Origin of the sequence: Nakamurella antarctica (assembly GCF_003860405.1) — a bacterium.
Classification (GTDB): Bacteria; Actinomycetota; Actinomycetes; order Mycobacteriales; family Nakamurellaceae; genus Nakamurella; species Nakamurella antarctica.
Window position 1 is genome coordinate 2934902 of sequence record NZ_CP034170.1, and the last position, 57671, is coordinate 2992572.

Genomic DNA, 57671 nt, shown 5'->3' on the forward strand with positions numbered 1-57671 from the left:
CACCGCAGCGGCCGCACCGCGCGCGCCGGCGCCGCAGGCACCGTCATCACCATCATGTTGCCGGAACAAAAGCGCGACGTCGCACTGCTGATGAAGCAGGCTGGCATCACCGCGACCAGCAACGTGGTCACACCAGGCTCGGAGATCATCCGCACCATCGCCCTGAACTAGACCGACACGAAGAATGGCCCGGTGGATTCCTTTCCGCCGGGCCATTTTTCGAATGCGAAAGCTTGAGTCAGCCAGCTATCTCGATCGATGTGGCAGGTACGGCACGGGACCACAGGTAGCCTTGCCCAAAACTGCATCCCATCTCTGCAGCGCGTTGAGCTTGAGCTGCGGTCTGGACGCCTTCAACGGTGGTTGCTAGTCCAAGTTCGGCAGCAAGCGTCATCAGGGACCGCAACACCGCCCTGCCCTCCGGTAAACCCAGGGCAGCGGTGACGTCGCGGTCAACTTTGATGCCGTCGATCTGGAACAGCAGTAGCGATTCCAACGACGACCATCCCGTACCAAAATCGTCAAGCCACACCTTAAATCCGCTGGCGCGCAAACGATCCACCAAGCTGCTCGCCTGTGTTGCGCGGGTCAGCCTCGTGGTTTCTGTCAGCTCAATGTTGATCAATCGGGTATCGATGCCTGCCGCCGCGAACAGCGCAATGAGCACGTCGATGTCCGCACTATTTTCAAAATGCCGAGCGGACACATTCACATTCATTGTGAGCTTGGGGTCGGTCCGATGCCACCTTCGCAGGTCGATCACAACCTGCCGAATAACGCTTCGGTCAAGCTGGACGGCCAGGTCGTGCCTCTCCGCCTGGGCCACAAAATCGACCGGATCACCATTGTGCGGCCAGCGGGCGAGGGCTTCGTAACCAATGGTGGCGCCGGATTCGAGATCCACAATCGCTTGGTACCACGGGACTATTTCACCGTCGGCAATGGCGTTCGCAAGGTGGGCGATCTCTCCGGAAGGCGGCACCGAACCCTCATCCACCCGCCGAACCAATTCGAGCTGGTCCTGGACAATGGCGGCAAAATTTCGCAACACCTCAAGCTCTGGGCCTGTTACCTCTCGAGCCTGCGGGCTCACCACACAGAGGGTGCCGATGATGAGCAACTCTCGTCCCAGGATCGGCACGCCAGCATAACCGCCGGCGGCGCTGTCCCGCTGAACCGGGAGGCCGCACAACCGTGGATCATCTTTGATAGAAGTCACCGTCACTGCCGCATTTGCTTTGATGACGAGGTTGCAGATGGCATGTTCTTGGGCCTTGCGCATCACCGGGAAGTTACTGGAGGCAATGGTGTGCTGCATCGCGCCGTCGAGAATATTCACCATGACGGTGCCAAATCCCAGAGCGGCCGCCGCCAGGGACACGGTGTTGGCAAGTTTTGACGCTACGTGAGCACTGGAAAAATGGCCACTGGAAACCTGGCCGCTGGAGACGTAGTGCCGCGCAGACTCGGCCCGCGCAAACTCACGCGCATCATCAGGTAGTACCGGTGTCACAACTGCCATCACTGTCCCAACCGGTCTGCGCCTATGGCGCTGCACTCGGAAAAAGTTACCCCTGAGCATATTGCTCATCTGCCCAAAGGGGGCAGACTGCACTCCGAACGATTTCGAAATTGGCCCTCCGTGCACACCCTGACAGCGACTGATTTCAGCGCCGATCAGCCGCCTGGCGCAGGCGGTGTCGGCGGTGTCGGCGCCTCCGGAACGGGCGGGGCAACCACCGGAGCGGGCTCACAGGACACTGCGACTTGGCCGTTGTACTTCGTCGTGGAAGTGACGCTGGAGAGTTCATTGCCGGCGAGGTCCGTGATGGTCCGAGTGTTGTCTACCGAGAAACCGGTTGAGCCGCTCGTCGGGCTACATGTTTGCCCGTAGGGAATTCGCTTTTTAGGAGCGCTGGTGAAGTCGTAGCGATCCCCCGTCTTCGACGTGACTTCAACGGTTTTCGTGCCCCAAATTTTGACCGTGATGTCGTCTTCGGTCCAGACGGTTTGGATGATGATTGCTGTGGGATAGGTGTTTTTGAAGGCGACATCAATCACGCTGGTCCCGTCTTCGGCCTCGAAAACCGTGGCTTCCCGCCCTTCCGGGTAACGCGAGATGTAATACGAATGCGCCTTGTGCTCGACGTCTTGCATACCGGCGAAATAGGACGCGTTGTAGAGCGTTGTCGCGAACTGGGAGATACCGCCGCCGACGGCTTTCGAAGCGACCCCGTCAAGAATGATGCCGGAGTCGATGTAGCCCTGGGCGTAACCGCGAGGCCCGGTAAACCCGTTGAGAGAGAAAGTTTCTCCCGCTTTTACCAACGCCCCGTTGACGGTTTCAGCGGTGCGTTTCACATTCTGACCAGACGCATATGCAAAGCCTCCGGTGGTGAACTCGCCGATTACTTCCTTAATTCCCAGCGCTTCAATTGAAGCGGTGGTGACGGTTGGCGGCGTTACTGTGTACACCACGGTGAGGACATGTTCGGGTGAGCGCAGGGCGGCATTCACCGCCGCGTCAGTCGCTGGCCAGTCCACCACCCGGCCGTCGACGCCCGGGGTCAGCAGCGGCGCGTCATTCACGATCGCGATGGACGCATCCGCGGGGCTGGTCTCGGTAGCCGCTACGGCAGCTTCGTAGTTCGCTTTGATGGCCGCGGTATCTGCCGTCACGGCAAAGCCAGCTGCAGAGTCAGGTGCGACACTCAACGCTGCTGCGAGGACGTCTACGCCAACCGTGAGCGGTGTACCTGCGGCATCCACCGTCAGTGGCGCTGCCAGGATGGACTTTATTTCGTCCGCAGCTGTCTTGACGCCAGCGGGCGAGGATCTGACGGGCGATTGCGTGGCGGGCAATTCCGCGCCCGCAAGCGCTGTCGGGTCCCCGGTGGCCCACGCATCTTGAATCAACTTCACAGATGCAGCAATGTCCAGTTGCTCACCAATGACGGGCTCTACCACCACCACCTCGGTTCCGGTCAGAGTCACCGAACCCTCAACGGCGGGCACGTCGGTAGTAGCGGCGGCTTGCTGCACCCAGGCGCTCAATCGAGCTGAATCGGACGCCACCACCAGGGGGTGCTCAGATTTATTGCCAAGCAGGGCTTTCAGCCGATCCACCGGGTTTGCAGTGCGAGTGCCAACTGCCGCAACAGAGCTAGCCAGGTCCACACGGAGTCCGGCGTCAGCGGGATCCAAGCTGACCGGCCGGCCGTGAGCCTTGAGCGCCACCGCTGACTCGTAACGCGGACTGATTGCCTTCTCAAGCGCCTGCTCCGCTTCCGCAACCGTGAGGCCGCCGACGTCGACCCCACCGATTGAAGTGCCTTGCGAGACTTGATCTTTCGTGACGATCCAGTCGACGAGGTAGGCGCCGCACACTAAGAGGATCAGAGATGCCGCGATGATGAGCGGGATGATCCAGCCCCGCCGCTTTGATGCGGCGGTGTGGTCTTCACCGAATTCGTCTGGCTCGTACCCCATCCCCTCTTCGCTGCCGAAAGCTCCGATCGGCGGCGCGTGCGCGACATACTCCTCGCCCGGTTCACCGAGCGATGTGGCAGTAAACTTTGCAGTGTCCGCGTCGCGGGGGTGCGACGCCGGGTGCGTAGTCGTGGTGGCCGCTAAGGCCGCCGAAAGCTCAGCCGCACTAATGAAATCGGTCGGCGATTCGTCCGCTGGGCTCAGGGCGATCTGCGCCGTGATCTCGGCAGCGTTCAGTTCCTCAGCTCCGGGTTCGGGCGCATCTGATGCGGCGGCCGAAAAAACAGCGGCTGGTTCATCATTCGCAAGCCACGGGCCTGCTTCGGACACCGCCGCGGCCGAGCTGTCCCGGGCATCTTGAGTAACCAGAGCATCTTGAGTAACCGGGGCATCTTGAGTAACCGGGGCATCTTGAGTACCTGAAGTGGTCTGGGACGGCGACGACTCCACCGCTGCGGCTGCAGAGTGTGCGGGCACGCCCCCGGAGGCATCTCCCTGGGGCGCACTACGCTCCCACGGCGCCTGGCGCTGTTCTCCGGAGAGCCTGGAGTTGATGTCTGCGCCAGCGGCGCCGCTGGTCTGGCCGACGGTTTCGTCCGGTCGGTCCGATTCGTTGTGCTGCAAAACCCATCCTTGCTTTTTAGTGAAGTCCGCTGCGAGTGAGAGGCGCGGTTTCACCCATCCTCCCTGATAGCAGGCATAGATGTGGCGCGATTCCCACCATCGGAGCTAATTCGATATCTCAACACCCGACGTATTTCGCGGGAAATTTAACATTCTACGTACATCGCCGACGCTGACCTGCATTAACTCTGCCAGCGCGGTCTGGGCGTCGAAGTCAAGAGTAACTATTTCAGTGCAGGTGTTATCGAATGCTGTGGGCCGGGATAAACCGATCCATCGACGCACCGGCTCGAGCCGGACATCAGCACTGTCCATCAGCGGCCGAACGGCAACGTGGATCGAGTCTTCGTGGCCGGTTCCAGCGGCACCTGCGACTTGCTGTTCGACGTCGGCCACGATCCTGGACAGGTCTTCGCCGAGCGCCCTGGCGATAACCCATAAAACATCGATGCGGAGCGAGCGGTGGCCGGTTTCGTAGTTTGCCAACGCCGCTTTCGAGACCAAGCCGTCGGTACGACGGGCGACGTCGGCTTGGGTAAGCCGCTGTCGGCGACGCGACTCGCGCAGCTTCTCTGTCACAACACTGGAGAATCTGAGCTGATCGTCGCCCGTCAACCGCGCGAGTCCCGTTTCCGATTGAATCACTGAATTACTCCGCCACTGTCTGTATACATTCTCGATGTCTTTCCGATGAATGTCACTCTAACGGCCTATTGATAGAGCGGCAGCCCACTAAAGAGTGAAACTTTTTGACTGGATGTGATCACAGCGGGTGCAAGTGCTCTGCTTGCTTACCTTGGATGAGGCGGCCAACTGACGACGCCCGGGTATCCCACAGGCGAGCCATCGCATCGACGTTGTTGGTCAACCCCCCTACTTATGTGCGGGCGCCTTCCTGCGTGAGACCGCTCTCGCCAAACCTTTAAGATTTGCCCATGAGCATCCGTCCCATCGTTATCTGTGGGGAACCGGTTTTACACCGGCCGACCACGCCTGTCACCGTCTTCGACGCCGAACTCCAGCAGTTCGTGGAAGACCTCTTCGAAACCAACACCGCAGCCCATGGGGCAGGGCTTGCCGCCAACCAAGTTGGCGATAACAGGCGCGTCTTCATTTACGACTGCCCAGATGACGAAGGCGTGCGGCACCGCGGCTACGTGATCAATCCGGTCTTGGAGACCACCACCATTCCGGAAACCATGCCCGACCCCGATGACGACTGGGAGGGCTGCCTTTCAGTGCCGGGCGAGAATTTCCCCACCGGGCGCGCCAGTTGGGCGAAGGTGGTCGGCGTCGACTGGGACAACACACCCGTCGAGGTGGAGGGCACTGGATATTTCGCGCGCTGCCTCCAGCACGAGAGTGATCACCTAGACGGATACCTCTACATAGACCGACTCGTCGGCCGCCATGCCAGGGCCGCAAAAAAGATGGTGAAAAAGAACGGTTGGACCGAACCGGGGAGCTCCTGGATGCCCGGAGTGGACGAAGACCCGTTCGGCCACTGAAAATCCCGCGTCCGTAGGGTGATGGAAGTGATGAGCCCAGAAGTAAACGATCAGGCAGCCATGGTGGTGGTGGCCAACAGGTTGCCTTTCGATTTTGAAATGCATGCCGACGGGACTACAACCGCCAAGCAATCCCCCGGCGGTCTCGTCACCGCTCTCGAACCTATCCTGAGTCGCCGCGAAGGGGCATGGATCGGTTGGACCGGAGCGGCCGACCTCGAACTAGAACCTCAGAAGGCCGACAACCTCAGTCTGTATCCGATCATGCTCACTGCAGCGGAGGTGAAGGACTACTACGAGGGGTTCTCCAACGCAACACTGTGGCCGCTGTATCACGACGCCGTAGCCGAATCCCACTACGACAGGGCCTGGTGGCACACGTATGTCGCTGTCAATCAGCGCTTCGCCGAATCCGCGGCACAGGTTGCGGCGCCGGGCGCCACCGTCTGGGTGCACGACTACCAACTGCAGCTGGTGCCCGCGATGCTGCGCGAGCTGCGCCCCGATGTGCAGATCGGCTTCTTCCTCCATATTCCGTTTCCGCCTGGCGAGCTGTTCAACCGATTGCCATGGCGCAGGCAAATCGTTGCGGGGCTGATGGGCGCAGACCTCATCGGTTTCCAGCTTCCGGGGGGCGCGAAGAACTTTGTGCGGCTAGCTCGCACCCTGCTGGACGCGGATGGCAAAGGTCACCACCTGCGGTATGAGGGCCGCACCGTCAAGGTGGACTCCTTTCCCATTTCCATTGACTCCGCTGGGCTTTCGAGGCTCGCGGCAAGTCCCGTGGTGGTGGCGCAGGCCCAGAAGCTGCGCGCGGAGCTCGGCAATCCTCGCAAAATCATCCTCGGCGTCGACCGCTTGGATTACACCAAAGGCATCAACGTTCGGCTGGCCGCGTTCGCAGAGCTGCTGGAAACGCGCGACCCCAGCGTCGACGGCGCGGTGATGGTGCAGATCGCCACCCCCAGCAGGGAACGACTCGATTCCTATATCCGGATGCGCGAAGAGATCGAGCGTCAAGTCGGGGCCATCAACGGCAACTACGGCCGCATCGGCTCCCCTGTGGTGCACTACCTGCACCAGTCCCTGCCGCGGGATGAGCTATCCGCTTTCTACGTCATCGCCGACGTCATGACGGTGACGCCGCTGCGTGACGGAATGAACCTGGTCGCCAAGGAATACGTGGCGTCGAGGGTGGACGGCGGTGGCGTGCTGCTCCTCAGCGAGTTCACTGGCGCAGCCCACGAACTCAAATCAGCGCTCATGGTCAACCCGTACGACACCGACGGCGTCAAAGATTCCTTACGAGAAGCGTTGACAATGAGCGATTCTGAGGCGGGCCGTCGAATGCGGCTGATGCGCCGCCAGGTCCTGGCCCATGATGTCGACAGGTGGGCTGAGCGCTACCTTTCCGCGCTGGAGGGCAGCCGAAATGTGTTGGCGAAGAACGCGGCGCACCTGCCTGCCGACGTTCTCCTGTCGGTAGAGGCCATTGCAGACACTCCACGGCTGCTGGTCGCCGTGGATTTCGACGGCACCTTGGCGCCGATCGTTGACGACCCCGCAATGGCCGCGCCGAATCCCGATTCCATGGTTGCTCTGCACTCGCTCGCAGCCATCGCCGGAACCGAAGTTGCCATCATCTCCGGACGTGCGATGGCGGTGCTTCCCGAGTTGCTCGGCGGCGATCTGAGCGCCTTCCACCTCGTGGGAAGCCATGGCGCAGAAGGGGTTGCTGCCGCTGGTAGCACTCGCGGAAGCGAGATCCTGACGCCTGCCGCATCTCAACGGCTGGTCCAGCTGCGCCGGGAGCTACAGGAGCTGACGGCTGAGTTTGCCGACATCAGGTTGGAGATGAAACCGGCCGGCGTCGCCGTGCACCTGCGCGGCTCCGACGATCGCCACGCGGAAGCGGTCACTGCCAACATCGAACTCGGCCCCGCCACGTGGCCTGGCGTTCACGTGCTCCGAGGCAAGAAAGTGATTGAGCTGACGGTAATCGGGGCCGATAAGGGTCAAGCGCTAGATGCGTTGCGTCGCCGGTTCCGGGCGACTGCGGTGATCTTTATTGGCGATGACATCACTGACGAACACGCCTTCGCCACGTTGGGCGGATCCGACTTGGGGGTCAAGGTCGGCCCGGGCACCACGACCGCCCGCACCCGGATCGACTCCCCGGAGACGGTGGCTCATCTGCTGACGGTGCTGCACATCGTCCGCGAGCAGGCCAGCCACCGCCTCGCGGCGGGCTTCGCGACAGGTTCGGCGGGCTAGGTCGGTTGCGCTGCCCTTGCCGGGCGTGCCCGCGTGCCGGGTCCGCGTGCCGGGTCCGCTTGCCGGGTCCGCGTGCCGGGTCCGCGTGCCGGGTCCGCGTGCCGGGTCCGCGTGCCGGGTCCGCTTGCCGGGTCCGCGTGCCGGGTCCGCTTGCCGGGTCCGCGTGCCGGGTTACCCCGCCGAGTGGTCGCTGAGCCCCGGAAATCCGGCCGCGGACGGGGCTGAGCGACCACTCGGCCGGAAATGTCGGAGAAGAGGCCCCCAACCCACAGCCACTCGGCTGGCAGCGGAACAACCCCATCAGCCAGTAGCTACCGGCATATTCTTCGTATTCGGCTCTCCCAAGCAGCCGGGCACGCAATTCCGACGGCCTCCGCAGATACTTCCAGCCCCACATTGCTCGGCCGCGGACGCTGGATTCGTCATCGAACCGCAGTCTGGCCAACAGTGGCAGGACAGTCTCGCCGCCTAGAAATGCCAAAGTTTAAGCGGCTGTGTTGCGAACTGCGGGATCGTCATCGGATTCAAGGATCCCCACGAGCGCGGTATAAGCGGCCCGCCTTACCGACCGGGTTGGAGCCCTCCCGTGTCCAAACGTTTTACCAAGTGCCTCCGCAGTCGACCCACGAACGCCCAGAACCGGATCCTTCAAGGCCTCGATCAGTGGGTTCACCGTCGCCCAGCCCCCACCCGGAATAGCCAATCATGTCGCAAATCAGCTCACTGACAGGGGATTCAACGCTGACGACGGCGCCAGGATTTTCGCCTCCACGCTGGAGCCGGTCTCCAGCCGCGCCCGAGTGCTGCGGCCCGCAGCCGGGTCCGGCAACAGCTCTTGAGGCCGCTCAAGAAAATCTACTATTTCCTCAGATGAGGACTACAGGTGTCCCACCTGCTTCCCCCAGGAATCGTCCATTAACCCCGCCGAGTGGTCGCTCAGCCCCGGAAAACCGACCGAAGACGGGGCTCAGCGACCACTCGGCCGAAAATCCGCCGGGCCACAGAAGCGGCTTAAAGCTTGTCGCCTCTCGCAAGGATCTGAGCTACGACCGCATCGATGCCTAGCCGGTCGATCACACCCAATCCTTTGGCGCTGACCTGCAGACGCACCACCCGGCCCAAACTGGGGACATAAAAGCGCCTCCGTTGGATATTGGGGTTCCAGCGTCGGGAGGCGCGAACGTGGCTGTGCGACACGTTTTTGCCGAAACTTGGCGATCGTCCAGTTACCTGGCAGTGAGCAGACATTGTTGTCCTTCGTCGTAATTGTTTCTATGTCGGGTCAGGCTTCAGCCCTGCCGGGCTTTCCATTTCGGATTCTTCTTATTGATGACGAACGTCTTGCCGTGCCTGCGCACAACGATCGATCCCTCTTTGAGTTTCAGCGCCCGCAGCGATGCTCGTACTTTCATTAGTTTTGCTCCTTCGGTGATGAGTGGGTGTTAAGCAACTGATTCGGCCTCGCCCAGCCAGTCGTCCAATTCGTCTCCCTGTTGAATCCAGTGCTGGCGTCCTTTGGCGAGTTCCGCCTCGGTCATCACGATTCGATCGAAAGTAGACCGGATCCGCATCCGGTCATCATCGATGCCGGTGAAGATCAGTTGGGTTGATGGACGAGTGCCCTCCCATGAGCCAGCGTCGCCGACACTCACCTGGCCGCCCGCGCCATCCCACATTCCTACAGTGACCGGACGACTGGCCAGATAAAAACGGCCACGGCTGCGGATACGCCCAGCACCCAATTTCTCGATCATCTCGAAGAACCTGCCCGGGTGGAAAGGTTTGCTGGACTTCAAATTTAGGGACCAGACGCCATGGGCATCGCCCGCCGTGGGCGGCTGCACGCAACGGGGGTCCAGCCTTGCCTCGGCGTTAGTTCGGCGGTGGCGGTTGGCAAATAGCGCGTGGGCATCGATCTCGAAAAGGTCTTGCTGCCCGCTCTTGTGTCCGCGGAGGTGCTGAACCATGGTGAGACCTGCTGCGTCGTCGCCAACGGTGAGCGTGAGGTCGGCTTGTCCGATCTGTGCGGCCAGCGCTTCTCCGACACTGCGATTGTCATCGCGGCCAATCGATAAGGCGCGCTCGATCAACAGGTCATCACCCATCAGGTCGGGGATCAGCTGCGCCGAATCAACCACCGTGATCGCCGCTCTCAGCGAGATGCCCAGCTCCCGCGCAGTTCGCACGTCCGCTAGCGGCCGGGTCACCGGCGTAGATTCCGCGGTCAGCGGGGAGAGCAGAATAATTCGTTTCCATCTGTTCTGCTCAACGAGGTCGGCAATTGCTGGCAACATGTCCTCGCGAACGGCACACCCCATGCACGTGTGATCCAACATCTGGCTTGACCGCTGGACAACACCCGTCTCATCGCTAACCACCCGGTGCAGTTCACCCGAATCGGGATCAAGATCCTGCCGGAGCACCACAGTGCCTGACGACCCGCTCATGGCGGCGAAAACTGCGGAGTCGCGCAACACCTGATCGATGGTTGAGACAACGATCAGCGGCATTAAGCCGGCATCTGCCATGTCAGCGCTCCTCTTTGAACTCGACGTGGCGCCGGATCTTCGGGTCGAACTTTCGCAGAACCAGGCGGTCCGGATCGTTGCGACGATTCTTGCGGGTCACGTAGGTGTAGCCCGTTCCGGCTGTGGACTTTAATTTCACGATTGGCCGAATCTCGTTCCTTGCCAACACATTTCCCTTCTGATGGGTTCGTTCGATCCGAACCGTCTATTGTTAACGATACTCGTTCTCGTTACTGTTACAGTAGCACTCGACTATCCCAACCTCACCACTCTCAGGAGCAGCACTCATGAAACCCGGCATCCACCCCGCGTACAGACCTGTGGTCTTCCGCGACGCCACGACCGGCGAACAATTCCTCACCAAATCCACGGCTGACAGCGATAAGCAGGTCGTGTGGACAAACGGCAACACCTACCCACTCATCACTGTGGATGTCACCAGTGCCTCCCACCCGTTCTGGACAGGAACGGCCAGAATCGTCGATACAGCGGGCCAGGTGGAGAAGTTCAATCGCCGGTACGGCCAACGAAAGCGAGCCATCTAATGGCCGTCCCGAAGCGGCGGAAGTCCCGCTCTCGCACCCACTCTCGCCGATCCCAGTGGAAGACGACGGCTGCGGACTTGGTGCCGGTCACCATTTCTGGAAAGCAAGTTTTGATTCCGCGAAGGCTGATTACTTTCTTCCATCGGCACCCAGAAGAACTCTGAGGTCGAGCCCTCCACGAGTCCGCGAGCGGGTCTGATCACCATCCGGTTTCGCAACAAACCCCCTACTAGCTTGGAGAACATCATGATTTCCCCGCACTTCTACGCCGCTACCTCAGGGCGCCGGTCATCAAGCCGGTCACGACACAAGGCGCCGAAGGTCCTGTGGGCCTCGATGGCCATCATCGGACTCGCTGTGGCTGGCTGCGGGACCGCAACGGAAACACCCACCGCCGCATCCAGCAGTTCAGTTGCTGTTACCTCAGAAACGAGTAGTGCTCCGGCGTCCACCTCATCTTCAGCAGCCGCCGAAAGCATGAGTTCAAGCGCCGCCGAAACCTCGGCTGCCATGAGTTCGGAAGAGGTTTCCGCTAGCGCTCCTGGCATGGAAGGTGGCAGCGCCACCCCCGTCACCCCGGTGCTTTCAATCACCAACGCCGACGGCACAGAAATCACCTTCGACAAGATCCCCGAGCGAATCGTCTGCCTCACCGGGCTCTGTGACGACGTGCTGTTTGAACTAGGCTTGGTTCCGGTGGGAACCAGTACTCCAGGACTTCTGGCATTGCCGGAATACCTTGGTGCTGAGAGCGCTTCGATCACTTCCATTACCGGAAGCTTCGGCGGCGAGGATGTCGAGTCCATCGCTGCTTTGACGCCAGATCTCGTGGTGGGCTTGGCCGGGGCGCACGACCAAATGAGCCCGTCGGTGGTGCAATTCGCTCCGCTGCTTTTATTGGACGTCACCAGCTACGAGGACTCGATTTCCTACCTTCGCTCGTTTGGCGCACTTTTGGATAAAGCAGACGAACAAGTGATCGCCGAAAACTCCTTCAACGCTAGCCTTGCGAAAGCGCGAGAGGCTAGCAGCGCTGGCGGCCTGAAGAAAATGAAAGCGTTGACGATGTACGCAAGCGGCGGCGGCACCGGCGTTAATACCTCTGACGACCTGCTCGGCGGACTGATGTCAGAGATCTTCGAATACCCATGGCCTAATAAGGGTGGCGGCTGGGACACTGCACAGGCATACAGCACTGAAGAAATCCTTGCGGTGAACCCAGACATTATCTTCATCCAGTCGTTCACCGCTGATGCAGCAGCTCCCAAATATTCGCAAGAGCTGGCTGATAACCCGGTCTGGTCCCGAATTGCTGCTGTGCAGTCGGGCAAGGTGATCGAGGTCGACACCGCACTGTGGACCGCGGGTCGCGGACCACGAGCGTTGAGCCTCGTCCTCGACGAGGCAGTGGCTGCAGCCTCCTAACGGTCGATCGGCGAACTGCACTCGAAATAAGTACACATGACTTATCGCCGTTGGGCGGTGATCGGCATGGCCATCGCGTTAATGGCCGTGTCGGTTGCCGCCCTCTGCATCGGTAATCCAATGCTCGCCCCTACCAGCCTATTTTCCGTTCTGGGCCAACCCGATTCCTTGGAATACGTGGTTCTTTTCGAGCTCCGCCTGCCTCGCCTCTTACTCGGCGCCGCGGCTGGCGCCGCCTTCGCAGTTGCAGGTTTACTGCTCCAGGAATCGTTGCGTAACCCGCTGGCCGTGCCAGAACTACTCGGTGTGGCCCCGGGTGCGGCTCTGGTGGTCGCGACCATCGTCGTGCTGGGAATCCCGGTACCCACAGCGTGGTTGCCAGTACTGAGCCTCATCGGCGCGCTGAGCGGAGGCATACTCACGCTGAGCATTGCTCGCCGAATGACCACCCCGACCGCCGTATTGCTGGGTGGTTCTGCGGTCTCGGCCGCACTCGGCGCTTTGGTGGTGGCGGTCGTAGCGATGGGCGAACAGCTGCAGATCCAAACCTTGTTGCGCTATCTCAGCGGCAGCCTCGCCGGATTGACCTGGCCGCAGGTCAGCCCGAGCCTGATCTGGCTGCTCTGCTTGATCCCCCTCACCGTTTTGGCGGTCCCTGCTCTGGGCGTGCTCCGGCTCGGCGAGGAGGTGGCGGCCAGCCTAGGGATCAAGGTGTCTAGAACGAGACTGTTAATTCTGTTTCTGGCAGCGTTGCTGGTAGCCATTCCAGTATCGGTCTGCGGTCCCATTGCTTGGGTCGGCTTTCTGGCGCCACATCTGGCCCGTCGGTTGTTCCCGCTCGCCAGCGCGAAGGTCTGGATTCCGATGAGCGCGCTTGCTGGCGCTGTCTTCACCACCACCGCAGATCTCGCTGCGCGCACTGTCTTTACTCCACTGGAAACCCCCGTGGGCGGTTGGACAGCAATCATTGGAGTGAGCGTGGGCGCAGTCCTGCTGGGCCGCCGACGCCGCAATGCACGTCACAGCAGTGCAGGTCGCACCAGCGCAGACAAGCAACAAGCTGTTACTCCTGCGATCGACGGCCCCGGAAGATGAAACTCGCCAAGAAGTCTTTACTCGGCTCGGGGGAGACCCGCCATGGGCGCACCGTGGCGGTGCTGGTCCTGCTGGCGTTCTTGGCCGCGATGGCCGACCTCATGTTGGGCCGCGGCTTTTCTGTTCCTCGATTTATTCCTGCTCTGTCCGATTCCAGCTCGGTGGAAGGTCAGATCCTGCGCCTGGTGCGCCTTCCACGAGTGGCGACCGCGGCCTTGAGCGGCGCCGGGCTTGGTGTTGCGGGGTTGATCCTGCAGGCTGTGCTGCGTAATCCACTGGCCTCCCCCGAACTCACCGGCGTCAACCCAGCAGCAGTTCTCGGAGTGATAGTCGCTATTAGCTTTTCCCTGGTCAGGCTGGATTCGGCGATGGGCCTGCTTTCAGCAGCTCTGATCGGCGGCCTGCTGGGGGGGGCTATCAGCTATCTCTTGACCAATCGGCTCGGCTCGCACCAGTTGATCCTGGTGGGCGTGCTTACAGCCGCCGTAACCGGCGGGGTGACGGTGTTGTTCCTGTCGTTGAACTCTTCCCAGTTCGGCAATGTGCTCCGGTGGCTCGTCGGGTCGGTGGACGGCCGAACCTGGGAGAACCTCCGGTACGCCGCGCCCTGGATACTGGCATGGATACTGGTAGTTGCGCTCTTCAGCGGTGTCCTACCTATCATCGCAGGTGGCGACTCCCATGCTGCCGGCCTCGGCGTTGCCCTGCTGGCCGCCCGCGGACTGCTGCTTTTTGCCGCGGTGGCGTTAATCGCCGGTTCCGCGGCCTTGGCAGGCGCCATTAGCTTTATCGGTCTGGGCGTGCCACATATCGTCCGAGCACTCGTCGGCGGCCAATCGCGGTGGGCGGTGCCCGCTGCGGCGCTGGTCGGGTCGATCTTGCTGTGCGCCTGCGATGCGCTCGCCCAATTCGGTACCGGCATTATCGCCGCCTCCGACATATCCCAACGGGCCGGACTTCCTGCCGGGGCGGTAGCCGCGCTGATCGGCGCGGGCGCCCTGGTGTGGGCGGCCAGAAAGCTTGATAAGCAATGACGGCGACAACGCGACCACACCACACCGGGCGCTGCGTGCTCTCGGCGCAGGGCCTCTGGCTCAATTACTTGCCGGCTAAGTACGCACTGCCGGATGACGATGTCCGCTGGGTGCTCAAGAATGTGAGCGTGCAGGTACGCGAGGGTGAGTTTCTTGCCTTGGTCGGCATTAATGGATGTGGAAAAAGTAGCCTCCTGCAGGCGCTCTCCGGTTTGATGAAGGCACATCGCGGCGAGGTGACGTTGGATCTGCCTGACGAACAACCAGCGCGGTTGGCCGACATGTCCAGGCGCTCCATCGCCCGAAGGATCGCTACCATGCATCAGGTGCTGCCGCCGATGCCCGGGGTCACTGTCACGCAACTAGTGGATCAAGGGCAATACCCGCATCGGGGTGCCTTGGCCATGCTTGGCCGGCCCAGTGGGGGCGCTACGGCGCAAGCAATTGCGGCGGTCGGCATGACTGCCTTCGCCCATCGCGCGCTGGATTCCTTATCCGGCGGTGAACGGCAACGGGCCAGGCTGGCGCTAGCGCTGGCACAAAAAGGCCGGGTCCTTCTCCTAGACGAGCCCACGGCCCACCTAGATATCCGGCATCAACTCGAGATGCTCTCATTGATCAGGGATCTGCAGCGCAGTCATGGACTCACCGTGGTGATGGTGATTCACGATCTTGATCAGGCTGCCCGATTTGCGGATCGGATCGTAGCGCTGACCGAAGGGCAAGTCTCCGCCGACGGGCGGCCGGAGGACGTCCTGACCTCACAACTGCTGGCCGAGGTCTTCGGGGTTCGGGGGCGAGTCGAACGGGACAAGGCCACCGATCGGCTGCATTGCTTTCTCGATGAGCCGGTTTCCCCTGGCGTCGAACGCGATTAGCTCGGACTCACCTCATCAGCATTGAGGAGCGAACGCAGTGCCGATTCGCCGTGCATTAACTCATCAAAGCTGCCCTGCTCCAGAACCTTCCCACCGCCAAGGACGATAACCCTGTCTGCCCTGGCTATGGTGGATCTGCGGTGGGCGATGATCAGGGTGGCTCGGCCACTTTTGCCCACCTGCATGGCCTGGGCTAACTCCAGCTCACTTGTGGTGTCCAAGTTGGCCACCGCTTCGTCCAGGATGAGCACCGAGGGCTCCACCAATAAGGCGCGGGCAATGGCAACTCTGGCGCGCTGCCCCCCGGACAGAGTGACGCCACGCTCCCCGACCATCATTTCTAGGCTGTGGTCTCTGGCTGTTACGAAGCCGCCCAACTGGGCGGTCTGGACCACCGCAAGGACTTGGGCATCCGTTGCCTCAGGTCTCCCAAGACGAACATTGCCCGCGAGCGAGTCGGCGAATAGATCGACATCCTGAGGCACAGCGCTCACCGCGGCGCGCAGATCGTTGTCGGCAAGGTACCGAATATCGGTTCCGTTGAGGAGGATCTGCCCATTGTCCGGGTCCCAGAACCGCTGCAATAAACTCATTGCGGTGCTTTTCCCTGCGCCAGAATGGCCAACCAGTGCCACCACCTCACCTTGGTGCACGCTGAAGCTCACTCCGGTCAACACCGGGTCTGCCTGCCGATAGCCAAACTCGACACCGACAAACTCCACCATTGGCACCGCGCCCGCAAACTTGCCCAATGGCTGCGGCTTGGGGTCTTGCGGCGCCGAGTCCGGGGCGTCCATCAGCGCAAAAATTCGGGTCGCCGACGCGCGCAGCACTCCCATATCCCGCAGTGTCACCGCCACCCCAGCGGCCGGCGCCAGCACGGCGCCCACCAAGGCCAGTACGACAGGGGCTGCTGCGGCGTCCACCCGCCCGTCTCGTACTCCGAGCATCAAAACCAACAACGACAACACCGCAGCCCCAGAAACCAAGAGCTCGGTCAACGATCCTTCAGCAGCGCTCCGGCGAACTCCCGACATCCCTACCGCATTCAGATCGCGAGTCTGGGCGAATAGCGCCTTTCGGCGCCTCGGCAACGCTCCGGCCGCGGCTAATTCTGGTAATCCTTGGATCGTGTCGACGATTTCTGAGGTCAGTGCCGCGGAACCGGCCCGCAACGCATGACCCTGACGGTCTGCTATCCGGCGCAACCACCAAGGGACGCTCATCAGGGCCAAGGCAGCCGGAATTGCAACCCACAGCACTTCAGGGTCAATCAACGCTACCCCGGTGAGACCGCCGGTGACAATCACGCCCGCAACAAAGATCTGCGCAAAAACGTGGGCGTAAATCCACTCCAAACTTTCAATATCTTGGACGGCGGTGCTAGATAGGTCGCCGCTTCTCCGGCTGGCCGTCCGGCTGGGAAGGGTTTGGCGAAGCCGATCAAAGAGCCGCACTCGGAGCGAGGCCAGCACGACATAGGCCAAGTCGTGGGCGACATACATCTCCCAGTAGGTGCACCCGGCGACCACCAGCACGCAGAACCCGATCACCCACACCAGCAGCAACGCGTGCCCGGAGAAGACTTCGAAGTTCGGCACACTGACGGCCTGGCCGGCGAGCCAGGCACCGCTTACCGCTGCAACCACCGTGCCTACTTGGGCCAGCAGGTTGGCCACCAAAGCTCCGACGAACTTGCCTCGATACTCACTGACCGCTGGCCACAGCCGCCGCACCGCTTGCCAGTCCCCGGCCATCAGACCCGCACTTCCTGAGAGTTCAGCAAATCTACAAGAGGGCCAGGCCGTCCGCGGAGATCCACCGCAGCGCCCTGTTGCACGATGCAGCCATCGTCAAGCACCACGATGTCGTCGGCCTCTGCGATAGTGCTGAGTCGGTGCGCGATCATCAAGCAGGTTCGGCCTTCCCGAACACCTTTGAGCGCTTGGACGATTTCGAATTCGCCAGCGGTATCAACATGCGATGTCGCCTCGTCCAGAATCAGCACCGGTGCATTCCGAAGTATCGCCCGGGCTAGTGCCAAACGCTGGCGCTGCCCACCGGACAGCGACTTGCCACCCTCGTCCAAAACCGTTTCATACCCTTGTGGTAACTCACGAATAAACTCATCGGCTTGCGCCATCCGGCATGCATGTTCAACCTGCTGCTCGGAAGCATCCACCGCGCCGAGACGCAGATTCTCTCGGACAGAAATGTTGAATAGGTAAGTGTGTTGATTCACCACGGCCAGACTCGCCCGCAGTTCCTCGATTCGAAGTTCTCGGATGTCCATTCCGTCAAACAGGATTGAGCCGACGTCCGGGTCATGTGTGCGACCGAGCAACGACACGAGGGTCGATTTACCTGCGCCGGAGCGCCCGACGATCGCGGTGGTTCGCCCGGCTCTGATGGTGAGGTCCAGCCGCTGCAATGCTGGGGTTCGCGCTCCCGGATAGCTGAACTGGACGTCTTCAAAGGTGATGGTCGGCGGGGTTCCCGCCTTCCACGGAGCCAGACTGGTCCCAGAGTCAGCCACGGTCGGCTTCGCACTGAGTAACGCGGTAATCCCGTCTACCGCAGTGATTCCGAGATACCCTGCGTGCCACGCTTTCCCAAGATCTCGCACCGGCCTGAAGCACTCGAAAGCGATCAGCAGAACCAGGAACATCAATGACGCCCCACCTTCGCCCCTGCCTACCGCAACTGCGGCCAGCACTACGGCCGCCGAAGTGCCCGTCTGCACTAGCAGCGCCGTCATTCCGCTCTCTGTGAGCGAAAGTTTCAACTCTGCCATGGTGTCTTGGTACAGCGTGTGCGAGCGTTCTTCGAGTGTGTCCCTGCGTCTTTCGGCGGCACCGAACGACCTCAGTGTCGTAATCCCTTGCATTGCCTCCAGGTAGTCGGCTGAGAGATCGGTGTAGGCCTGCCAGCGTTGTTTGCCCGTGGCCATCAATTTCAGATCCTGCAATCTGGGCACCGTCAACACCAGGACAATGCAGATCAACAGCACCCAGGCGATAGTGGTGTTCAGGGTGAACATCCAGGCGACCAACGCGGTCGGGACCAGCACGGTGACAACAACCTGTGGCAGGTAGCGGCTGTAATAAGGATCAAGTCCGTCGACCCCGTCAGTCAATGTTGCCTGCGCAGCTCCGGCTCTGGCGTGGCTCAGGTAGGCCGGGCCAAGGTCGGCCAGGGCGGCCACGAGTCGATCCCGTAAGCGGGCCCGGATTAAACCGCCGGCCCACGTTGTCACGACCTCGCGGACCCAGATCACGCCGGTTCGAAGGACGATGAAAATCAGGGCGAACGACAGGTAGCGGATCGCGCCGTCTGCGCTGCCCTCGAAGAGCTCGGTGAGCGCTTGTGCGACCAAAAGCGCTTGAGCGATATAGGTGCCGGACACGATCAAACCCATCAAGACACAAACGGTCATCGGCCACCACACCCGCCCGGCTAGTTCGAGAAGGCGTCGGTGAATCATCATGGTGAGATCCTCAATTGTGCGGCGGTGGAGTCAATGTGACATTGGCCAGCTTGGGTCTAAATCCAGAGCGGCCGTGCGACAGCGCTATCTCCGTCAATCGTTGTGTTCCGAGGTACGGATAGGCAGCTGGCGCGTTGGGCAGGAGGCCGGGAACAATCACCCGCGCCACAGCTAGCGGGGTCTGAGCCACATCCGCCGTGGTGAGATCGATCGTCACCGGATGAAAGTTGTCGCGGTGGAGCGCTTCCTGAAATTCCTGGGTGTCGCCCGGGGGGAGGCTAGCGATATCGACCGGACGCCGACCGTCACCCCTGAACCTTTCCAACATCGGGTGTAACCGGTCATCTAGCCACAGCTGCGTTTGGGCCGCGAGATCTTTGATATTGCAGAAGTTCTCGCCGACATCGTCGAGATAGCGTCGGTCAGCCCGATAGGGCAAGTACGACTTCGGCGAGAATGCTCCAGCGGCGACGGCCTGGAAGCTGGCGCCATCGGCTGCTGTCAGCCCCGAGGTAGCGATCCACACCTGCAACGCCTCCTGGATAGCCTTCCGGCCTGCATGCTGCGGATCAGGGTGGCTGGAGAATCCGGCGGCCGGGATCTTGGCGTCGTTGTCAAAAATCAAAGCGCCCAGCACGGGCAGTCCGAACTCCGACGGGAGGCTCACCAGCGTTACCTGGAATGGACAGCCGGCCCAATCGTCGCGGAAACCTTCAATGCTGAACGGGTCCACCGATATTGCCGGTAACCCAAGCAGCCACCAGGCGACTACGGCGTCACGTTCGATGCATTCGGCGAGCGCCCGCTCCGCAGCATCTGCCAGTCCCGCGCCGGTGGCGATCCCCGCGTAATTCAAATGGTTGGTGCGCGGCTCATTTCGGCGAGAACCCTGGTGCCAGTTCAGGTACACCCACGAACCGGGGACCAGAACCGGCTCCCGCTCGGGGCTGAACCCGCGCGCCCAGAGCACCTCCATAGTGTCGGTGAATCGCTGGTAGGCAAACCCTGGCTGTTGATGTTGTTCCACCGAGAAGCTGGCTAGCTGTCCGGCACCCACCACGTGATGTCCAGCGGCCCGCAATGCGGCAGCGGTCCCCCGCTCCAGATCAAGCGGAATGTTGTTGCCGCAGTATCTTTCGACACCTTCACCCAACGCTGCCATCCATGCGGCGCGACGATCACCGAAGGAAGTCCCAGCAGAAATCCGGTCTGCTAACCAGACGGCAAACTGGCGGGTATCAGAAACAGATGCGACACAACTGACGAAGTTTCGGGGTAGCCCCGTCATCGCAGGGAAATCACTGATCCGTTTTACGACCCCGCAGATCGGATCGACCAAATCTTCCACTGGGCGCAACTTTTGGCTGGCCGGCCGATCGATGGCGCCGATACCTGCGTGCATAGTCATTTCAGTAGTTCGCCTATCAGCTCGTCAACGGTCAGGTCCGAGGCTGTGCCAGTAGCTATGCAGACACGAATGTGAGCCGGCGCTTCTACCGATCTGGTTAACGGGTGCAGTTCGCTGACGCGAAGCGCATCCTCGCCCCGCTGCCCGTCTCGCGGATACAGCGGAAATTGGTGCCCACTCACCTGGACGGCGAGGTGGCTACCGAATCTGACGCGTTGGCTCACCCTGGGAATCGATATCCGCAGATTCGTTCGGTCAGCGGTGCGGATGATGCCGTGCCCCAACTGCACCGATTTGCCGTTGCTGCGGCATTCGATGACTCGAATCGCCCAATCCAACTGGACGCCGTCGGGTAGTGCCGCGTGGACTTGTCCCAGTTCGACAGTGAGCGTTCCGATCAAGTCCAGATCCTCCAAAAATGGGTCTGTTGTCAGCAGCGCGCAATCCGAACGCGCCATGAGGTCGCCAACCTCAGCCGGTCCCATTGCGCTGGGATGGGGGTCGGAGGGATCGGCAACGAAATCCGAACGATGCACCGAAAGCTCCAGGTGGGTTTGCCCTTGCTCTGTCGGCGGAACAGAACGCCATTGTTGGCAGGATTCCACGGCCGATAACCCCACCCTGCCCGCAGGAGCTTCGCCATCGAGAACTCGCATCACCCATCCGAGAAGCGCTGCCACTGCGGGAATCTGATGCGCCCGCTGCCGAGGCCGGGCCCCATTGCGATCGCGGTGTTTCAGGCCGAGATCATGTTGCCAGGTGTTGATCAACAACCGCGCCGACTCATTCGGCCATTGCCGCCACAGTTCCACCGCATCATCGCAATAGACATCGTAAAGTCCCGCCAGCACGATCAACGGTGGCACTGAGACCCTGGTATTCACCCGGCCCGACGACGTCATTCCAGGTGCTGTCCACCCGTCGCGACTCGTCTCCCAAGCGTCCGCGAAGCCGGGTAGGTCTACGCCCAGGCTCTCAGGGAGCTCCGCTACCGGCAGATGACGCAGCACATCCGGTCGGTGGCGGAGCAAGGCATCTAGTATCGGGCCACGGGTGGTCGACTGATCCCCTTGACTGCTCCACCACCAAGCATGCGCGAAAAGCCTTGGCACGCCGGAAGGCTCGCGAATTGTGTGCGCTAGCGAAAGCGCCGGAACTGTCACCACGACACCCCATAGATGGTCGCCAGCCAACCGGGCCAGTTCCACAGCGCAATGGGCACCATAAGAGCTGCCGTAGGCAATGACGCGTCCATCACTCCAAGGCTGCTGCTTGATCCACGCCAAGGTATCGCAACCATCGAGCCCCTCGTTAACATAGGGCTGCCAACGCCCGCCGGACTCATATCGGCCGCGAACATCTTGAATCACCGACCCCACACCCTTCGCGGCCCAGGAAAACGCCTCGGCCATGTGCGAACTGGTGGAGTAAGGCGTCCGGACCAACAGCACCGGATGCGGTCCGGCGCCGGCCGGCAGCACCACCTGGGTGTGCAACTGCGTGGAAATTCGGAAATCGCCCATCAGGCGAATGGCAGCGGGGGCCGTCATTGTTAACGATCCCGACGTTGGGCGGGTGGGATCACCAGAATCGGGTGATCCTGGCTAATGAGTTCGCGCAGATCCACGACTCGCAACCGTTGCGACGCTTCCACTGTTTCTCCTGGTCTGGAAGTCGCCCAGTCCCGAAGGTCGTTGAACAGCAGATCGGCCACCAGGCCGCCCGCAGCGGCCGACATCAAGTAAGGCTCACTGATGCCGTCGCCGTGCCACAGGGATAGCTGCGCATCTGGGTGAGCCGAAGCCGCCAGCCTGCGCGATCGAACCGCCCGATGATCAACTGCGAGCGGACCAAAAGCCAGAGGTTCGAGATAGGCAAGCGCTCCCTCCACAGAGACCCGGAGCCACGCAATGCCAGCCCCGATCAGGAGATGCTCCTGGTCGAGCCAGAGCTGAGGAGCAACGTCGTCAGAGCACCAACACAGAGCGGACACATCGAGGGCTTGGGCTTCTTTTGGGTCTACCACCCGGACAAGTTCGCAGCCTGCACGTTTCAGCAGAGCAGCCAGGCCGTCGGCGATCTGACCCGATCCGCCCAGCCCAATCCGACGGCGTTGAGCAGACCAACTCGTACCGGATTTGTAACCGGCGAAACCGCGTTGCGCCATGGCTTGCCCGAAGGCAGGCATGCGCAATAACTTCTCAAGTACAACTGTGTCGCTGCCAGCCGCTGATGTCGAGTGATAGTCCTGGGTATTCAATCCCAGCGTGCCAAGATTCACTGCGATCAGCTCACCATGGGGCAATCGAATGGTCGGCTGTCCACCGGTCAGAAAGAGCGCGTGCCCGGGGGTCAGCAGCAGCTGCGGCTCACTCGACTCGTACTTCATGGCAACTTCCTGATTGCGTGCGTAAAGGGACAAATTTTCTCAATCTGGTTTAGGACTGCACCTGCGCGCCGATGACGGGCGATCCCGGAAGTGATCCGGCCGAGATCGCCCGTCATCCACTTTCGCCGCAGCAACCACCGCGGCCTACTCGCCCTCCTCGGCGAACAGATCTTCCACTAACGCATTTGAACAAGTCGGGTGCGCCGTGGAAGTCGCATTGAAGTCCATCGCGTCCATCGACTCGAAAACTCCTCTGATGTCAAGCTTCTCCATATCAATCACCTCCTTCCGCTCTTGGTTTAATGATAATGAGTATCATATAGAAGTGATGTGCGCGACTCCTGGGCCGAAATATTGACCGTCACTCTTGCCTGCTGCGCGCTCACATGACGCAATTCATCGAGGGTGCGGCAGGCGTCACCGTTGCGGCACGGTCGTTCGATGCGGACTTGTCGCAGCTCGGAAGGTCGTAGGGTGAATAGACAGGCAGATGGTTCGCCCACGACCGAAACAACGTAAGGAAGGCAACGCAATGTTTATTGGAATTCTTGCTCGTCAGGCCGCTCATGCGGCGATCACTGGAGTAGTCGGGGTGGCAATTGTCAACGCTGTGAAGGGCTCCGGCGGACGTAACGTGGTCAAGAAGGCGGCCGTAGGAGTTGCCGAACTCGGCCTTCGGAGTGCGAGAGTGGCTGAAGCGGGCGCCGAAAACGTGCGGCTGGCAGCTGCGGATGTTATGGCCGAGGCCAAACAACGAGTGGGCGGAGAAGTCAAAGCTCCGGGTGTGCACACCGGAAACGATCACCAGCACTGACGCCGTCCCTTCCCGTGACCTAGCGCAATAAGCTCTCCCGAGAAATGAGTGCCATCGCATCATGAGCTTGCCCACGCTCCCCGAAACCGGCATCACAGTCCTGTCTGATGCGGCCGGTCGGATCCGATATTTTGCGCCATTGCTACGCGGGTCGGTGTCCAGAGCCGTCGCGGTCGAAGATGCGATCAAGGACCTGCACGGAGTGCGCGCGGTGCACGCTTACCCCAGATCAGCTTCGGTGGTTATCTGGTTCGACCCGCACCCCCAGCGAGGATCGGACCGGGAGCGATTCGTCTCCGCCATACTCGCTGGCGGAACTGTCGCGCCCAGCAGCCTGGCCACGCGTGCCCCCTACTCGGCAGAAGTCCGCAACCGAGATCTGGTCCGAATGATGGTGGGCGGCACGGCATTAGCGGTCTTGGGCCTTCGACGGTACGCGTTTCGGCGGCCGCCCGTACTCGGTCCCACAAGTCGGCTGGTCGCGTCCGGGGTCACGCTGTTCACCGGATACCCATTTCTCAAGGGTGCGGTCGCCACACTTCGCGGCAAGCGCACCGCCGGTACCGACGCTCTCGTTTCCGCTGCCACCTTGGCGTCGCTCCTGCTTCGCGAAAACGTCGTTGCACTGACCGTTCTTTGGTTGCTCAACATCGGTGAGTATCTGCAGGATCTGACCCTGCGACGTACTCGACGGGCCATTACCGACTTGCTCTCCGGCGCTGAAACCACCACCTGGCTGCGCTTGCCGGATGGCATTGAACAACGCGTCGATATCGACGACCTGCGCGTCGGCGACGAGGTGGTAATCCACGAGCACATCGCGCTCCCCGTCGACGGAATGATCGTGAGCGGTGAAGGGATTCTGGATCAATCGGCGATCACCGGCGAAAACATGCCGGTGTCAGTGACTGTCGGCGCCACAGTGCACGCTGGCAGCGTGCTTCTGCGGGGTCGTGTCGTCGTGAAAACGGCGGCGGTCGGCCGTGACACCGCTATCGGTCGGATCATTGCCAGGGTAGAAGAGGCGCAAACGGACCGAGCACCAATTCAGACCATTGGAGAGAACTTCTCTCGCCGGTTTGTCCCCATTTCCTTTGGGGTGGCAGCTTTAACCCTGCTGATCACCCGAGATGTCCGACGAGCCATGACCATGTTGCTCGTGGCATGTCCTTGCGCCGTGGGTCTGGCCACCCCAACCGCCATCAGTGCGGCAATTGGCAACGGCGCCCGACGGGGGATCCTGATAAAGGGCGGATCCCACCTGGAGGCAGCGGGCCGAGTCGACGCGATCATCTTCGACAAGACCGGAACTTTGACCATCGGCCGCCCGATCGTCACCGAGGTCATCTCCTTCTCACCAGAGTGGGAACCGGAGCAAGTACTCGCCTACGTCGCCAGCTCAGAGATTCACTCGCGACACCCGTTGGCGCAGGCCGTCATTCGATCCACGGAAGAGCGACGAATAACCATCCCAAGCCACGAAGAGTGCGAGGTATTACTGGGTCTGGGCATGCGCACCCAAGCCGATGGTCGAACCTTGTTGCTGGGCAATTTGGCGCTGCTCAAAAGCGAGAAGGTAAGAGTTTCGCAACCGGCCCGCAACTGGGTGCGCCGCCTGCAGAAGGCGGCCGAGACTCCGCTGCTTCTCGCCGTTGATGGGAAATTGGTCGGTTTGGTGAGCCTGCGTGACGCGGTCCGACCCGAAGCCCGCGAGGTGCTCGACGCCCTGCGAGCCGACGGTGTGAAGCGGCTCATTATGTTGACCGGTGACCACCAAGACACCGCCGCGAAGGTAGCCGCCGAGCTGGGCATTGACGAATGGCGATCTGAAGTTCTGCCCGAAGATAAACAAGACATCGTGCGGGAGTTGCAAGCTCAGGGCTATACGGTGGCGATGGTCGGTGATGGCACCAATGACGCGCCCGCGCTTGCTCTAGCCGACATCGGAATAGCCATGGGAATCTCTGGAACCGATGTGGCGGTAGAGACAGCCGATGTCGCGCTCGCGGGCGATGATCTCCGCAAACTGCTCGATCTTCGAGATCTCGGCAAGCACGCCATCGCGGTAATTGGGCAGAATTACGGAATGTCCATCGCCGTCAATGCCATTGGATTGGCTGTCAGCACCGGTGGCGCACTCTCCCCCGTCATGGCGGCGATCATGCACAACGCTTCGTCGGTTGCTGTAGTGGGAAACAGCTCACGGCTTACTCGATACCGCATCGCCCCGATGCCCGTCGCGCCGCCAGATCCGCAAAACCCCCGCAGAGTGGTCGCTCAGCCCCGGATTTGGTGAACATCCCGGGGCTGAGTGACCACTCGGCCGGAAGCGCGACCCAAAACCGCGACCACCCGGCCCGTCGCGCCCCACGAAGGCGCACAACCGAAACGTGTTCCCTGCTCAGGTCCGAGGCTTGGCCGTCGTGCTGCCCGTCAGGAACTCCGTTTCCAACGACACCCGGCGTGGTTCAGCCCGATGGTTTGGCTCCAGCAGAAGCTGCCCCGCCCTGCGGCCCTTCTCGGTGAACGGTTGACTGACGGTAGTGAGACCGCGCGTTAGCGCCTCTTTAATACCGTCAAATCCGGTGACGGCGACATCTTCGGGCACCCGCTGGTGGCGCCTGGCAAGTTCCTCCATCACACCGAAGGCGAGAATGTCGGAGGTCGCCACCACGGCGGTGATACCCGGGTCCAGGGCCAGGATCTCAGCCGCACCCGACGCCCCCGCCTCGATGGAGTTCTCGAACCTTTCCACCACCGGAATTCGGTCCCAGGCCACGCCCGCGGCCTCGAAACCGTCTTGCAATCCCGCCAACCTGTTGCGCTGTACGTGGTAGTGCGCGCGCTGTTGCCGCGCGATGTCCACCGGCCCATCCCGGTGTTTACGACCCAATCTCATACTCACCACCCCGATCCGCCTGTGGCCCAAAGCCGTGAGGTGGTCAGCGATCTCGCGCATCGCCGCCCTGTCGTCGACGCTCACGAGATCGACGCCATCGGCCAATGGCTGGTCGCAGATCACGGCGGGTACGGGCCGGACCAGTACCGCTTCGAGGTGGGGGTCGTCATCGGGCATGGCGTAGGCAACGAAGCCGTCGACCGCGGCTCCCGCGACAGCACCCACGTCTTCCGCATCGGGGTTGGCGGGGATTAGCAGCAGACCGGTTTTAGCTCTGTCGCATTCGCTGGTCAGCCCTTCTAGGAAGGAGACGAGCGCAGGGTCGCGGAACGCGTACGAAAGCTTCTCGGCCAGGAGCAACCCTACGGCGCCGGCCTTGCGGGTCCGGAGCGAACGGGCGACAGGGTCCGGGCCGGGGTAGCCCAGCGCGCGAGCAGCGTCCATCACCCTCGTGCGCAGCTGCGGGGAGAGCTGATCCGGCCGATTGTAAGCGTTGGAGACCGTGGTCCGGGAGATTCCCAGTTCGGCAGCAAGCGAGGCCAGTGTTGCCGGCGGGCGCCTTCGTGAGATCCGTTCCATGGGAATTAACGTAACCGGCGCGGCTTCGGTATCGGTACAGCAGGGCACCCTTGCCCTGCTGGAAATCGTTTTCCACGAATGTGGGCGCGGGCCTTTCGTTTGGCACCCGTCAATGGCTACAGTGACCTACAGCACTGTTGGAAAACGTTCTCCCATCTTTCGAAAGGCACCACATGGCAACCGTTCAGTACGCCGCAGCCTCCCGCATTTACCCGGGCACTCCGCCGGTCCGAGCCGTCGACAAGCTCGACCTGGATATCGCCGACGGCGAGTTCATCGCTTTGGTCGGCCCGTCCGGTTCCGGCAAGTCCACCGCGCTGCGCATGCTCGCCGGCCTTGAGGACATCAACGAAGGCAAAATCTTCATTGGCGGCCGCGACGTCACCAACGTCCCCCCGAAGAACCGCGATATCGCGATGGTTTTCCAGTCCTACGCGCTGTACCCCCACATGACGGTCGCCGACAACATGGGCTTCGCGCTCAAGCTGCGCGGCGTCCCGAAGGTCGAGATCGCAGCCAAGGTCAAGGAAGCCGCCGGTCTGCTGGACTTGGAACGCTACTTGGATCGCAAGCCCAAAGCCCTCTCCGGTGGCCAGCGCCAGCGCGTGGCCATGGGTCGCGCCATCGTTCGTGAGCCCTCCGTCTTCCTGATGGACGAGCCGCTGTCAAACCTTGACGCCAAGCTTCGCGTTGAAACCCGCGCCAACATTGCCGCCCTGCAGGCGCGTCTTGGCACCACCACCGTCTATGTCACCCACGATCAGGTGGAGGCCATGACCATGGGCCACCGCGTCGCCGTCCTTGCCCCTGGTGGGGTGCTGCAGCAATGCGATGCACCGCGGATGCTCTACGACCGCCCGGTCAACGCTTTCGTTGCTGCCTTCATCGGCTCGCCGTCGATGAACCTCACGACACTGCCCGTCACGGCTGACGGCATCACCATGGGCGAGTCGACGGTCGCGGTACCGCGCGAGCTGCTCGACGAGGTCCACGGCCTGGGCCTGAAGGAAGTCACCTTCGGTGTACGTCCGGAGAATCTGACGTTGTCGTCGGAGGGCCTTTCGATCGTCGTTGACGTGGTGGAGGAGCTCGGCGCGGAGTCGTTCGTCCACGGCCACGATGCCAACGGCGGCCGCATCGTTGCCCGCACCGAGGCGCGCGTATCGGTGAACGCTGGCTCCACGATTCATGCCACTGTTACCAACCCGGAGCACATCCACTTGTTCCACCCGGAATCGGGTGTCCGCCTCGGTTTGGCAAAGGGATTCTAATAGTTCTTTGAAATAGCGATAAGGGCTGGTCAGGGGTGCTTTTCATAGCTCCTGCCAGCCCTTTTTCGCACTCGCATGCGTCGTCATCGGTGCCGAATCTGTTATCTTGAATGGGAACCGTTCCCATTATCGACAGGAGCTTCACCGATGTACGCCCGCCGCAGATCGCTCGCCGCACACCGCACTCCGTTACCCGCTGCACCAGTCGTCATCGCCGGAGTTGCAGTCGCTCTCCTCGCGCTGACTGGGTGCGCGAGCTCCGACAAAGCTCCGGTAGCCGATTCCACCAAGGCCCTGAAAGTGGTTACCTCCACCAATGTGTGGGCCTCCGTAGTCAGCGCTGTCGGCGGTGACAAGGTCAACGTGAGCGCGGTCCTCTCGGACCCCAGCGCCGACCCGCACTCCTTCGAAGCCACCCCGGCTGTGGTGCTTGACCTCTCCAAAGCCGACCTGATCCTCGTCAACGGAGGTGGCTACGACGACTGGGCCCTGACTACCATCGCGTCTCTCCCCGCCGCTCCCCCTGTCCTGAACGCCGTGGACCTCTCCGGGCTGGATACAGGCGAAGGCTTCAACGAGCACGTGTTCTACGACCTTGACTCTGTCGAATTGATTGCCAACAAAGTCGCTGCAGAACTGAGCGCGCTCGCCCCCGCCGACGGCCCTACATTCACCGCTAATGCAACAGCTTTCACCGCCGGCCTCACGGCGCTCAAGACCCGAGCGGCTGCAGTGGGAGCAGACCACCCCGGCACCAAGGCCATCGCGACCGAACCTGTCGCCGGTTATCTGCTCGCAGACATAGGCCTGCAGGACGTTACCCCCGCCGGTTTTTCCCAAGCCGTTGAAGCAGACGCGGAAGTATCCGTCAAAGACCTCGCCGATACCAAGAATCTGCTGTCCACCAAGTCTGCAGCGTTGCTGTTCAACAACATTCAGACTTCGGGCCCGGTGACGGATGAGTTGGTAGCCGCCGCCAAGGCAGCGGGCGCTGGCGTCATAGGTGTTACTGAAACCCTGCCAGCGGGCATCACCGGGTACACGGTGTGGATCGCTGGCACCGTCGATGCTGTCAGCGCCGCTCTGAACGCGTAAATTGACCTCAATGACAGCCGTCCGCCTGCGCGATGCCAGCCTCGCGTACGGCAGCAGGGTGCTGTGGGAAGGCCTGAGCCTCGACATCGAGCCAGGCGAATTTGTGGCGGTGCTGGGTCCCAACGGGGCTGGCAAGACCTCGCTGCTACGTGTTCTCCTTGGCCAGCAAGCACTTTCCCGCGGCAGCGTGGAAGTGGGAGGCAGACCGGTACAACGGGGATCGGCCGGGATCGGATACGTCCCGCAGCAAAAGAACTTTGACCCCGGGCTGCCGGTACGGGCCCGCGACCTCGTGCGCTTCGGTATCGACGGCCATCGCTGGGGCGTCGGTCTGCGCAGTCGCAAGCGGGATGCACTCGTCGACCACGCGCTTGCCCGCGTCAATGCAACGGCCTACGCCGATGTGCCTATCGGCCTGCTGTCCGGTGGCGAACAGCAGCGGCTTCGGATCGCGCAGGCCCTCATCACCGAGCCGGATGTGTTGCTCTGCGACGAGCCGCTACTGAGCCTCGACCTGTCTCACCAAGAATCGGTCAGCGCCCTGATCGACGAAAGACGCAAAGCCACGAACACCGCCGTCATTTTTGTCACCCATTCGCTCGACCCCATAGTCGATAGGGTCGATCGCGTTCTCTACATCGCCGCCGGCCGGTTTCGAGTCGGAACTGTCGCGGAAGTCATTACCTCAGAGGTGTTATCAGAGCTTTTCGGCTCACCAATCCAAGTCCTCGAGGTGGGCGGCCGGTTGCTGGTATTGGGCGGCGAAACCTATCCACACCACCACGAGGAACACTGATGGGCGGCAAGCGATGAGCACGGTCGCCAACTGGTTCTCCCAGTTCTTTTCCTTCACCGACTTCGGCCAGCTACTCCCTCTGGTCAGCGGATCACTGATCGCCGCCGTGATCATGGGGGTGATGGCTGGCGTTGTCGGCCCCATGGTGCAGGCGCGGGACCTTGCGTTCGCCGTGCACGGGACCGCTGAGCTGTCATTCACCGGCGCCGCTGCGGCATTGTTGTTTGTGGGCAGCGACTTTGTGGTGCAGGGATCCATCGTGGGCAGCGTCATCGCCGCCATCATCTTTGGTTTACTGGGTGCGCGCGCCACCGAGCGAAACTCCTCGATTGGTGTGGTGATGGCCTTTGGTCTAGGCCTCGGGGTCATGTTCATCGCGCTCTACAAAGGCAGGTCTGCCAACAAGTTTGGGGCCTTGGTCGGCCAACCGTCTGCGGTCAACGGGAACCAGCTAGTGACCCTTTCCATCGTTGCTGTACTAGTGCTGGCTGCGATGGCAGTCTTGTGGCGGCCGCTGTACTTCGCGTCGGTGGACACCGAAGTTGCCATATCTCGAGGGGTCCCCGTCCGGCTGTTGGCCCCGATCTTCATGGTGGTACTGGGGCTTACCGTGGCAATGGCAGTGCAGATTGTTGGTGCGTTACTAGTGCTTTCGCTGATGATCACGCCTACCGCAGCGGCGACGCGGGTGACGGCCTCACCCGTGAAGGTCGTGTTGCTGTCAGGGCTGTTCGCCACTGTGTCGGCCGTGGGCGGAGTGTTGCTCGCGCTGTCGCCGGGGCTGCCCATTAGCCCGTACGTCACGACGATCTCGTTCGCGATCTACCTCGGCTGCCGCGTCGTCGGCTCCCTCCGCGGGCGCCGGGGGTGGTCCAAGCGCGGCGTCGTCGTGGCGTGACTTTCGAATCGGTGTAACGACCGTCTTAGTTGAACCTCGGTTGGCCTACGGCGTCTACGTTGCGTTCGAGGGTAGGGGTGCCGAAGATCCCGCCGAACGTAATGGGAACGTCGGCGCGGCATCGCGCGAGGACGATGCCTTGGTCGATGGTGATGGTGAATAGCACTCCGGAGCCCCTGATCGAAAGGTATTCACTCGCAGCGTCGTACACGCTGGTGATCGAGGCTTGCGACGAGGCGGCAATAGCGCTCGGCGCCGCATCGGCCGCAGCTTGGGCGGCTCCATCACACTGCCGTTGAAGTTTTTGTCCGCCAAGGAACGCCGAGCCAGCCGCGACGACTCCTGCGGCGAGGATTAACAGGCACAGCGTCATTCCGATGACGAGAGGCGAGACACTCCCCCTGTCTCGGCCTAGGGGCAGAGCTGCCCGTTGCGCCCGTCCCCCTGTATTTTTGGCCATAACCGCCCCCCGATGGTGTAACGGTAATCATGCACCACCATCGGGCTGGGCGTAAAGGAGTCGACCTCTGTTCGGGTGGCGCCTGGGGCTGCGTCCGCCGCCGCGCCCGTAAAAAGGTGAGATGTGTGGGAAGGCGTCATGGGGGATGCGACTTGGTGGGAGCGCTACCATTGCAATTTGCAGGCGCACTGAACGGACAAGTCGACGGAGAGATTTTTGACAGACCACTTGGACGCGCGGGCCGTACGCATGGTCGATGTCGCGAAATTCGCCGGTGTCTCGCAGACCACCGCTAGCCGCGCCCTTAGCGGATTCAAGAGTGTTTCACCAGCGACGCGCGCGGCCGTCGAAGAGGCCGCCCAAACGCTGGGATACGAGATCAACCTAGCCGCAAGGTCTTTGGCCAGTCGTGGATCTCAGTCCATTGGCTTCGTCGTGGCAGAACCCTCAGCCCATCTGTGGGGTGGCACCTACTTTCCTCGTCTTCTCCAAGGGATTACCGAGGCCACCGAAGGCGCGAACCAGCAGCTGGCGATCTTCATGCCACAACCAAATATCTCGCATCAACGACTTCGGCGCTACCTCGCCCAAGGCCATGTCGACGGCCTTTTGCTGATCACCTCGACCCGGCAGGATCCGCTGCTCGTTGACCTGATGAGACGAGGAATGCCGGTCGTCGTTGGGGGCCGTCCCATTGGCGTTGCCGGAGCAAGTTTTGTCGATGTCGACAACTCGCACGGCGCGGCCATGGCCACTTCACACCTGTTCGAGCGGGGATATTGCAATCCCGCCCACATCGCAGGTCCCACCGATACCGCGGCCGGCGAGGACCGGCTCAGCGGGTACTGCACGGCTATGACGAGTCGGGGCCGGACCCCCGTCTTCCGTGAGGCGACAGACTTTAGCTTTCAACAGGGCGCGGAGGTGGCGCTCGCAATAATGCGCGAACACCCGGAAACCGACGCTATTTTTGCCGCCGGCGACTCGATGGCGATGGGCGCACTGACTGCGCTTCGGACAATCGGCAGAGATGTCCCGGGAGATGTGGGGCTGATTGGCTTCGATTCATCAGAGCCTGCTGCACAAGCCATCCCGCCGCTGTCCAGCATCTACCAACCCGTGGAGCAACTGGGAAGCGAAATGGTTCGTCTCATCCTCGCTCGAGTCAAAGACCCCGCGCAACCGGCTCAGCAGAGGATCCTGGGCACGCGTCTCGTTGCTCGTGATTCCTCCTCAGGTCCCGTCGTTCGCCGCTGACTTCCCCTCGCCCGCAACGAAGGTTGCCAGCTTGTTAAAGAGCTTGTCGAAATTGTCGCCCGGTTCGTGCGTCCCGGCACCGACGCGGAGCTCGTGAGCCACACCCAGCGCGCGTAGCTCGGCGGACAGTGCTTCCGCCCCGTTGTCTGCAAAAAACTCGTCGTCCGTCCCCGCTTGCAGTGCGATGAAGCTCAGGGAACGTAATTGGCTGGCAAATCTTGATGCACACCGTACGGGATCGTGCGCCAACCACGACGACCATACTGCGAGATCGAGTCGCCCATCCCGGCCGAAAAGGTACTCGGCCTCGCCATTCGCGTTCTGCGTGAATGCCGCGGCGAGCATGTGTTGGTCGAAAAGAGGCGCATCTTGTGGCTCCCACATCCCTCTATCAATCACTGGCGCGCCGGAGTGCGGTGCGGCCGCATCGAGAATGCGTGCGGCTTGGACAACACTGTGCCGCGCCCAAAAGTTGGCCATCGAACCGTCATACGCATCCCTGAGCCGTCGGGTCGATGGGCTGAACGTCTTGAGAAAAACACCCTCGAAGAGGCAATCCGCTGCAAGCATGGCCAACGACGAGAACACATCCGGCCGCGTCGTACAGGCCACCCATGCACCGAATCCGCCGGATGAATGGCCAAGCACCGCTCGGCCCTGCCTGCTGCGCAGCGTGCGGAAGGCGTCGTCAACGAAGGCGGTCACGTCGTCGACGAGGTAGTCGTGATAGCGCCCGATGGCTGGAGAATTTACATACTGACTTCCGCCGACGGACGTCCAGGCGTCCACCAGCACCACAATTACTTCTGTCTGGCTCGGCGCCAGGATTTCGTCGATCCGCTCCAGCAGGCTTCCACTCCCCCGGCCGCGCTTGAGCCAGTAACCGACATCGGTCATCGCCCCGTGGAGAAGATAGATAACTGGGTAGCGCTTCGCAGGATCGCGCGGGTAAGACTCGGGAAGGTACACGATGATCGGCCGCATGGTCGGATCTTGGAGCCGGTTGCCCTCCAAGGCAGTGCTTTCGAAATAACGCAATTCTGCCGATCCGTTGGCGAGAATGTTCCGATCCAGCAAACCGGCAAGATCTGCCCAATGTGGTCCCGGTAGCAACGGTGCTGCTGGGAAGCGTTCTTCTTTCCCGTGCAGATTTCCAGTCGGCTGTATCTGTGGCCCTAGGTATCCGTTGTCGCCGATCTGTTCGGCGTGCTGACTCACTCGTTCCCTCACCCCTTCACCGACCCCGTGGTCAATCCGGCCTTCCAATATCGTTGCAGGGAAAGAAAAGTAATTACCAAGGGCACGACAGCCACCAGTGAGCCGACCACCGTCAGCAACAGTAGTTGGGGATTTCTGCTGATTTGAGACTGCCAGCTATAAAGACCCAGGGTTACCGGGAAAAGTCGATCATTTTGCAACATAATGAGCGGAAGGAAGAAGTTGTTCCAAATGCCTACGAACTGAAACAAAAAGACCGTCACCAGCGCGGGCGATATCAGCCTGAGAACTACAGCCCTGAATATCTGCCACTCGTTAGCTCCGTCAATACGGCCCGCCTCTAGCAACTCGAGCGGCACCGCGGCCTGAGTATAAATCCGGCTGAGATACACACCGAAAGGACTAATAATGCTGGGCAGGAGGACGGCCAAATAAGAGTCGGTCAGCCCCACTTTGGCAAAGGCAAGAAAAGTCGGCAACGCGAGCGCCGTAGCGGGCACCAACACGCTACCCAGGATGAGCGAAAAAATTGCTTCTTTACCCCGGAAACGGTAGACCGCCAAACAATAACCAGCACACGCCGCCAAGACGGTGCCGACCAAAGCTCCGACGCCGGAATACAGAAGGCTGTTCAGCATCCACTGACCGAAAACATGGTCCTGTTCTGAGAACAGCTCTTGGAGGTTTTGAAAAAGTTGTGGTCGGAGGAACCAAAAGCCGAAGGATGAAACTAGGTCGGGACGGCTTTTTGTGGCGGCCACCACGAGCCAAAATACGGGGAGCAGGAAGTAACCGGTCGCAACTAGCAACACAATGTTCACCGCGACTGGAGCCGCACCAAATTTGCGCTTGATCCGAACGGAGGTCGACGGCGTGTTGGTGGTGTGGGAGGTCATGAGGTGCCGTTCCACCGCGTGGTAAACCGGAGAAATCCAAACGAAAGGACGAAGCTCACGCCAGCAATCAGAACCGATAATGCTGCTGCGTAGGAGTAGTCGTTGGCGCTCGCAGCAGAGTAGGACGCCATGGTCGGCGTGTAGGTAGAGGTGATCGTAGTTGTGATTGTTTTTAAGACTTCCGGCTCGGTAAACAGCTGCAGCGTGCCAATAATCGAAAATACTGCGGTGAGAACCAAGGCCGGAGCAATCAACGGAACTTTGATGTGAAACGCCAGCCTCAACGGCCGGGCGCCGTCAATCGACGCTGCTTCAAGAATATCGCTGGGCAACGCTTGGAGAGCCGCATAGATAATGATCATGTTATAGCCCGCGTAAGTCCAGGTGACCACATTCGCGATTGACCAAAGAATATGGTCGGTTCCCAGAAAATCAGGATGCAGCCCCACCGCTTCGAGTCCGCTGACGATGGGCGAGAGCCGAGGGTCGTAAAGAAACCCCCACATCAGGGCCGCCACCACTCCAGGTATTCCGTACGGGGCAAACACCGCGAGCCGATGGAACCGCTTGAGACGAGCGGATTGGGTGTCGAGAAGTAGTGCTACCAGCAACGCAATACCCATCATTACCGGTACTTGAATTACTCCGAACAGCAGTACCCGCATAATGCTGGCGACGAAGTCAGAGTCAGATAGCGCCCGCTGGTACTGCGCAAACCCAGCCCACACCGTGGTGGGGGTTCCGAAGAGTCCGGCTACCCGTTCCACTTTCTGAAGGCTCTGAACTACCGCGTAGCCGATGGGACCAATAAAGATCAGGAGAAACGGGATGAGGAACGGCAAAAGGAAAGCCGCTGGGGCGATGCGACTACCTAATCGCCTTCTCTTGGGCGCGTCAACAACTGAAGCTGACATCGAATCCTCCATTGAAAAGACAGTGCCGGCCACGTGATGATCACGTGGCCGACACCGTCGAGGTACACCTAGTTGACGACTTGGAGACCCTGAGCCTTTATCGAATCGATTGTTTTGGCCTGAGCGTCTTTCAGCGTGTCTTGCAGAGTTCCCTTTCCAGCAAGAGCATTCGCTATCCCATCGGCCATAAAACGGTAGGTATCCGTCATTGTCGGGCCCCAGGTGAAGTCGTTATTGACTTGTGCGGCCGCAGTTTTGAACGTGTCGAAGATCTTTTGACCGCCATAGAATTCGACGCCGCTGGTAAGCGCGGAGTCATCGGCACCGGCTTTGCTTGCCGGGTAAATGCCAGTTTCTTTGATGAGGATCGCGACAGCTTCCGGATCGGAGTTCAGCCACAGTAGGAACTTTGCCGCCTCATACGGATGCTTGCTTGTGGCCATGACCGCCGTTGACGAGCCGCCCCAGTTGCCATTTGCAGTATCGCCGGCCTTCCACTGTGGGATGGGCGCGACAGCCCATTTGCCAGAGGTATCGGGCGCGCCATCGCGGATAGTCGACCATCCCCAAGGGGCACTGACCCAGGTGAGGACCTTATCCGTGTCCCACGCCTTACTCAAAGCTTCGGAGAATCCTTGGAGATCTGTTGAGACGAGCTTCTGGTCGATCATCTTCTGCCAATAGGCGGCAACTTCTTGGGCTTGCGGGGAGTCGATCGAAACCTGCCACTTGTCGCCCTGGGTTCCGAAAAGTTTTGCGCTGTTCTGCCAGAGAAGTCCGGTGAACCAGTTCGGGTCAGTCTGCGAGAAATGAGTTATTTCGTAGCTGGGGTCGGCTGCTTTCAACTTGACGGCATCGTCGTAATACTCCTGCCAAGTGGTGGGCGCAGCCAGTCCATACTTATCGAAGATATCTTTGCGGTAGTACAGCCCCAGTGGGCCAATATCCTGCGGGACCGCGAAGACATTTTTGCCCTCGCTCACTTGACTCCAGGTCCAGTCAACGAACTTGCTTGCAGACGTCCCCACATCGGCGCAGCCGGAGATGTCTTTCAACCCGTTAACCAACCGAAAGCTCGCTACCGTGTCGTACTCGATGGGTGCGATGTCCGGGGCCGTTCCTGCCTTCAGCCCGTTGAACAGGTTTTGGTACGTTCCAGCATTACCGTTGGGAACGGTCTTGAGATCCACATGAATATCTGGGTTCTTCTCATTCCACAGGTCTACCGCTTTATCCATTCCCGTACCCCAGTTCCAGAAGGTCAAATCGACCTTCCCGCCAGCTGGAGCACAAGAACTAGCGGAGTCAGAGCTCGTGGTGGTCGACGTTCCTGACGAGCAACTAGCGAGGGCGATAGCGCCCGTCAGCACCGCTGCCAACGCCACACTTCTCCGAATCTTGGCCATGGGGATCCTCTGGTCTTAGTCACTGGAATATGCGAGAACACGCGTGCAACAGAATGACTGCGCATTCATAGCATAAGCAAGTCCGTGTGACTGTCAACACTTTTTTCCAGATTTGTCTGGGAAGGTGCGCTCGCTGCGCGGTGTCGTTAGCTGGGCTGCGCGGTGTCGTTAGCTGACGTCCTCGTGGCCAGAACCCGACCTATCGTTCTGGCCACCCGCTTTGGTCCGCGCGCCACCCGCTGGGGCTGTTTCGAACGGAGAAGCCTGCTACTGGACAGGCACTGCAATTACTACCGGGCGTTGCTGCGGCGGCGCCGGGCCACTTCGGCGAGAACCACACCCGCGGCCACGGAGGCGTTCAAGGATTCGACGGTGCGGGCCATCGGAATGGAGATTGTGGCGTCGCAGACGGTGACAGTCAAGCGAGAAAGGCCGCGCCCTTCCGACCCGACGACGAGCACCAGCGGGCCGGTGGCCATATCGAAATCGTCCGTGTTGACGGTGCCGTCGGCGTCGAGGCCGACGATCATCGCGCCGGTGGCGGCCCAGTCTTTGAGAGTCCGGACCAGGTTCGTGCACCGGCCCACCGGGATGCGAGCGGCGGTACCGGCCGAGGTACGCCACGCCGACGCCGTCATTCCGGCGCTGCGACGTTCCGGGACGAGCACACCATGGGCCCCGAATGCAGCGGCGGAGCGGACGATAGCGCCCAGGTTGCGGGGGTCAGTCACACCGTCGACGGCGACGAGAAGCGCGGGTTGGCCGGATTCGACGGCGAGCGCCATCAGCTCGTCCGGGTGTGCGTAGGTGTAGGGCGGAACCTTCAGCGCCAAGCCCTGGTGGATCGCGTTACCCGTCAGGCGGTCAAGTTCGCCGCGACCCACTTCGAGAATAGCGATCCCGCGGCCGGCCGCTTCATGGACGGCCTCGGTCACCCGCTCGTCCGCGGAAAGGCCCTGGGCCACATACAGCGCGGTCGCGGGGACGCCGGCGCGGAGGGCTTCCACCACCGGGTTGCGACCGACTACCGTTTCGGGCAAGTCACTCTTGCCCCGGACCGAGCGAGAATTGCTGGCACCATTGCGCTGCGGGTTCTTACTATCCCGCTTTGCCGCCGCCACAGCACGTTTCGCGGCCGGATGGTGCGGACGCTCCACTGCGGCTGGGGTCGGCCCTCGACCCTTGACGCCGCGGCGCTGCTGCCCACCGGTGCCAACAACCGCACCCTTTTTGGTGCCGTCTTTCCGGACCGCTCCGCGTCGCTGTGAATTGCCCGCCATAACCTTTTATCTCTTCTCTTCATTACTGGTGTAACACGTCATTGCTCAAACGAGCCGGATACTGCTGGACCCTTTACTGCTGGGCCACTGCGCTTATGTCGACACCTAATGAGCCAACGACCAGGTGGCACCGTCGCGGCCATCTTCGACCACAATCCCGGCGTGCGCGAGTTGATCCCGGATCTGATCGGAGGTGGCAAAGTCTTTGGCAGCCCTAGCCTCGGCGCGCTGGGCGAGCATCGCAACAACAAGCGCATCCGTTGCTCGTCTCAAACTATCGCTATCGCTGCTCGCCTGGCTCCACTGCGGGTCGAACGGGTCGATCCCTAGAACGGCAAGCATGGACCGCACCGCGGTCGCTGCCGTGCGAGTTCCAGCGTCATCTACTGCGGCCACTGCGGAGTTTCCTGCTCGAACGTAATCGTGCAAGACGGCTAGTGCTCGGGGAAGGGCAAGATCGTCATCCATCGCCTGGACGAAATCGCTTGGCAACAAACCGATCTCGACTGCACCCAACCTATCGGCAGCTCGAAACAGGAAGGCCTGCACGCGCTCGAAGGCGGTGACCGCATCAGCCAAGGCGTGCTGCGAGTACTCGATCGGCGACCGATAGTGCGCGCCGATTAAGTAGTAGCGCAGCGCAATAGGCCTGGTATGAGATGTGATGGAGTCAATAGTCGCAGTGTTACCAAGCGACTTCGACATCTTCTCGCCAGCGAGCGTGACCCAGTGGTTATGCAGCCAGAATCGGGCAAAGCTATCGCCAGCCGCATTCGACTGGGCACGTTCGTTCTCGTGATGAGGAAAGACCAAGTCCAAGCCGCCGCCGTGGATATCAAACTCCGCGCCGAGGTAGGCGCGGGCCATCGCTGAGCACTCAATGTGCCAACCGGGTCGGCCGGGCCCCCAAGGCGATTCCCATGCTGGTTCACCAGGTTTAGCCGCCTTCCACAGGGTGAAGTCAGCAGAATCGCGCTTGCCAGCACCCAAGGATTCACCTTGCGTCATCTCGTCGATTTGCTGACCGGAGAGCTTCCCATAATCAGGCAACGACCGAACGGCGAAGTAGGCATCACCGCCGGCTGCGTAAGCGTGGCCGGTTTCGATCAGTTGTTCAATCATGCTGATCATCTGCGGGATGTGACCGGTGGCGCGCGGTTCGATGGACGGGGGCAAGCAACCCAAGACCCGGTATGCCTCGATGAATGCCCGCTCGTGCGTCGTCGCCCACTCCCACCACGGACGATGAGCGTCAGCGGCCTTTGTCAAGATCTTGTCGTCGATGTCGGTGACGTTCCGGACGTAGCTGACCTCGTATCCGCTGTACACCAGCCAGCGGTTCAGCACGTCGAAGACAAGACTGGACCTCGTGTGGCCGATGTGGGGAATCCCCTGAACCGTCGCCCCGCAGACGTACATCGAGACCTTGCCAGGAACGAGCGGCACAAAGGGCCGTACCGATCGGGTCGAGGTGTCGTACAGGTGAAGGGTCACCCGGTCAAGGCTACCGGCCGGATGGTATACGCACCTACCAGCCGCGTTTGGGGCCTGGTGCGAGCTTGCCGCGGGCAGCGGGCTTGGTGCGGGGCTTGCCGCGGGCAGCGGGCTTGGTGCGGGCTTGGTGCGGGCCGGGCCTGGCAGCGGGCTTGGTGCGGGGCTTGCCGCGGGCAGCGGGCTTGGTGCGGGGCTTGCCGCGGGCAGCGGGCTTGGTGCGGGCTTGGTGCGGGCTTGGTGCGGGCCGGGCCTGGCAGCGGGCTTGGTGCGATCGGAATCGGTTCGTGCGACCCCGATTGTGGTCGCACGAACCGATTCCGATCGCACGAACGGCGGACGTGCCCGCGGGTGAGCCCTAGCGCTCCTAGGATGTCCAAGTGACTTCCAACCGCGCCCGACTGACCGTGGCCACCGACGGCTCCTGCCTGTCCAACCCCGGCGGGGCTGGCGGCTGGGCGTGGGTGGTCTCCGAGGAGTGCTGGGGGGCTGGCGGCAGCGCGAGCACCACCAACCAGCGGATGGAGCTGCAGGCAATCGGCCAAGTCGCCCGCGCCTTCCCCTCCGATGTGCCGCTTCTCATCCAGTCCGATAGTCAATACTCCATCAAATGCCTCACCGAATGGCTGCCAAACTGGCTGAAAAACAACTGGGTCAACTCGGCCAAGAAGCCCGTTGCCAACAGAGACCTGATCGAATACATCGCGTTCCTGCTCAAGGATCGTGACGTGACCTTCGAGCACGTGCGCGGGCACCGCGGGCATGTCCTCAATGAGATCGCCGACATGAAATGCGGCGCCGCGGCGGAGGCAACCAGAGATGGCCTGCCTGTCAACGAAGGCCCCGCGGGTTGCCTTGAAAAGCTACTCGCTCAACACTCCTGAATGCGCAGAGCAGCGGTCAGTGAACTGAGGTCAGTGAACAGCGGTCAGTGAGCTGCGGCGAAGTGCAGACGCGCGAACGAAAGTGCCTGCGCCAGATCGATCTCACGATCCTCCACTGAGGATTTTCGGGTGGAAATCTCAACAACGATACTGCCATCGAACCCACTAGCTGCTAACTGGCCGAGGATCTGCGCGCAGGGCTGGGAGCCGCGACCTGGCACTAAATGCTCGTCGAGCGCCGAGCCGGTGCCGTCCGCCAGATGCAGGTGCGTCATCCGAGAGCCCATGCGGCCCAGCATTTCCAGTGCATCCGATTCTGCGGTCGCGGTATGCGAAAGATCCAACGTGTAGTACTGATGCCCGGCTCCGCCCACTGCCGGGTCCCAATGCGGCCGGTAGGTAGAGATCACGGATCCCCGCACTCGCGCCGGGAACATGTTCTCCACAGCGATCTTCACCGCTGTCCTGGTCTGGAGTTCGGCGACGGCAGCTGAGAAGTCCAGGGCCGCAGCGCGTTGCCACACGAAGGGCGGATGCGTCACCACCGTGGAGGCACCCAAAGCCTCGGCCATTTCAATGGATCGCGCAAGCTTCACCAGTGGGTCGGTCGACCACACGCGCGACGTAATCACCACGCACGGTGAATGCACTGACAACACGGGAATTTGGTAGGTCTGCACGAGGTCGCGGAGCTCGCTGACGGACTGCGAGACGGCGTCCGTCCAAACAAAGACCTCTACCCCGTCGTAGCCCAGTTCGGCTGCGCGCCGGAAAGCGAGCCCGGTCGGTTCGGGATACACCGACGCGGTCGAAAGCCCCACGGGCGCTTCGGGTAAGCGCACCAAATCGCGGACATCAGCAAACGGAGCCACATCAGCCACTGCAGCCGAGTCAGCAAACGGAGCCAGGTCCGTGGCGGCAACACCGTCGGGCAATGGACCATCAAACTCGCTCATCGGCCGAACTCCAACTCGTCCAACTGCCGAAAGATGACGCCTTCGCGCAGGGCCCACGGGCAGATTTCCAAGACCTGCGCCCCCGTAGCGGACAGTGCGGCGCGCGCCACTAACGCACCTGCCAACAGGTGCGGCGCCCGCTCCGGCGAGACGCCATCGAGCCCAGCAACATCCGCGATGCTCATTTTAGAGACACGCGAAATCACCTGGTCCAAAGATGCGGCTGTCAGAACGCGGGGATCTCCCAGCGACGAAGCTGCGCCAAGCCGGGCCAACGTTCGGAATGTTTTGGAGGTGCCAACGACGTGGTCGATGGGGCCGGCGTGGGCGATCTTTTCTTTCAACGGCGCCATCTCCTTTGCGAGACGCTTTGCAAGAGCGGCTGCTTCGGAGCGTTTTGGCGGATCTGCCATACCAGCTTCGCGGGCTACCCGAGCGGCGCCCAGCGGCACGGACATCGCAAGATCTGGTTCCTCGCCAGTGCCGCCGGCGAATTCGAGCGAACCACCACCGATGTCGAGCACGAGCAATGCGCCACGGCTGAAGCCGTACCAGCGTCGCGCGGCCAGAAACGTCAGCCGCGCTTCGTCTTCGCCGGACATTACGCGCAGATCCACGCGGGTCTGTGCGGCAACGTCGGCGACGATCTCTGCCCAGTTGGTCGCCTCGCGCACCGCGGACGTGGCGAAGGCAAGTAGTTGTTCGCAACCTGCGCGGGCTGCAGCGAGCGCCGCTTCGCCTATTGCGTACAGCAGGGCTTCTTGGCCGTCGTCACTGAGGCGGCCGGCACTATCAATGTGCTCAACGAGCCTAAGAACGGAACGCTTTGAATTCAGCGGCTCCGGTTTCCCGCCCCGATGTGCATCGACCACCAGCAGGTGGACGGTGGTGGATCCAACATCGAGAACTCCCAGGCGCATTCTTGCAAATCTACCCGCCGTCAGCTTTCGAATTTGTAGCCCAGCCCGCGGACGGTCAGCAAGTAGCGTGGGTTCGCCGGGTCGGGTTCGAGTTTGGCTCGCAGCCGTTTGACATGCACATCAAGGGTTTTGGTATCACCGACGTAGTCAGCTCCCCACACCCGATCAATTAATTGACCCCGGGTCAACACCCGGCCGGAGTTTCGGAGCAAATACTCAAGAAGGTCAAACTCCTTGAGTGGCAACGAGATCGCTTCCGCGTTGACCGTCACCACATGACGTTCGATGTCCATCCGGACGCGGCCCGCGGTAAGTACCGCAGCATCTGGTTCTTCAGCGTCCGTGCCGCGGCGCAATACTGCACGGATCCGTGCGATCAACTCCCGCGCGGAGTAGGGCTTCGTGACGTAGTCGTCGGCGCCCAACTCGAGGCCGACCACCTTGTCTATCTCGTTGTCGCGGGCGGTCACCATGATGATCGGCACGGCGCTGCGCGCGCGGAGTGCCTTGCAGACCTCTGTGCCACTCATCCCCGGCAGCATCAGGTCGAGGAGGACGATGTCTGCGCCGGTGCGGTCAAATTCGACGAGGGCGTCGGGGCCGGTGAGTGCGATGCTAGTTTCAAAACCCTCTTTGCCGAGTAAAAACGCTAGAGGCTCAGCGATGGATTCCTCGTCCTCGACGATGAGCACCCTGGTCACATTTCTCCCTGCACACCGTTGATCGTTGCTCTGGTCACAGGCTTGTGTGTAACAGCGTCAGGTGAACCGGAGGTGGACGGCAGTTTGAGAGTAAACGTCGATCCGATTCCCACCCGCGAGAACAACGTGACCTCACCGCCATGGTTTGCCGCGACATGTTTGACGATTGCCAGCCCCAAGCCGGTGCCCCCCGTATTGCGCGATCGAGCGGGGTCTGCGCGAAAGAAGCGTTCGAAAACCCGCTCCTGGTGGGCCGCGGCGATACCTGTCCCGCGATCGGTGACGGAGATTTCGACTCCGCCCTCCCGCGAAACTCTGCTGATGCTGACGGGTGTGGCCGCCGGGGAATAGTGAATGGCGTTGTCCACCAGGTTGGTCAGGGCAGTGACTAGGAGGGTGCGGTCGCCGGTAATCAAAAGCCCTTCGGTGCCGCCGACGCTGACGTCGACGCCGGCGGCTTCAGCGATAGTGGCGGTCCGATTCAGCACGTCGCCGATGACGCTATCGACCTCGACAACGCTGTGATCCAGCTGAGTTTCGCCGCCTTGCAGACGGGAGAGCGCAATTAATTCGGTGACCAGAGCGCCCAGCCTCGTTGATTCGCGCACCATTTTTCCAGCAAATTTGCGCACCATTTCGGGCTCGTCCGAGCCATCCATCACCGCCTCGGCAAGCAACGAGATCGAGCCGATGGGGGTTTTCAACTCGTGGGAAACGTTGGCGATGAAATCGCGCCGGATGGCCTCCACGCGGGCTGCGGCCGACTCGTCAGCGACAACAACAAACACACTCCCGTCGGAAAGTGCCCTCACCTCAGCCTGAATAACGGACGGTCCGCCGCGACCCGAACGGTCCGCGAGCTGGACGTCGATGACGTCGCCCGAGAGGGCAGCCCGCTCCGCCGCATCGAGAATCCGGCGGTCGGCCATCCCGGCGCGCACCACCCCAAGTTCGCCGGCCCGCGCGTTTGCTAGAAGCACGTGGTTCTCGGAGTCGAGAATCGCGTAGCCCGTGCGGGACTCGGCCAGGACAGTGTGGGCGTATTTATCTCGCACGGTGGTGTCCGGGATGAGATCCGGGGTCGACCTGCGCACCACCAGCAGTGCGCCGATCCACCCCAGCAGAATGCCAAGTACGGCAAAAACGATCGCCACGGCAGCGTTCACGGAAACAGTCGCGAGTCGCTCTAGCGGCCCTGGTTGGCAACAGCGTTGATAGCAGCCTTGGCGGCATCCGGATCCAGGTACACACCGCCCGGGGTGATTGGCTTCAAATCCGCATCCAGGTCGTATCGAAGCGGGATGCCGGTCGGGATGTTCAGGCCCGCGATGTCCTTATCACTCACGCCATCGAGCAACTTCACTACGGCACGGAGCGAGTTGCCATGGGCGGTCACGAGTGTCACTTTCCCAGCTCGCAGATCGTCCGCGATGGGTCCGTAGAGGTACGGCTCCAGACGGACCACCACGTCGGCCAAGCATTCCGTCTTCGGCGCCGCGTCACCAAGATCGGCGTACCTCGGATCGCCGGCTTGGGAATATTCGTTGGTGTCACTGATCTCTGGCGGCGGCGTGTTGTACGAACGTCGCCACAGCTGGAACTGCTCCTCGCCGTACTCCTGCAGCGTGGACTTCTTATCCTTGCCCTGCAGGTCGCCGTAGTGCCGTTCGTTGAGCCGCCACGAACGGCGAACATCGATCCAGTGCCGGTCCGCTTCATCCAGCGCCAGCTGCGCGGTGTTGATCGCTCGACGCAGCAGCGAGGTGTGCAGCACATCGGGAAGCAGGCCGGTTTCCTTCAACATCTGCCCGCCCCGGATAGCTTCGGCGTGGCCCTTCTCCGACAGCGGAACATCGACCCAGCCGGTAAACAGACCGAGGTCGTTCCACGTGCTTTCACCGTGGCGAAGAAGTATCAGTGTCGAAGAGGGCGCTGCAGGGGATGTCATGACCCAGGATTCTGCCTTAAAAGCTGACGCTTGCGGTAGCTTCGGCGCACCATGTACAGCGCGAGGCCGGCCACGAGGAGCAGCGGCGCGAAGGGCAGGAAGGTTCCGACCACCACCGCGACCCAGGTCGCAAAACTCACCACGGCGTCCCAGCCGTTGGCAAGCCCACCGGTGAAACCGCTGCGCTCGGCGATTGGCTCCGCATCGGTCCGCACCTGAACTGCGGTGAACGTGACCGAGATCGTCGACAGGCCAACCTGATCGGAGAGAACTTTGAGCTGACCCTGCCAGGATTCGAGATCAGACTGCCGGCTGGTCAACTCTGACTCAATAGAGATGATGTCGGCAACGCTGACCGCTTCGGACAGCAGCGTGCGTAATCTGTCGACGCTGGTCTGCAGTGACGCGATTCGACTTTGCGCGTCGGTGACCTGGGCGGTGACGTCCTGCGCACTTTCAGTGAGACGGGTCACCTTTCCGGCGACGCTTCGAATGTCCGTCAGCAAGGCGTCGTACTTGTCGACTGGGACGCGCAGCACCATAGTGGCGCTCGCGCCGGATTGCTCCAGGCTTCCGACGAATCCGCCAAGGACGCCGGCACGCGCGCTGACCTGAGCGGCGGCCGCGGCCACCGCGTCACGTTTGACGTCGGCCGACTGCTCTCGAGGTGTCTGGGGGTCGATGGTCAACTCCAGTTGCACGTCAGCAGTTTTGATCACCTGCCTGTCCTGCGTCGGGCCAGGCGCCGTAGCTGGGACGCTGCCCGGTTTGCCGCCGGCGCCGCTTCCTGAACTGCCCGACGCATTGCCGTCCGGGCTGCTCTCCGGATTGCCTTCTGCGCTGGCGTCGAAACCGGGTGCAGCTGCTGCCGCGCTAGTCTGAGCTGGCGCGTTCTGCGGAGCCTCGGCGAAACTCGACATCGCTGCGCTGCCGGAATCCTGCGAATTCGAACATGCCGCAACGGCTGCCAACAGCGCAATGCCTACCAGGGCGAATCGTTTGTGTCTCATGGGCTTCAGACGGGACTGCGGCGCGAAGTGGTTGCAGGGCCGCTAGTTACAGTTCGGTCTCAGGGCACTGCGCCCACTGGCTCAGTCCGGCGAGCCGGCTCGTAAAAACCCCCACTGTGGGATATTCACTGTCGTGATCTTGATACTCGGTGGCTCGTCGGAGGCTAGAGCTCTCGCACTGGCACTCACCGCAAAGTCGGTGCCCATCATTTCGTCGTTGGCGGGCCGCATCAAAGACCCCGCCCTGCCAGCCGGCAAAGTTCGCATAGGCGGGTTCGGCGGCGTCGACGGTTTGACGAAGTACCTGCGCGAGAACGCCATCCAGGCCGTCATCAATGCCACCCATCCCTTTGCCGCAACCATCAGCGCTTCCGCGGAAGCGGCATGCGCAAAAAATTCGGTGCCACTCCTGAGGCTGCTGCGGCCCGGTTGGGATTCACTTCCCGGGGCAGCCAGCTGGCACTGGGTTCTGGATACACAGGAGGCGGGCGCTGTCGCCGCTGAACTCTCGGACCGAGTGTTTCTGACCACAGGTCGACAGACTGCGCATGAGTACATTCCAGCGTTGGGTTCCCGCTTTACTGCCGTTCGCGTGGTGCAGGCTCCGTCGGAACCTCTTCCCGAAACGTGGGAAGTGATCACAAGCCGAGGACCATATTCTCTTGGAAGCGAACGAGAGTTCATGTCCAGCAGGCGAGTTGGAGCGCTCGTGACGAAAGATTCGGGCGGCACCTACACCAGCGCGAAGCTCACCGCCGCAACCGAACTCGGCATTGACATCGTCATCATTCGCCGCCCCGAGCCAGGACAGGCGCGGCGAGTCGAGTCGGTGGACGGGGCAGTGAGCTGGGTTACCGCGCTTTCCGCGCTGCCACACTAGCCGACAGAACAGTCGCCAACACTGCCGACAGAGCAGCCGCCAGCCCCGCGGATGCCACACCCACCGCGGCCGCAAGTGTTGCCGTGCGGCTGATGTCGGCAACATCAGGCTCCGGTCCGGTGCCTAGCCTTCCGCGGTTTTCGGTGTGGCCGTCATAGACGTTGACGCCGCCGAAGGTTCGACCCAGCGCGCCTGCGAAGGCCGCCTCGACGAGCCCCGCATTCGGACTCGGATGGCCCGGACCATCCCGAAGTGCTGCTCGCACAGCCTCTTTCGCCGAGCCGCCGACCATCGGTGCGCACCCGGCGATCACGAGGACCCCCAGCCGCGCTGGTAGTAGGTTTGCGACGTCGTCCAGTCGCGCTGCTGCCCACCCGAAGTTGCTATAACGGGCGCTGCGGTGGCCGATCATCGCGTCCAACGTGTTGATCACCCGATACCCGAGCAGCCCGGGCAAACCCGCGACCGCACCCCACAACAGCGGCGCCACAACAGCATCCGCCGTATTCTCTGCCACCGATTCGCAGGTCGCCCTCGTGATTTCGGCAGCATCCAGCTCCTTCGTGTCCCGGCCCACCAGGTGTGTGACCTGGATGCGAGCCGCTGGCAGGTCGCCGGCCTGTAGCTGGCTCGAAATCGTGCGCGCCTCACGCTCAAGAGATCGCCCGCCCAACACCGACCAGGTGCCCAGCGCCACTAAGCAGGTGCGCGCCCACGCGGGCTTCGCCGCCCGTTCCAACATCGCAGCACCGACCACTACCCCGCCCACCAGCGCCGCGACGTGGAAAATGCCGGCTCGCTTGCTATCTGCGTAGGTTGCTTTCTCCAGCGCCCCAGCAAGTTGTCCGAAGCCGGCCACTGGGTGCAGCCGTCGCGGATCGCCGAAGAGGCGGTCGGCGCCCACACCGATCAACAGGCCTGCTGCGGAAGTCATCACAACTGTCAATAATAGGGACGTGACCGCCCCCTCCCCTGCCCCTACCGCGCACCGCACGCTTATTACCGGCGGCGCCAGGTCCGGCAAATCCGTGGTTGCCGAGCACTTGCTATCTGGGGTGCCCCAAGTCGCCTGCCTCCTTCCCGGCCCCATTCCGAATGCGGAAGCCGACCCGGAATGGGCGGCGCGCATTGCGATCCACCAGGCCCGCCGGCCCGCACATTGGCTCACCGTCGAGACATCAGACTTGGCAACGGGTATCGCCGAGGCGCGGGGGGCTGTGTTGATTGATTGCCTGGGCACGTGGGTCACGGCCGTCATGGACGAGCTGCAGGGGTGGGACGCGCCAGAAAGTCAGTGGCGCAACGCTTTTGATGCCCGACTCGCGGGCTTCATTCGGCAGTGGACTCTCGCTGCCGGACCCCTGGTTGCTGTGACCAACGAAGTGGGGATGGGGCTGGTGCCAGACTATAAGTCGGGCCGGCTGTTCCGAGACCTGCTGGGGACCGTCAACCAGGCCGTAGCGGCGGCCAGCGATGACGTTCTGCTGGTGGTCGCTGGCCGCACGCTCAGGTTGTGACGGCTTCGCGTCACTGAGGCTCTACACCCTCCGGCCGGTTGGTAGGGAAGCCCGGTTTGCCGTAGATGGCCTGTTCCAGCCCGCGGATATAACCGATCGCGAACAACCGACCGAGAGTGCCATACGCCGGTCGCTCGTTCGATTCGCCGTGCATTGTGGGCACATGATCTGGCCGCATCGGACCGTTGAAGCCGACCTCGGCGTAGGCCCGCATGCACTCGGGCAGGTCCGTCTGCCCCTCATCGTGGAAGGTTTCCTCAAAGTCGTCTGCCGTGCCACGGACGTCGCGAAAATGCACGAACGCGATCTGGTCGCAGCTACCGAATTCCCTGATCAGCGAAGGCAGGTCCGCTTCCATCAGTGCGAAATTGCCTTGGCAAAAAGTGATGCCATTGCTCGATGATGGCCGGAGCGAAAGCATGCGTCGAAAGGCGTCCGGCGATCGCATGATGTGCGGAACGTTGCGGCCCATCATCCGCGGCGGGTCGTCAGGGTGCATCCCCAGTTGCACCCCAGCGGCTTCGGCAACGGGGATCACCGCGTCAAGGAAGTATTGCAATCCGCCCCAAAGCTGGTCGTCGGTGACCTCGCCCGGCGCTGCCAGGGCGGCAGCGCTTCTGAGTCGGAAGCCCGGAATCCGGTGACAAGAGCGCCGCCGCGGCCAACAATGTCGACACTGGTTCGACCCCAGCTCGAAATAGCCATCCAGTTGTAACAGAGCGTCGGAATCCCCAGGCGACCCATGGCCTGAATCTGGGTGATCACGTTCTCAATCTGCTCGTCGCGGCCGTCGAGCCCGAGACGCACTTTGTCTAGGGGCGCGGTGTCTTCAATGGCGATCACTTTCAGGCCGTGATCTGCAAACAGGTCCATATCCCGTTTGATGGCCTTTTCGCCCCAGGGAATGTCATCAGCTTCGGCCCCCTTGAACCCGTCTTTGCCGACGGAGGCGAACATGCGCTGGTCTTGTTCGGCTCCGTTGAGAAGCGCGACCACGTTGTCTACCCCGCACTGCTTGACCAGCTTCCACAAGGGGTCGGGTCGGGGGGAAAGCATCTCTGACAGTTGGATCATGGTGCGTGCCTTTCGATTAAGGAGAAACAGGACCTGCGGGCGATGCTTAGGGCATGCCCGCGCTTTAGCTTTCTTTCAGCGGCAGAGGCGCTGCAATTCGGGCCAGCAGGCCACCGTCGACCCGAATATCGGCGCCGGTGACGAAGCTTGCACGGGGGCTCGTGAGGAAGGAGATCACTTCGCCAATTTCCGAGGGACGGGCTATTCGGCCGAGCGGGTGGGCCGTCCCCCAATTCGCCAGGACCCGTTCGGCGCCGTCGTCCGACCCGTCACCGAACAACGCGGCGGACTGGCGCAGCATGGGCGTATCGACTGATCCGGGGCTGACGCTGTTGACGCGGATACCGTATTCCGCCTCGTCAACGGCCATCGATCGCGCTAACGAGTGCAAAGCACCTTTGCTGGCGGTGTAAGCCGCAACCTGGTTCTGGGTCGCGGCCGCCTGCACGGAGGCAACAATGACGACGCTGCCCGACGGGCTTTGCCGCAGGTACGGCAGCGCCACGTGGGCGGCCATGTACACGCCTTTGACGTTCACATCGAAAACCTCATCCCACGTCTGCTCGGACGTGGAGACAACATCGCCGTAGCGTTGAATTCCCGCGCACGTGACCAGCGTGTCCAAGCGGCCAAAGCGTGCGATTGCCAGCTCGACGGCCTTCTTGCTCGTGTCCGGGTCGTTAATCGCGCCCGCGACGCTCACCGCTCGGCCCCTGCGTCGATGAGCTCCCTCGCGACATCCTCTGCCTGCTCAATGGTTTGACCGTGCACCACCACTGCAGAGCCCTGGCGTGCCAGCTCCAGAGCGACCCCTCGGCCGATGCCCTGGGACCCGCCCGTTACCAGAGCAACGCGCCCCTCGTGTTCGCCCATCTTTATTCGCTCCTGTCGTGTGGTTTCAAGCTGTGTCTCGTCGCGGACTCCAACGTCACGCTGATGGGTATTTCTACGCGAACATTCGCCCCCAGGCGCAGGACACTCCGTCGTCCCGGACCACTCGTCTGCATACTCGCCGGTTCGATGGCAACAGCCCTGGCGCGTTTGTACCAGGGAAACTCATCGCTCGCGTTGAGCTCTTGCCAGAGCCAGGCGTAGGGCAGAAGTTCGCCGTCCCACTCGATGCGGGCTGTGAGATCCAGATCCAGGTTGGTGATCGACGCCCAATGGGCCTGGAAGTCGTGCAACCAGCCAAACAGCTCTCGCGGAGATCCAGGGGCAGGAATTTCGCGCAAGTCAAGACGGTCGCCAGAGGTTGCCACCGCATACGGCCATTGATGCTCAGAACCAGGATTGCGAATGGAGGTGGTCTGCTCGTCGCTGGTGAATCGTCGGGCGCCGGTTTCGATCCTGCACGTTCCGTCGAGAAACGCACCTCCGAACGCCGGGTGGTGCGAGTAGTCGAACTCCAGAGCGGTGGTGCTCAGATTGGTGAGGGTGTCGATGATGCTGATGGTCGGGCCGGTGAGCCTGATCGTCCGGTCGATGCGCACGGGCACGGAAAAAAGTTCAACATGCAGACGCGCCGTGTGTTCTGTCTTGTCATCGACACTCCACGCTGCGACGGACGCTTCACCATGGAAGGCCAGGGGCGCACCGTGCACCTGCCGCGGGTCCCCGGCGTTCGGCGCCAGAGTCTGCCAGCCGCCCCTGTACTGCTCGAGCCAGCCAGCTTTCGTATCGAACGTGGACGGCTGTTGCCCGTCCCGAATGGCATCCGCCCGCTCCCGCCAGGGGGTGCGAAAAAGCACATCTACCCCGGTGCGCCGATCTGTGAGGGAGAGAATATCTGCCCCGCGCTGCGGGTCGATGGCGACAAACAGATCAGCGGTGGAGAGATCAAGGGTCTGCACGATCAGCCCGCAAAGGCATGCACTGGGACGCCACGAGTGGTGGTGCTGAGCGCAAACACTGAGCCAGCAAGGGGTTGCTGGAGCAGATCAGCTTCCGAGAGGCCCGCCGAGGCAGAGGTGATATACAACGTCCCATCGTCTGCGAACGCGCAACTTGACGGCTTCTCCACCGGCATGGGCACGCGCCCTATCAACCGACCCGTGCTGTCGTAGCGGTGCACGGCGTAGCCACCCCACACCGCGAGCCACACGCATCCGTCCATGTCGACGGCCAGCCCGTCCGGAAGCCCCGGGCTGACTTCGCACAGTTGCGTGAATTCGCCGAGATCTTCTTCGCCGCAGCGGTAATCGGCTTTAAGAAGCTGGTGAGTCATGCTATCTGCAAGGTACATGACGGTGTCATCTGCATTCCAGCCGAGGCCGTTGGGGAGCGAGAAACCAGAGGCCATCACTGTGCTTTCTGCGCGGCCGTCCCAACGATGGAGGGCCCCCACCCCCGGCACAAACTCCTTGTGGGTACTTCCCGCCCAGAGGCGACCCTGGGAGTCGCACTTCGCGTCATTCATCCGCCGGTAGCTTTCTGGCAGCACCGGGTCGACGAGTTGCAGCTCACCATCGACAAACAGCCCGAACCCGCCTTCGACTGCCACGGCGAACCCCCTGTTATTCAAGCGGGGCGCCGCTGCCCCCAGGAGCGTGGGCATGGACGAGACGATCTGCTCGCCCGTCGTCAGGTCGTTCTCGAAGAGCAGTCCGTTGTCAATGTCCACCCAGCACAACCCTCCGGAGCGTCGGTCGAAGACCGGCCCTTCGCCCACTGTGGCCCGAGCGCGGATCACCACTTCAGGTGGGGCAAAAACTTCGACGGTAGTAATAGGTCGTTCCCTTCAAGAGGTCCGAGCCGAGCTAGTAGATACGGGAATCGCTGCGCGTCACGTGGGAGCAGGCTAACGCCTCTGAGGCGCTCACTCCCTGTTCGATAGTGTGGCGCACCACATTCTTCGTACTTACCGTGGCGCGCGCCTGCACAAGAACTGTGGGGAAACCCTGTCTGGACTCGGTCGGCCCCGATACGAGTGAACAAAATCTGGCACTCGGTTTTATGGTTCTGCTGCTGGTGATTCTGCCTGCCGCTGCGACGTCAGGCGAGTGTCTGGCCGCGCCGAACCCGCCAGGCGTTCGCCGGCAGGCGCTCACCGACCCTGCATTGTTGAAGAGGAGCGCTTCAGCCCCTTTGCGCTTGAGGTTAAAGCATCCCGCAAGCGTTGTTTACGGCGACGCAGTGTCCTGATGCCCGCTGCTGTGGCGGTTAGCTACTCGGGCTGAGCGCAAAATGGTGAAACCCAGAATCAGGAAGACGACGAGCGTCACCGCCACCGCGGCGTCTGGAACGGGCTGCACGGAAAGGATCGTCGTAAAATCTGCGGCCGCGTGCACGACGATCAGCGGCGTAACCCATCGGTATCGGAACTGGAACGCGGCGAGAACGAACCCGTAGCACGACGAGGCGACAACATTAAGTGCGACGTCGTCCAAGGTTCGACTCGTCGTCGCCAGCGCGGACAAATGTTGTAAGCCGAAGAGTGCTGCGGTCACGGCAACTGATGCCAGCGGCGGGAAAGATCTGCGCATTCTTTCGAGCACCACTACTCGGCTTGTCAGCTCTTCATTCACTCCGACCAGCACGAGCGTGAGCGCCCACATGCCAAACCCGGGTTCGTCATTGCGCAAGCCCGACGGTAAAGCCCACACCAAAACTTCGGCGAACAGTGGCAGCAGAAATAGCAAAGCGAGCCTGCCGCGCCAGGCCACGAGGATGCCCGACGTACGCCACAGTTTGCGAGCGGTAACGATGGAGACCGCGAAGATCACGCAGGCAACGTTCGCAGCCAGACCTAAGTACCAGCCGGAGATACCGACAAGGGGACCGAGAGTAAGCGCGCCGATAATGACGAAAAAACGAGCCAGATGAATGCCCACGCCAAATCCGAATGCACTCCACCGATCCTGGTTCACCCCGAGCAATATACGGAGCGGGTACGAAAGGTTCCACTTCGCTGATCCTTTACAGGCTGTCCAGGGGCTAGCTAGAGGCGATGCCACGCAGGGTGGTCGCAAGGGGACCACCCACGAAGCCCGGCCACATTTTGACGGTGCGCATCGGAACGCCCACTCCACAGGTCCGGAAGTACCTCCAGATGGCACGCACAAGCGATGAACACCGCGGCGGCGCTTATGCGTGCGCCTGACCTGGCCGAGGGCCCGCCTTGGTCAGCGGTGTCCAACGGTCCCTACAACGAACGTCTACCGGTTGCGCTAAGCGGTCAATTTTAGGTCGCGGAGGATGATCAATTTCGTCCCGATCGGGGATCGCTGAGTGGTCATTAGTCTCCCAGTGGGCCTCGGGGTGGTGCGCGTTTGTGGTGGGTCAGTTGCGGCGACCGGCGACCTGGTGTGCGAGTGCGCCGCAGCCGAGCAGAATCGCGACGGCGGCTACATCCAGGGCCAGGATTATCAGGGTCGAGGGGTTTTCGCTGGACATTGCCCGCAGGAGCGGGTTGACCGGGGATGCGTGTGGAATGAGAACTGCCAGCATCACCAACATCATTGCGGTCAGTACCGCGTACCCGGGGCGGGGCAGCATCCAGTTGCAGCACAGCATGGCGATGCCAATACCGGTGCAGGCGCAGCCCAACTGCGCCGCGGCGCCGAGCAGCAATACTGCTGGGGTGATCGTATGGTGTCCGACCGCGAGCGGTAGGGCGAGGCCGATAGCGGTTAGGACACCGCAGCCGAGCATCGCGGCTGCGACCTGTGAGGCCAGCGCACGTCGTCGTCCGACGGAGACCACGATGATCGCCCGTTGTGCTGAGTCGTCCAGGTTCAGGATGGCCATGCCCAACCAGGTCGCAGCGACCAGCAGCACCCCGGCGCATATCGCGTACAGCGGCAGTAACGGTCCGTTGTCATTCCAGGTGGCGATACCTACGCCAACAATGAATAGCACCGCCGGGGCAACCCAGCGTTGGGAGCGCGAAAGGGTGACCAATCGGTAACGCAGCAGCGCTGTCATCGCAGGTACGTTTCGGGGTTGACGGAGCGAATCGACCAGCCGCGGGACAGGGCCGTGCTCAGTACTTCATCACAGGCTGCAGCGCTCACCAGCAACCGCACTTGATCGGCGGTGACGGTAACGGTAAGCACTCCGGGCAGCTCGCCCCACACTGGTTCAGCCGCCGGCATCCCGGAGCCGTGGACCAGCAAGACGGTCACCATACCGGTGGCGCCGACCGTGAGGCGACCCCCGACCAGCTCGTGAACAACAGCTCCCGGTAATTGGCCGCGATGATCGGTGAGCACCACCGCCGCACCGTCGGCGGCCGCCTGTAACAGCATTCGGGTCAGCACCGCCGCGCTTACAGCATCTAAACCGTCGAAGGGTTCGTCGAGCACCAACAACTCCGCGGGAACGAGGAACGCCTGCGCGATGACCGCCTTACGCTGCGTCCCGCCCGACGCAGTCGCCAACTCCGCATCCCGACCGGTACCCACATCCAACCGATCGAGCAGCACCTCGGCCCGCCCGCGGGCCGCCCGGGCGGTCAAGCCCCGTATACGGCCCAACTGCGATAAGTAGGAGTGCGGCGACAAGCCCCGGTGAACACCGCCTGACTGCGGAACATACCCGCAGATCCGGGGGCGGCCCAGCACCTCCCCGGAAGACACGCCGCTCACCCCCGCCAGGATCTGCAGCAACGTCGACTTTCCCGCCCCGTTGCCTCCAACAACCTGCAGTAAGACGCCAGCAGGCACCTCAAGATCAACACCGGCCAGCACCGGGGCGGCCCGACCGTATCGCTTCACCACCCTCTGCAACCTCACCAAGACTTTCTACGCCCTCACGCTCGGCGAAAGTAACCCGTTCGCAAACACGATCCCGCCTACCAACGTCGTGCGGCGCCGGATTCGTGCGCCTGCGCTGTTGACGACCAAGATCACGACATTTCCGCAACGAATCGACCTACGGGACGGCTCTGAAGTGTTCGACTGTGAGAACGGCTCGTAGGAGTGGTGCAGTAGCCGCTTGCAGTCTTGGTAATCTTGGACGTTCTGAATCCGTCGATGTGCGCCTCGATGCTGTCCCTCTCGACGAGCAACAGGTACGAATTGGGCGACTCGTTTAAACGTGATGTCGAGAGCTTGCAGAACCCGGGCTGACAGCAGATCAGGTGACGGGCTTGCTCGAAGGCCGACTCGAACTCGGCCTCTTCGCCAGAACGCACTGGCAGGATCGCGTGTTCAAGAATCACAATCCCAGCTTTTCACATGATGCCCGTTTCGGGATCCCCAATCGGGACGAGAACTATCTTGGTCGCCGGGCAGCTGAATCGCAGCCGAGGAGTTTCATTTGATCGGAAGGCAATTCTCGCTGGAGCAACCGAGGCTAGCCTCGGGCTTTCATCGAATTGGTTGATCGGGTCGTGTCCAGATCAAGAAAAGGTGCTCTGATCTGCGATAATAAGGGTCTCTTAGGTCCAAATCGTCGCTAGTTCAGGAGCACCTTTCCGATGCAGAAGCCTACCGGTTCTTACCCGTCGTTGCTTGTGGACACCACCGGCAAGGACTTGGTGTCGCAGGCCGGTGCGGTGGTGCTTGTCGCAACAGCCCGCAAGGTCGGCTTGGACCGGGAACTGAGCGCGGCGTTGCGGCCCTGGAAATCACCGTGGGCTGTGATCGATCCTGGAAAGGCGTTGCTGGATATGGCTTTCGCCGTCGCGTTGGGCGGGGATTGCCTCGCTGACCTGGCGGTGGTCAGGTCCGAACCGGCTTTGTACGGACCTGTCGCGTCGGATCCGACGATGTCACGACTTGTCAGCGCACTTGCTGTCGATCCTGGTGCGGCTTTGATAGCGATCAACACCGCCCGCGCGAAGGTGCGGACCAGAGCGTGGAAACTCGCCGGGAGCACGCACCAGACCACAACATTGATGCTCGGCGGCCATTGGTGATCGATTTGGATGCCACCCTGATCACCGCCCACTCCGAAAAGGAACAAGCCGCACCGACGTTCAAACGCGGATTCGGTCACCACCCCTTGGGGGCGTGGATCGACCACGGCGCCGAGGGGACAGGTGAAGCGGCAGCGATGCTGCTACGCAAAGGCAACGCCGGATCCAACACCGCCGACGACCACATCACCGTGACCAAGCAAGCGTTGGCGCAACTACCATCTCATCGCAGCGGGGGCGGGTCGGGAAGAAAGTGTTGATCCGCACCGACGGCGCCGGCGGCACCCACAGATTCGTGGAATGGCTGACAGGGCAGGGGTTATCGTACTCGGTGGGGTTCACCCTCACCGACACCCCTGGTCTGTGAGGGGCCGAGGAACTGGCGTTGATTCCGCAAAAGGCGTGGACCCCGGCCTACGACGCGGACACCACCCCCCGCGATGGTGCATGGGTGGTGGAACTGATCGAGATGGTCGATCTGACCGGGTGGCCGCCCGGGATGCGGATCATCGTCCGCGCCGAACGGCCGCACCCCGGGGCGCAACTGCGGTTCACCGACATCGACGGAAACCGGCTCACCGCGTTCGCCACCAACACCACCCGTGGGCAACTAGCGGACCTGGAACTACGCCACCGCCGCCGGGCCCGCTGCGAAGACCGCATCCGGGCGGCGAAGGATCCCCCAGCCCCAAAGGGCCGGGAGGTGCCCCCACCGGTCTGCGGGACCTTCCGCTGCACGGATTCAACCAAAACCAAATCTGGCTCGCCGTAGTCGCACTGGCCACCGATATCACCGCCTGGTCCCAAATGCTGGCCCTCACCGGCACCGCGGCCCGCAGGTGGGAACCCAAGCGCCTACGCCTGCTGCTGTTCTCAATTGCCGGATACATCGCCAAACGATCCCGAAGGGTCCACCTACGGCTCTCCGGACACGCACCCCACCGGGCACTGATCGCCGCCGCAC

At 61.8% G+C, this 57671-nt stretch carries 54 protein-coding genes and 4 pseudogenes (2 of these 58 running past the window's edge); 23 read left to right on the plus strand and 35 right to left on the minus strand.

Translation table 11 applies throughout. The features are described 5' to 3' along the window. On the plus strand, positions 1–171 hold the end of the coding sequence (locus EH165_RS13170; RefSeq protein WP_124799854.1) for a DEAD/DEAH box helicase. The gene continues 1509 nt to the left of window position 1, outside the view; only the last 171 of its 1680 coding nucleotides appear in the window; the start codon falls outside the window, past its left edge; the stop codon is at positions 169–171. Positions 172–238: 67 nt separating this feature from the next. Here the strand turns inward: EH165_RS13170 and EH165_RS13175 are convergent, their stop codons facing one another. The 3 genes from EH165_RS13175 to EH165_RS13185 all read right to left on the minus strand — a co-directional run bounded on the left by EH165_RS13175 (position 239) and on the right by EH165_RS13185 (position 4758). Beyond that, positions 239–1522: a sensor domain-containing phosphodiesterase gene (locus tag EH165_RS13175; RefSeq protein WP_164479233.1), complete on the minus strand. Its 1284-nt coding sequence runs from the start codon at positions 1520–1522 to the stop codon at positions 239–241. Positions 1523–1677: 155 nt separating this feature from the next. After that, positions 1678–4167 carry a VanW family protein gene (locus EH165_RS13180; RefSeq protein WP_124799856.1) on the minus strand — a complete coding sequence of 830 codons (2490 nt, stop codon included), beginning with the start codon at positions 4165–4167 and terminating at the stop codon, positions 1678–1680. Between the two features lie 51 nt (positions 4168–4218). Then, complete coding sequence (locus EH165_RS13185) at positions 4219–4758, minus strand: helix-turn-helix domain-containing protein (protein WP_164479234.1); 540 nt, start codon at positions 4756–4758, stop codon at positions 4219–4221. Positions 4759–5048: 290 nt separating this feature from the next. Here EH165_RS13185 and EH165_RS13190 point away from each other — a divergent pair, with 290 nt between their 5' ends. After that, positions 5049–5621, plus strand: a complete 573-nt coding sequence (locus tag EH165_RS13190) for a peptide deformylase (RefSeq protein WP_124799858.1) — start codon at positions 5049–5051, stop codon at positions 5619–5621. A gap of 30 nt (positions 5622–5651) precedes the next feature. After that, entirely contained in the window at positions 5652–7895 is a 2244-nt protein-coding gene (locus tag EH165_RS13195; RefSeq protein WP_124799859.1) for a bifunctional alpha,alpha-trehalose-phosphate synthase (UDP-forming)/trehalose-phosphatase, read from the plus strand. A 1011-nt stretch (positions 7896–8906) separates the two neighbouring features. Here EH165_RS13195 and rpmB read toward each other — a convergent pair. Genes rpmB through rpmG form a run of 4 tightly spaced genes read right to left on the minus strand, consistent with a single transcriptional unit; the run spans position 8907 to position 10589 of the window. Beyond that, a complete protein-coding gene (gene rpmB / locus EH165_RS13205; RefSeq protein WP_124799861.1) occupies positions 8907–9143 on the minus strand; it encodes a 50S ribosomal protein L28 in 237 nt (78 codons plus the stop codon). Between the two features lie 41 nt (positions 9144–9184). Further along, the gene (gene ykgO / locus EH165_RS13210) at positions 9185–9307 is read right to left on the minus strand and encodes a type B 50S ribosomal protein L36 (protein WP_124799862.1); all 123 of its coding nucleotides are present in this window, start codon (positions 9305–9307) and stop codon (positions 9185–9187) included. Between the two features lie 30 nt (positions 9308–9337). Beyond that, positions 9338–10423, minus strand: a complete 1086-nt coding sequence (locus tag EH165_RS13215) for a GTP-binding protein (RefSeq protein ID WP_124799863.1) — start codon at positions 10421–10423, stop codon at positions 9338–9340. Between the two features lies 1 nt (position 10424). Continuing rightward, positions 10425–10589 carry a 50S ribosomal protein L33 gene (gene rpmG, locus EH165_RS13220; RefSeq protein WP_124799864.1) on the minus strand — a complete coding sequence of 55 codons (165 nt, stop codon included), beginning with the start codon at positions 10587–10589 and terminating at the stop codon, positions 10425–10427. Between the two features lie 121 nt (positions 10590–10710). Between rpmG and EH165_RS13225 the strand changes: the two genes are divergently transcribed. From EH165_RS13225 to EH165_RS13250, 6 genes are all read left to right on the plus strand, one after another. Then, positions 10711–10968 carry a type B 50S ribosomal protein L31 gene (locus tag EH165_RS13225; RefSeq protein ID WP_124799865.1) on the plus strand — a complete coding sequence of 86 codons (258 nt, stop codon included), beginning with the start codon at positions 10711–10713 and terminating at the stop codon, positions 10966–10968. Further along, on the plus strand, positions 10968–11132 hold the full coding sequence (gene rpmF / locus EH165_RS13230) for a 50S ribosomal protein L32 (protein WP_124799866.1): 165 nt from the start codon (positions 10968–10970) through the stop codon (positions 11130–11132). The genes EH165_RS13225 and rpmF overlap by 1 nt, the downstream gene beginning before the upstream one ends. An 82-nt stretch (positions 11133–11214) precedes the next feature. Further along, entirely contained in the window at positions 11215–12393 is a 1179-nt protein-coding gene (locus EH165_RS13235) for an ABC transporter substrate-binding protein (RefSeq protein WP_124799867.1), read from the plus strand. Positions 12394–12429: 36 nt separating this feature from the next. Next, the gene (locus tag EH165_RS13240; RefSeq protein WP_124799868.1) at positions 12430–13488 is read left to right on the plus strand and encodes a FecCD family ABC transporter permease; all 1059 of its coding nucleotides are present in this window, start codon (positions 12430–12432) and stop codon (positions 13486–13488) included. Continuing rightward, positions 13485–14522, plus strand: coding sequence for a FecCD family ABC transporter permease (locus EH165_RS13245; protein WP_124799869.1), 1038 nt, complete (start codon positions 13485–13487; stop codon positions 14520–14522). Before EH165_RS13240 ends, EH165_RS13245 begins: the two co-directional genes overlap by 4 nt. After that, positions 14519–15400: an ABC transporter ATP-binding protein gene (locus tag EH165_RS13250; RefSeq protein WP_124799870.1), complete on the plus strand. Its 882-nt coding sequence runs from the start codon at positions 14519–14521 to the stop codon at positions 15398–15400. Before EH165_RS13245 ends, EH165_RS13250 begins: the two co-directional genes overlap by 4 nt. On the opposite strand, the gene EH165_RS13255 is transcribed toward EH165_RS13250, so the two are convergent. The 6 genes from EH165_RS13255 to EH165_RS16580 all read right to left on the minus strand — a co-directional run bounded on the left by EH165_RS13255 (position 15397) and on the right by EH165_RS16580 (position 22957). After that, positions 15397–17157: an ABC transporter ATP-binding protein gene (locus EH165_RS13255; RefSeq protein WP_124799871.1), complete on the minus strand. Its 1761-nt coding sequence runs from the start codon at positions 17155–17157 to the stop codon at positions 15397–15399. The two genes, EH165_RS13250 and EH165_RS13255, sit on opposite strands and share 4 nt — an antisense overlap. After that, positions 17157–18887: an ABC transporter ATP-binding protein/permease gene (locus EH165_RS13260; protein ID WP_124799872.1), complete on the minus strand. Its 1731-nt coding sequence runs from the start codon at positions 18885–18887 to the stop codon at positions 17157–17159. Before EH165_RS13260 ends, EH165_RS13255 begins: the two co-directional genes overlap by 1 nt. A gap of 10 nt (positions 18888–18897) precedes the next feature. Beyond that, complete coding sequence (locus EH165_RS13265) at positions 18898–20295, minus strand: YcaO-like family protein (RefSeq protein WP_124799873.1); 1398 nt, start codon at positions 20293–20295, stop codon at positions 18898–18900. Next, positions 20292–21845, minus strand: a complete 1554-nt coding sequence (locus tag EH165_RS13270) for a CocE/NonD family hydrolase (protein WP_124799874.1) — start codon at positions 21843–21845, stop codon at positions 20292–20294. Before EH165_RS13270 ends, EH165_RS13265 begins: the two co-directional genes overlap by 4 nt. A gap of 2 nt (positions 21846–21847) precedes the next feature. Then, entirely contained in the window at positions 21848–22684 is an 837-nt protein-coding gene (locus EH165_RS13275; RefSeq protein ID WP_124799875.1) for a hypothetical protein, read from the minus strand. Between the two features lie 144 nt (positions 22685–22828). Further along, on the minus strand, positions 22829–22957 hold the full coding sequence (locus EH165_RS16580; RefSeq protein WP_277870503.1) for a hypothetical protein: 129 nt from the start codon (positions 22955–22957) through the stop codon (positions 22829–22831). Positions 22958–23174: 217 nt separating this feature from the next. On the opposite strand from EH165_RS16580, the gene EH165_RS13280 reads away from it, so the two are divergent. After that, positions 23175–23498, plus strand: coding sequence for a DUF1490 family protein (locus tag EH165_RS13280; protein WP_206425961.1), 324 nt, complete (start codon positions 23175–23177; stop codon positions 23496–23498). A gap of 61 nt (positions 23499–23559) precedes the next feature. Beyond that, positions 23560–25794: a heavy metal translocating P-type ATPase gene (locus EH165_RS13285; protein WP_124799877.1), complete on the plus strand. Its 2235-nt coding sequence runs from the start codon at positions 23560–23562 to the stop codon at positions 25792–25794. A 105-nt stretch (positions 25795–25899) separates the two neighbouring features. Here the strand turns inward: EH165_RS13285 and EH165_RS13290 are convergent, their stop codons facing one another. Beyond that, positions 25900–26976: a LacI family DNA-binding transcriptional regulator gene (locus tag EH165_RS13290; RefSeq protein ID WP_124799878.1), complete on the minus strand. Its 1077-nt coding sequence runs from the start codon at positions 26974–26976 to the stop codon at positions 25900–25902. A gap of 173 nt (positions 26977–27149) precedes the next feature. Between EH165_RS13290 and EH165_RS13295 the strand changes: the two genes are divergently transcribed. The 4 genes and pseudogenes from EH165_RS13295 to EH165_RS13310 all read left to right on the plus strand — a co-directional run bounded on the left by EH165_RS13295 (position 27150) and on the right by EH165_RS13310 (position 31036). Beyond that, positions 27150–28247, plus strand: coding sequence for an ABC transporter ATP-binding protein (locus EH165_RS13295; protein WP_124799879.1), 1098 nt, complete (start codon positions 27150–27152; stop codon positions 28245–28247). Between the two features lie 147 nt (positions 28248–28394). Continuing rightward, positions 28395–29342 carry a metal ABC transporter solute-binding protein, Zn/Mn family gene (locus EH165_RS13300; protein WP_164479235.1) on the plus strand — a complete coding sequence of 316 codons (948 nt, stop codon included), beginning with the start codon at positions 28395–28397 and terminating at the stop codon, positions 29340–29342. Between the two features lie 76 nt (positions 29343–29418). Then, positions 29419–30138 (plus strand): annotated as a pseudogene (locus EH165_RS13305) (metal ABC transporter ATP-binding protein); the annotation flags it as partial. Positions 30139–30151: 13 nt separating this feature from the next. Next, the gene (locus EH165_RS13310) at positions 30152–31036 is read left to right on the plus strand and encodes a metal ABC transporter permease (protein ID WP_124799882.1); all 885 of its coding nucleotides are present in this window, start codon (positions 30152–30154) and stop codon (positions 31034–31036) included. 25 nt (positions 31037–31061) lie between these two features. On the opposite strand, the gene EH165_RS13315 is transcribed toward EH165_RS13310, so the two are convergent. Further along, entirely contained in the window at positions 31062–31496 is a 435-nt protein-coding gene (locus tag EH165_RS13315) for a pilus assembly protein TadG-related protein (protein WP_124799883.1), read from the minus strand. A gap of 216 nt (positions 31497–31712) precedes the next feature. On the opposite strand from EH165_RS13315, the gene EH165_RS13320 reads away from it, so the two are divergent. Next, positions 31713–32753, plus strand: a complete 1041-nt coding sequence (locus tag EH165_RS13320; protein ID WP_124799884.1) for a LacI family DNA-binding transcriptional regulator — start codon at positions 31713–31715, stop codon at positions 32751–32753. Here the strand turns inward: EH165_RS13320 and EH165_RS13325 are convergent. The 6 genes from EH165_RS13325 to cysS all read right to left on the minus strand — a co-directional run bounded on the left by EH165_RS13325 (position 32730) and on the right by cysS (position 39961). Further along, complete coding sequence (locus EH165_RS13325; protein ID WP_124799885.1) at positions 32730–33971, minus strand: alpha/beta hydrolase; 1242 nt, start codon at positions 33969–33971, stop codon at positions 32730–32732. The two genes, EH165_RS13320 and EH165_RS13325, sit on opposite strands and share 24 nt — an antisense overlap. 8 nt (positions 33972–33979) lie before the next feature. Next, on the minus strand, positions 33980–34867 hold the full coding sequence (locus EH165_RS13330) for a carbohydrate ABC transporter permease (RefSeq protein ID WP_124799886.1): 888 nt from the start codon (positions 34865–34867) through the stop codon (positions 33980–33982). Beyond that, a complete protein-coding gene (locus EH165_RS13335) occupies positions 34864–35781 on the minus strand; it encodes a carbohydrate ABC transporter permease (RefSeq protein ID WP_239020580.1) in 918 nt (305 codons plus the stop codon). The genes EH165_RS13330 and EH165_RS13335 overlap by 4 nt, the downstream gene beginning before the upstream one ends. A 68-nt stretch (positions 35782–35849) precedes the next feature. Further along, positions 35850–37187: an ABC transporter substrate-binding protein gene (locus EH165_RS13340; RefSeq protein ID WP_124799887.1), complete on the minus strand. Its 1338-nt coding sequence runs from the start codon at positions 37185–37187 to the stop codon at positions 35850–35852. Positions 37188–37477: 290 nt separating this feature from the next. Further along, complete coding sequence (gene rlmB, locus EH165_RS13345; RefSeq protein ID WP_124799888.1) at positions 37478–38467, minus strand: 23S rRNA (guanosine(2251)-2'-O)-methyltransferase RlmB; 990 nt, start codon at positions 38465–38467, stop codon at positions 37478–37480. 105 nt (positions 38468–38572) lie between these two features. Further along, positions 38573–39961 (minus strand): cysteine--tRNA ligase, encoded by a 1389-nt coding sequence (gene cysS / locus EH165_RS13350; RefSeq protein ID WP_124799889.1) that lies wholly within the window; start codon positions 39959–39961, stop codon positions 38573–38575. 377 nt (positions 39962–40338) lie between these two features. Between cysS and EH165_RS13355 the strand changes: the two genes are divergently transcribed. Beyond that, the gene (locus tag EH165_RS13355) at positions 40339–40842 is read left to right on the plus strand and encodes a ribonuclease H family protein (protein WP_124799890.1); all 504 of its coding nucleotides are present in this window, start codon (positions 40339–40341) and stop codon (positions 40840–40842) included. A gap of 44 nt (positions 40843–40886) precedes the next feature. On the opposite strand, the gene EH165_RS13360 is transcribed toward EH165_RS13355, so the two are convergent. The 6 genes from EH165_RS13360 to EH165_RS13385 all read right to left on the minus strand — a co-directional run bounded on the left by EH165_RS13360 (position 40887) and on the right by EH165_RS13385 (position 46377). Further along, complete coding sequence (locus EH165_RS13360; protein ID WP_422392158.1) at positions 40887–41687, minus strand: sugar phosphate isomerase/epimerase family protein; 801 nt, start codon at positions 41685–41687, stop codon at positions 40887–40889. 107 nt (positions 41688–41794) lie between these two features. After that, positions 41795–42718 (minus strand): Ppx/GppA family phosphatase, encoded by a 924-nt coding sequence (locus tag EH165_RS13365; protein ID WP_124799892.1) that lies wholly within the window; start codon positions 42716–42718, stop codon positions 41795–41797. Positions 42719–42738: 20 nt separating this feature from the next. Then, positions 42739–43419, minus strand: coding sequence for a response regulator transcription factor (locus EH165_RS13370; RefSeq protein ID WP_124799893.1), 681 nt, complete (start codon positions 43417–43419; stop codon positions 42739–42741). After that, positions 43416–44585, minus strand: coding sequence for a sensor histidine kinase (locus tag EH165_RS13375; protein ID WP_124799894.1), 1170 nt, complete (start codon positions 44583–44585; stop codon positions 43416–43418). Before EH165_RS13375 ends, EH165_RS13370 begins: the two co-directional genes overlap by 4 nt. Before the next feature lie 20 nt (positions 44586–44605). Then, entirely contained in the window at positions 44606–45367 is a 762-nt protein-coding gene (locus EH165_RS13380; protein WP_124799895.1) for a phosphoglyceromutase, read from the minus strand. Continuing rightward, positions 45364–46377 (minus strand): DUF4349 domain-containing protein, encoded by a 1014-nt coding sequence (locus EH165_RS13385; protein WP_124799896.1) that lies wholly within the window; start codon positions 46375–46377, stop codon positions 45364–45366. Before EH165_RS13385 ends, EH165_RS13380 begins: the two co-directional genes overlap by 4 nt. A 133-nt stretch (positions 46378–46510) precedes the next feature. Between EH165_RS13385 and EH165_RS13390 the strand changes: the two genes are divergently transcribed. Further along, the gene (locus EH165_RS13390) at positions 46511–47257 is read left to right on the plus strand and encodes a cobalt-precorrin-6A reductase (RefSeq protein WP_124799897.1); all 747 of its coding nucleotides are present in this window, start codon (positions 46511–46513) and stop codon (positions 47255–47257) included. Here EH165_RS13390 and EH165_RS13395 read toward each other — a convergent pair. Further along, entirely contained in the window at positions 47229–48191 is a 963-nt protein-coding gene (locus EH165_RS13395) for a cobalamin biosynthesis protein (protein ID WP_124799898.1), read from the minus strand. The two genes, EH165_RS13390 and EH165_RS13395, sit on opposite strands and share 29 nt — an antisense overlap. A gap of 22 nt (positions 48192–48213) precedes the next feature. Here EH165_RS13395 and EH165_RS13400 point away from each other — a divergent pair, with 22 nt between their 5' ends. After that, complete coding sequence (locus tag EH165_RS13400) at positions 48214–48774, plus strand: bifunctional adenosylcobinamide kinase/adenosylcobinamide-phosphate guanylyltransferase (protein ID WP_124799899.1); 561 nt, start codon at positions 48214–48216, stop codon at positions 48772–48774. A gap of 10 nt (positions 48775–48784) precedes the next feature. On the opposite strand, the pseudogene EH165_RS16265 reads toward EH165_RS13400, so the two are convergent. From EH165_RS16265 to EH165_RS13440, 7 genes and pseudogenes are all read right to left on the minus strand, one after another. Beyond that, positions 48785–49848 (minus strand): annotated as a pseudogene (locus tag EH165_RS16265) (mannonate dehydratase). 64 nt (positions 49849–49912) lie between these two features. Further along, positions 49913–50721: pseudogene (locus EH165_RS13410) on the minus strand (SDR family NAD(P)-dependent oxidoreductase). Between the two features lie 2 nt (positions 50722–50723). After that, a complete protein-coding gene (locus EH165_RS13420) occupies positions 50724–51698 on the minus strand; it encodes a DUF4432 family protein (protein ID WP_164479236.1) in 975 nt (324 codons plus the stop codon). A gap of 2 nt (positions 51699–51700) precedes the next feature. Next, positions 51701–52540, minus strand: coding sequence for an SMP-30/gluconolactonase/LRE family protein (locus EH165_RS13425; RefSeq protein WP_338418496.1), 840 nt, complete (start codon positions 52538–52540; stop codon positions 51701–51703). Positions 52541–52967: 427 nt separating this feature from the next. After that, complete coding sequence (locus EH165_RS13430; protein ID WP_124799904.1) at positions 52968–53714, minus strand: CPBP family intramembrane glutamic endopeptidase; 747 nt, start codon at positions 53712–53714, stop codon at positions 52968–52970. Positions 53715–54126: 412 nt separating this feature from the next. Next, entirely contained in the window at positions 54127–54771 is a 645-nt protein-coding gene (locus EH165_RS13435; RefSeq protein WP_124799905.1) for a hypothetical protein, read from the minus strand. Continuing rightward, positions 54768–55580, minus strand: coding sequence for an ATP-binding cassette domain-containing protein (locus EH165_RS13440; protein ID WP_164479237.1), 813 nt, complete (start codon positions 55578–55580; stop codon positions 54768–54770). Before EH165_RS13440 ends, EH165_RS13435 begins: the two co-directional genes overlap by 4 nt. A gap of 686 nt (positions 55581–56266) precedes the next feature. On the opposite strand from EH165_RS13440, the gene EH165_RS16910 reads away from it, so the two are divergent. From EH165_RS16910 to EH165_RS16590, 4 genes and pseudogenes are all read left to right on the plus strand, one after another. After that, positions 56267–56707 (plus strand): transposase, encoded by a 441-nt coding sequence (locus tag EH165_RS16910; RefSeq protein WP_422392114.1) that lies wholly within the window; start codon positions 56267–56269, stop codon positions 56705–56707. Beyond that, positions 56629–56967 (plus strand): annotated as a pseudogene (locus EH165_RS16915) (transposase); the annotation flags it as partial. The gene EH165_RS16910 and the pseudogene EH165_RS16915, both read left to right, overlap by 79 nt. Before the next feature lie 125 nt (positions 56968–57092). After that, positions 57093–57479 carry a transposase gene (locus EH165_RS16585; RefSeq protein WP_277870504.1) on the plus strand — a complete coding sequence of 129 codons (387 nt, stop codon included), beginning with the start codon at positions 57093–57095 and terminating at the stop codon, positions 57477–57479. A gap of 5 nt (positions 57480–57484) precedes the next feature. Beyond that, positions 57485–57671, plus strand: partial view of a transposase gene (locus EH165_RS16590; RefSeq protein ID WP_338418511.1) — the 5' portion only. It continues 35 nt past the right edge of the window; only the first 187 of its 222 coding nucleotides appear in the window; its start codon is at positions 57485–57487; the stop codon falls past the right edge of the window.

What these genes read in the sequence shown, in the direction of transcription:
- ykgO (WP_124799862.1), bottom strand. Translation starts at nt 9,307, where the DNA reads ATGAAAGTACGAGCATCGCTGCGGGCGCTGAAACTCAAAGAGGGATCG.
- EH165_RS13260 (WP_124799872.1), bottom strand. Translation starts at nt 18,887, where the DNA reads ATGATGATTCACCGACGCCTTCTCGAACTAGCCGGGCGGGTGTGGTGG.
- EH165_RS13330 (WP_124799886.1), bottom strand. Translation starts at nt 34,867, where the DNA reads ATGACCTCCCACACCACCAACACGCCGTCGACCTCCGTTCGGATCAAG.
- EH165_RS13280 (WP_206425961.1), top strand. Translation starts at nt 23,175, where the DNA reads ATGGTTCGCCCACGACCGAAACAACGTAAGGAAGGCAACGCAATGTTT.
- EH165_RS13255 (WP_124799871.1), bottom strand. Translation starts at nt 17,157, where the DNA reads ATGGCCGGGGACTGGCAAGCGGTGCGGCGGCTGTGGCCAGCGGTCAGT.
- EH165_RS13315 (WP_124799883.1), bottom strand. Translation starts at nt 31,496, where the DNA reads ATGGCCAAAAATACAGGGGGACGGGCGCAACGGGCAGCTCTGCCCCTA.
- EH165_RS13215 (WP_124799863.1), bottom strand. Translation starts at nt 10,423, where the DNA reads ATGGCAGATGCCGGCTTAATGCCGCTGATCGTTGTCTCAACCATCGAT.
- EH165_RS13295 (WP_124799879.1), top strand. Translation starts at nt 27,150, where the DNA reads ATGGCAACCGTTCAGTACGCCGCAGCCTCCCGCATTTACCCGGGCACT.
- rpmF (WP_124799866.1), top strand. Translation starts at nt 10,968, where the DNA reads ATGGCCGTCCCGAAGCGGCGGAAGTCCCGCTCTCGCACCCACTCTCGC.
- EH165_RS13245 (WP_124799869.1), top strand. Translation starts at nt 13,485, where the DNA reads ATGAAACTCGCCAAGAAGTCTTTACTCGGCTCGGGGGAGACCCGCCAT.
- EH165_RS13265 (WP_124799873.1), bottom strand. Translation starts at nt 20,295, where the DNA reads ATGACTATGCACGCAGGTATCGGCGCCATCGATCGGCCGGCCAGCCAA.
- EH165_RS13275 (WP_124799875.1), bottom strand. Translation starts at nt 22,684, where the DNA reads ATGAAGTACGAGTCGAGTGAGCCGCAGCTGCTGCTGACCCCCGGGCAC.
- EH165_RS13310 (WP_124799882.1), top strand. Translation starts at nt 30,152, where the DNA reads ATGAGCACGGTCGCCAACTGGTTCTCCCAGTTCTTTTCCTTCACCGAC.
- EH165_RS13395 (WP_124799898.1), bottom strand. Translation starts at nt 48,191, where the DNA reads ATGACTTCCGCAGCAGGCCTGTTGATCGGTGTGGGCGCCGACCGCCTC.
- EH165_RS13270 (WP_124799874.1), bottom strand. Translation starts at nt 21,845, where the DNA reads ATGACGGCCCCCGCTGCCATTCGCCTGATGGGCGATTTCCGAATTTCC.
- EH165_RS13240 (WP_124799868.1), top strand. Translation starts at nt 12,430, where the DNA reads ATGACTTATCGCCGTTGGGCGGTGATCGGCATGGCCATCGCGTTAATG.
- rpmB (WP_124799861.1), bottom strand. Translation starts at nt 9,143, where the DNA reads ATGTCTGCTCACTGCCAGGTAACTGGACGATCGCCAAGTTTCGGCAAA.
- EH165_RS13340 (WP_124799887.1), bottom strand. Translation starts at nt 37,187, where the DNA reads ATGGCCAAGATTCGGAGAAGTGTGGCGTTGGCAGCGGTGCTGACGGGC.
- EH165_RS13290 (WP_124799878.1), bottom strand. Translation starts at nt 26,976, where the DNA reads ATGGAACGGATCTCACGAAGGCGCCCGCCGGCAACACTGGCCTCGCTT.
- EH165_RS16910 (WP_422392114.1), top strand. Translation starts at nt 56,267, where the DNA reads ATGCAGAAGCCTACCGGTTCTTACCCGTCGTTGCTTGTGGACACCACC.
- EH165_RS13335 (WP_239020580.1), bottom strand. Translation starts at nt 35,781, where the DNA reads ATGTCAGCTTCAGTTGTTGACGCGCCCAAGAGAAGGCGATTAGGTAGT.
- rlmB (WP_124799888.1), bottom strand. Translation starts at nt 38,467, where the DNA reads ATGGCGGGCAATTCACAGCGACGCGGAGCGGTCCGGAAAGACGGCACC.
- EH165_RS13385 (WP_124799896.1), bottom strand. Translation starts at nt 46,377, where the DNA reads ATGAGACACAAACGATTCGCCCTGGTAGGCATTGCGCTGTTGGCAGCC.
- EH165_RS13250 (WP_124799870.1), top strand. Translation starts at nt 14,519, where the DNA reads ATGACGGCGACAACGCGACCACACCACACCGGGCGCTGCGTGCTCTCG.
- EH165_RS16580 (WP_277870503.1), bottom strand. Translation starts at nt 22,957, where the DNA reads ATGGAGAAGCTTGACATCAGAGGAGTTTTCGAGTCGATGGACGCGATG.
- EH165_RS13285 (WP_124799877.1), top strand. Translation starts at nt 23,560, where the DNA reads ATGAGCTTGCCCACGCTCCCCGAAACCGGCATCACAGTCCTGTCTGAT.
- EH165_RS13365 (WP_124799892.1), bottom strand. Translation starts at nt 42,718, where the DNA reads ATGCGCCTGGGAGTTCTCGATGTTGGATCCACCACCGTCCACCTGCTG.
- EH165_RS13235 (WP_124799867.1), top strand. Translation starts at nt 11,215, where the DNA reads ATGATTTCCCCGCACTTCTACGCCGCTACCTCAGGGCGCCGGTCATCA.
- EH165_RS13380 (WP_124799895.1), bottom strand. Translation starts at nt 45,367, where the DNA reads ATGACATCCCCTGCAGCGCCCTCTTCGACACTGATACTTCTTCGCCAC.
- EH165_RS13435 (WP_124799905.1), bottom strand. Translation starts at nt 54,771, where the DNA reads ATGACAGCGCTGCTGCGTTACCGATTGGTCACCCTTTCGCGCTCCCAA.
- EH165_RS13225 (WP_124799865.1), top strand. Translation starts at nt 10,711, where the DNA reads ATGAAACCCGGCATCCACCCCGCGTACAGACCTGTGGTCTTCCGCGAC.
- EH165_RS13300 (WP_164479235.1), top strand. Translation starts at nt 28,395, where the DNA reads ATGTACGCCCGCCGCAGATCGCTCGCCGCACACCGCACTCCGTTACCC.
- EH165_RS13190 (WP_124799858.1), top strand. Translation starts at nt 5,049, where the DNA reads ATGAGCATCCGTCCCATCGTTATCTGTGGGGAACCGGTTTTACACCGG.
- EH165_RS13195 (WP_124799859.1), top strand. Translation starts at nt 5,652, where the DNA reads ATGAGCCCAGAAGTAAACGATCAGGCAGCCATGGTGGTGGTGGCCAAC.
- EH165_RS13175 (WP_164479233.1), bottom strand. Translation starts at nt 1,522, where the DNA reads ATGGCAGTTGTGACACCGGTACTACCTGATGATGCGCGTGAGTTTGCG.